Source organism: Kitasatospora sp. NPDC042419, from assembly GCF_056437345.1.
Genome location: NZ_JBWKAW010000010.1, coordinates 1 through 57,671 on the forward strand (window position 1 = coordinate 1; position 57,671 = coordinate 57,671).

The following is a 57,671-nucleotide window of genomic DNA, read 5'->3' on the forward strand; positions in this document are numbered from 1 at the left end:
TCCCGCGTCGCCCTGATCACCGACGCCATGGGCGCCGCCGGCATGGGCGACGGCCTCTACCCCCTCGGCCCCCTCCAGGTCGAGGTCAAGGACGGCGTGGCGATGCTCACCGACGGCAGTTCCATCGCCGGCTCCACGCTCACCCTGGACCGGGCCTTCAAACGCTCCGTGACGGTCGGCCGCCTGACCCTCGGCCAGGCCGCCGAGTCCCTCTCCGCCGTCCCGGCCCGCCTGCTCGGCCTCGCCGACACCGTCGGCGCGCTGGAGCCGGGCAAGAACGCCGACCTGGTCGTCGTCGACTCCGCCGCGTACGACCTGGTCGCCGTGATGCGCCGGGGCGAGTGGATCACCGGAGGCGACCGCTTCGCCCCGATCGCGCCCGCCTGAGCCCTGAGCCCTGAGCCCCGGGCCCCGGGCCCCGAGCTCCGATTTCCTCGCCTCCGCTCCCCGTCGCGTCGCGCGAGGGCGCGGTGGTCACGGACGGCTGGTGGCGGCCGGTGCGGTGCCGGGCCCGTGGCTGGTCAGCGCTGATCGCGACTGCAAAGTGCTGATCGAGATTGCGCAAAGATGGATGGAGGGTCTATAAATCAAGCATATTTGAGCACTGCCCCCTGCTTGGAGGACAGCCAATGAGTCACGTGGACACGGAGATCGCCAGCCAGCCCGACTGCTGGCGGCGCGCGATCGGCCTGGCGCCCGAGGGACTTCCGGAGCCCGGCGAACGGGTGGCGGTGATCGGCTGCGGCACCTCGCTCTACATGGCGCAGGCCTACGCCGCCCTTCGGGAGAGCGCCGGGCTGGGGGAGACCGACGCGTTCGCGGCCTCGGAGTTCCCGCACCGGCGGCGCTACGACCGGGTGGTGGCCCTGACCCGGTCCGGGACCACCACGGAGGTGCTCGACGCGCTGGCGCGCCTGCGCGGCACCGAGACCGTCGCCGTCACCGCCGACGCCACCACCCCGATCGCCGGGGCCGCGAGGTCCCTGGTGGTGCTGGACTTCGCCGACGAGCGGTCCGTCGTCCAGACCCGCTTCGCCACCACCGCGCTGGTTCTGCTGCGCGCGCACCTCGGCCTGGCCCCCGACGACCTCCCGGAGCAGGCGCAGCGGGCCCTGGCGGAGCCGCTGCCCGAAGGTGCCGCCGACTCCCGCCAGTTCACCTTCCTCGGCGCCGGCTGGACCTGTGGCCTCGCCCATGAGGCGGCCCTGAAGGTCCGTGAGGCCTCGTCCTCCTGGGCCGAGTCCTACCCCGCGATGGAGTACCGCCACGGGCCGATCAGCGTCACCGACCCCGACAGCACCGTCTGGTTCCTCGGAGAACCGCCGGCCGGGCTCGCCGAGCAGGTCAGGAGCGTCGGCGCCACGGTGTCGGTCTCCCCGCTCGACCCGCTCGCCGACCTCGTGCGGGCCCAGCGGCTGGCCGTCGGGATCGCCGTCGCCCGGGGGCTCGACCCGGACCGGCCCCGCAACCTCACGCGCTCGATCATCCTGGACCGGCCGTGACCGCCGTGCGTTCCCGCGGTCCCGCGCCGGAGGGGGCCGGTCCGTGAGTGTCGTCGCGCTGGACGTCGGCGGAACGCACATCAAGGGCGGGGTGGTCGAGGGCGGACGGCTGCTGGAGACCCGGCAGTGGCCCACCCGCCCCGAACGCGGCCCGGACGCCGTGATCGGGACGGTGCTGGCCTGCGCCGGCGAACTGCGCCGCCGCGCCCTCGAACTGGACGCCCCGGCGACGGCGGCCGGTGTGGTCGTGCCGGGCCTGGTCGACGAGGAGACCGGGGTCGTCGCCCGGGCGGTCAACCTGGGGTGGCGGGACCTGCCGGTCCGCCGCCGGGTGGCCGAACACCTCGCCCTGCCGGTCGCCTTCGGCCACGACGTACGGGCCGGCGGTCTCGCCGAGAGCCGGCTCGGGGCCGGCCGCGGCTGCCGGAACCTCGCCTTCGTTCCGGTGGGCACCGGCATCGCCGCCGCCCTGATCGTCGACGGCCGACCCTTCGCCGGGGGCCGCGGAGCCTCCGGCGAGCTCGGCCACCTGGTCGTCAGGCCCGGCGGCGATCCCTGCGGCTGCGGGAACCGGGGCTGCCTGGAGACCCTCGCCTCGGCCTCCGCCGTCGCCCGCCGCTACGCGCGGGCCACCGGTGCCGAGGGGGTCGGTGCGAGCGAGGTCCGGGCGCGGGCCGCGGCCGGCGAACCACCGGCCGTGCGGATCTGGACCGAGGCCGTCGAGGCGTTGGCCGACGGGCTCGCGGCACTCACCCTCCTCCTCGACCTCGAACGCGTCGTCGTCGGCGGCGGGCTGGCCGAGGCGGGCGAGGAACTGCTGGGCCCGTTGCGGGCGGGGCTCGCCGAACGGCTCACCTTCCGCGCCGCGCCCGACCTGGCGGCCGCCCGGCTCGGCCCGTACGCCGGCTGCCTGGGCGCGGGCCTGCTCGCCGAGGATCTGCTGAGCGACGCGGCGGGCGATGCGGTGGGTGATCCGGTGGCCGGCCCGGTGGGTGGTCCGGTGGCGGTCGGTCCGGTGGAGGGCGGTCACCGGTGATCCTCACGGTCACCCTCAACACGGCGCTGGACGTCACCTACCGGCTGGACGAGGTCACGCGGCACGGCAGCAACCGCGTCGCGGTCACCCGGCAGGCCGGCGGCAAGGGCGTCAACGTCGCCCGGGTCCTCACCGCGCTCGGGCACCCCGCCGTCGTCACCGGGCTGGCCGGCGGCGCCACCGGGCAGGCGGTGCGCGCCGATCTCGCGGCCGCCGGGATCACCGACGAACTGGTCGAGATCGCCGGCGAGACCCGGCGCACGGTGGCCGTCGTCGAGGACCGCCACGGCGACACCACCGTGTACCTCGAACCGGGCCCCGTCGTCACCGGGGCGGAGTGGGCGGCGTTCGCCGCCCGCTACGACCTCCTGCTGGGCGGGGCGGAGGCGGTCGTCCTGTCCGGCAGCCTGCCGTCCGCGCTTCCGCCGGACACCTACCGCCGACTGGTCGAATCGGCCACCGCCCACGGCGTCCCGGCCCTGCTCGACGCCGAGGGCCCCGCCCTGCTCGGCGCGCTCGCGGCACGGCCCGCGCTGGTCAAGCCCAACGCGGCGGAACTCGCCGCCGCCACCGGCACCGACGACCCGCTGCGCGGCGCCGAACTGCTGCGCGAGGCCGGGGCGGAGACCGTGGTGGCCTCGCTCGGGCCGGACGGGCTCCTCGCCTGCACCCCCGAGGGCCGTTGGCGGGCCCGGCTGCCGGACCCGCTCTCCGGCAACCCCACCGGCGCCGGCGACTCGGCCGTCGCCGCCCTCGCCGCCGGGCTGGTCCGCGGCACGCCGTGGCCCGAACGGCTGCGGCAGGCGGCGGCCCTGTCCGCCGCGACCGTCCTCGCCCCCTCGGCCGGCCGCTTCGACCCGGTGGTCCGCACCCGGCTGTTCGCACAGGTCGAGGTCGAGGCCGTCGACGGCCCGGAGCACCCCCGGCCGGCGTCGCTACCCGCCCGATGAGCCGTCACGCCACCGGAACCCGGCCCTCGGCCCGCCGGCCTGCCTGCCGGACCGGCCCTCGGCCTGTCCATCGGCCCGCTCCTCGGCCCGCCGCCCTCGGCCCGCCGCCCTCGGCCCGACCCACGGGCCGCCCCTCAGGAAGAAAGGCCCCGCCACCCATGCCCCTCACCGCAACCGGCGAGATCCTCGCCCGAGCCGTCCGTGACGGCCACGGCGTCGGCGCGTTCAACGTCATCCAGCTGGAGCACGCCGAGGCCATAGTGGCCGGCGCCGAGGCCGCAGGCACCGCAGTGGTCCTGCAGATCAGCGAGAACGCCGTGCGCTACCACCGGGGCCTCGCGCCGATCGCCACCGCCACGCTGGCGGTGGCGCGCGCCGCGGCCGTCCCGGTGGCGGTCCACCTCGACCACGCCACCCGCGCCGAACTGGTCCTGGAAGCAGTCGAGTTGGGCTTCACCTCGGTGATGTTCGACGCCTCGGCCCTGCCGTACGAGGAGAACGTGCGGACCACGGCGGAGGTCGCCGCCCGCTGCCGCGCGGCGGGCGTCACGGTGGAGGCCGAGCTCGGCGAGGTCGGCGGCAAGGACGGTGTCCACGCGCCGGGCGCCCGGACCGACCCGGCGCAGGCCGCCGCCTTCGTCCGGGCGACCTCGGTCGACGCGCTCGCCGTCGCCGTCGGCACCTCGCACGCCATGCGGACCCGGGACGCCCGGATCGACCTGGGGCTGATCGCCGAGCTCCGGGCGGGCGTCCCGGTGCCGCTGGTCCTGCACGGGTCCTCGGGCGTCGCCGACGAGCACCTCGCCGCCGCCGTCGCCCACGGCATGACGAAGATCAACATAGCCACCCACCTCAACCGGGTCTTCACCGGCGCCGTCCGCGAACGCCTCGGCGCCGACGAGAGGCTGGTCGACACCCGGGCCTACCTCGGCGCGGGCCGGGAGGCGGTCGCCGTCGAAGTGGCCCGCCTACTGGGGATCCTGACCACCGTGCACCCGCGGCCGGTGAACGCCTGAGGCCCCTGATGGGGCCACTCGGAGCCGACGGCCGGAGTCGGTGGCCGGAGTCGGTGGCCGGAGTCGGTGGCCGGGTCGACGCCGGAGCCGGCGGCCGGGGCTGCTCCTCGGCCGTCCGTGCGCACGGCTTTGCAAAACGTGCTCGATAATGCTCAAAAAGGCATCAGTATGAGCACTTGACGACATGTCATGCCCCTGGTGTCATAGCGGAGCACGACCTCACCTCCCGGCCGCCCGAGTGCGCGGCGAGCCCCGATCTCTTCCAGGAGGCGCGAGTGAGCGCTGCAGCCGCTTCCCCCATCCCCCGACCACGAGCCGCCGGTCCCCGGCGCACGGCCGCGGCCGTGGTCCTGACCCTGCTCGCCGCCCTGTTGGGCGCAGTCGCGCCGGCCCCGCCGGCGCGGGCCGCGACGGCGGGCAACGCCACGGCGGTGACCCGCGCCGGCGACACCTTCACCGTCCGGACGTCGAGTGCCGCCGCCGCCCGGATCGTCGTCGCCCGGGCCGACGTCTTCCGGATCTGGCTCTCCCCCGACGGTTCCTTCCGCGACGACCCGGCCGGCACCGACCTGGCGGTCACCACCTCGTTCGGCGCGGTCGGCGCCACCCTCACCGACGCCGGCGCGTACTGGCGGATCGGCACCCCCGCGATCAGTCTGCGGATCAACAAGTCGCCGCTGACCTTCGCGCTCTACCGGGCCGACGACACCACCCTCGTGTGGGCCGAGTCCGGGCCGACCGGCTGGACCGGCGGGAAGACCACCCAGTACCTCGCCCGCGGCGCGGACGAGCAGTTCTACGGCACCGGCCTGCACCTGGGCGAGTGGGCGCTGCGCGACCGGACGGTGCCGGTGGCGGTCTCCAACAAGTGGACCGAGGGCACCAACGCAAGCCCGGCGCCGTTCTACATGTCCACCAACGGCTACGGCGTCATGCGCAACACCTGGGCGCCGGGCTCCTACGACTTCCGCGCCCCGACGGCGCTCACCCACGACGAGAAGCGCTTCGACGCCTGGTACTTCACGGACACCTCCCTCAAGGGTGTGCTGAACGACTACACGGACGTCACCGGCAAGCCGTTCCTCGCCCCGATCTGGGGACTGGAGCTGGGCAACGCCGACTGCTTCAACGCCTCGAACCCGGACTACCGGGGAGACCACACCCGGGCCCGGCACCAGACCACGCCCGACGTGGTCGGCTACGCGCAGGACGCGCGGAAGGCGGACATGCCCTCCGGCTGGTTCCTGCCCAACGACGGCTACGGCTGCGGCTACACCGACCTGCCCGCCACCGTCGCCGCGCTCAAGGCCGAGGGCTTCCGGACCGGCCTGTGGACCTCGACCGGGCTCGCCGACATCGACCGCGAGGTCGGGACGGCCGGCTCGCGGGCGGTGAAGACCGACGTCGCCTGGATCGGTTCGGGCTACAAGTACGCCTTCGACGGGGTGAAGCAGGCCGTGACGGGCATCGAGAAGAACTCGGACGCGCGGCGCTTCGTCTGGACCGTGGACGGCTGGGCGGGCACCCAGCGCAACGCGGTCGTGTGGACCGGCGACACCAGCGGCACCTGGGACGCCATGCGCTGGCACGTCCCCTCGATCGCCGGGGCCGGCCTGTCGGCCCTGAACTACGCCTCCGGCGACATCGACGGGATCTTCGGCGGGAGCCCGCAGACCTATGTGCGCGACCTCCAGTGGAAGGCCTTCACCCCGGCCTTCATGACGATGTCCGGATGGGGTGCCAGCAACCCCGCGGCCGGGTACCAGGACAAGCAGCCGTGGCGGTTCCCCGAGCCGTACCAGTCGATCAACCGCAAGTACCTGCAGCTGAAGATGCGGCTGATGCCGTACCTGTACACGATGGGCCGGACCGCCACCGAGACCGGCGTGCCCTCCACCCGGGCGCTGGTGCTGGAGTACCCGGACGACCCGGTGGCGCGCGGAAACCTGACGAGCGGTCAGTTCATGGCCGGCGACTCGTTCCTGGTGGCGCCGGTCGTCAGCGACACGGCGGTCCGGGACGGGATCTACCTGCCGGCCGGCAGCTGGACCGACTACTGGACCGGCAAGGTCTACAACGGGCCGGGCTGGCTCAACGGCTACGCCGCCCCGCTCGACACCCTGCCGCTGTTCGTCCGTTCCGGCGCGATCGTGCCGATGTGGCCGCAGATGAACCGCACCGGCGAGAAGAGCGTCTCCACGCTGACCTACGACGTGTACCCGCGCGGCTCCTCCTCGTTCGACCTGTACGAGGACGACGGAGTGACCCGCGCCTACCAGTCCGGCGCCTACGCCCGCCAGCGGGTCGACGTCACCGCGCCGACCACCGGCCGGGGCGACGCCGTCATCGCCGTCGGGGCGGCCGACGGCAGCTACACCGGCAAGCCGTCCTCGCGCGGCTACGAGTTCACCGTGCACACCGCGGGCGCCCCGGCCTCCGTGGCGGTCGACGGGACGGCGCTGACCGCGCTGACCAGCAGGGCCGCGTACGACGCCGCGAGCAGCGGCTGGTACTTCGACCCGGCCGACCGCGCCGGCGTGCTCCTGATCAAGGCGGGCGACCGGGCCGCGGCGTTCACCGTGACCGCGAGCGGGATCACCGTCCCGGCCGGCGGGCCGGTCACCCCGGGCTCGCCGCAGATCCCGCAGGCCGGCTGGCAGGTGATCCACGCCGACAGCCAGGAGACCGCCGGCGAGAACGGCGCCGCCGCCAACGCCGTCGACGGCGACCCGGCGACGATCTGGCACACCCGGTGGTCCGGCACCGCCGCGCCGCTGCCGCACGAGATCCGGATCGACCTCGGGGCCCGCCACGCCGTCGACGGCCTGACGTACCTGCCGCGGCAGGACGGCGGCGTCAACGGCCGGGCCGGCCGGTACGAGGTCTACGTCTCCGATCTGACGAGCGACTGGGGGAGTCCGGTGGCGACCGGCACCTTCGCCGACACCGCCGCCGCGAAACCGGTGTCCTTCGCCGCCACCCCGGGCCGCTACCTCAGGCTGCGGGTGCTGAGCGAGGCCGGTGACCGCGGTCCGTGGACCAGCGCGGCCGAGATCTCGGCCACCGGCGCCGCGCTGCCCCCGCCGAGCGACGCGATGCTCGTCAACGCCGTGTCCGAGCGGTGCGTGGACCTGCCGGGCAGCGCCACCTCCCCGGGGACCAGGCCCACCCTCTACTCCTGCCACGGAGGGCCCAACCAGCGCTGGACCCTGCGGAGCGACGGCGCCCTCACCGGGCTCGGCGGCCTCTGCCTGGACGGCTCCACCTCGCCGGTGACGATCGCGGCCTGCTCCGGAGCGCCCGCCCAGCGGTGGCAGCAGGGACCGGACCGTTCCCTGGTCAGCGCCGGCCGCTGCCTGGCCCCCTCCGGCGCCGGCACCGCCGACGGCACCCCACTGGTCCTCGCCCCCTGTACGGGAGCACCCGACCAGCGGTGGCGGGCCGCGGCCTGAGCCACCTCCCGCGTGACCCCCGTGGGCGGAGGAGGCCCCCCTCCTCCGCCCACGGGCCTGCACCGGAGGGGCAGTTGGCCCGATCCCCGGACCGGCCGGCGGCTCGGCCCCCGGCCCGGCCGCACCCGGCGTCGGACCGGCGCCGGACCCGCCGGCGCCCGGAGGAGGCAGAGGAGGCGGAGGAGGCAGAGGAGGCAGAGGGGTCAGAGGGCCACGCCCTGGCGGTGGGCGACCTCGGAGAGCCCGGTCGTCACCATGCCGGCGAGTGCCACCACGTACGGAACGAACTCGCGGGCGTCCGCGTGCTCGGCGAGGCGGAAGCTCAGGTCCGTCTGGTAGGCGGGGTTGTAGTGCTCGACCTCGTCGTCGAGCAGCGACTCCGCGAACCACGTGGGAGTTTGGCGGCTCCACCTGTCCCGCGTGAAACTGGCGTAGACGGTCTCCTTCGTCACCTCGGCGAATCCGCCAGGTTCCCACGGTGGCCGGTCGACCGTCAGCACCAGCGTGTCGTACCGGTAGACCCTGCCGCCGTAGTTCCCGAACCTCCATCCACCACTGGTGGATAGCCAGGGCATGACCGGCAGCTCGACGTTCGGCTGCACGAGGTGCTGCGGCGGGTCGAGAGCGAGGCGCCATCCGGACACGGATTCGTGGTAGTCCACGGTGAAGGTCTGCAGCCCGGGCCTCCCGGCTGCCGCGAGGGCTGCCAGTGCCCGCTCGACCGTGGACACGATCTCCCGCTCCGCCGCCTCCAAAGCGCGGGTGTTCACCGTCGCGCTCAGGACGTACCGCCACCACGCGGAGAACTCCCCGGCGCCGACCACCTGTTCCACCGAACGGCGTGCCTCCTCCTCCCACTCCACCCGCGTGCACCCGCGGCCTGCCAGTACGACGAGGATCTTCGCCAAGTCGCGAGCGGTCAGGGCCGGTCGGCCGTGCCGACGGCCATCGTGGGGCAGCAGGGAGAGGGTGTGCCCCTCGTACTCCCAGGCCCACACCCGGAGGTCCGCCGCCCGGGCGAGGTCGGCCCACCGCTTCTTCCACCTGCCCAGCGCGGCGACGCGGGCCAGCCGGGCGGCCTCCTCGCGGTCCTGATCCCGGGCGCGGGCCGCCCGTTCCTCCTCCTGCGCCGCCACGAACCGGGCCTCGACCTCCCGCAGCACCGGGCGGTAGGCCCGTTCGGCGGCCGCCATGCGGGCGGCGTACGACTCCTCGGCGTTGCCCAGCCGGGCCGCCCTCCGTCGGCGTACCGCCGGAAGCCTCCCGAGCAGGCTCCGGCGCCCGGCCTTCACCCGGAGGTCCCGGAGGCCCCGGAGCCCGTCGGAGACGGACTCGGCTTCGAGGACGTAGGCGGCGAGGGCCTCCTGCCAGCGGCTCGCCTCCTCGTCGGTCACCGGTAGGCGCACGCGGTCGCTGGAACGCCCGCGGAAGGTGTCCCACGGGGGGATGCCCGGCACGCCGGGCACGGGCTCACCGTCGACGCAGTAGACGACGTGCTCGGACACCACCCGCTCGTGCCCGGGCCAGGTGCACCGCATGACGACCCGCTGCCGCTCCGGCACAGCCTGCTCCTCCCGCTCGGACCCGCACCGCCCCCCGATACGTACCCCGGATACGTACCCCGACCGCTCGGCCGCGCAACTCCCGTCGTTCGGAGCGAAGTTGAGCAGAGAAACGATGGACGGGAGCGCCACTCGGCGGGGACCGGCCGGGGTCGGCGGGGCACGGGCCGGAGCCGGCCCCCGGCTAGCACACCCGGCGCGGCCGTGCCGGGATTCCCCGTTCTTCCCCCGAAGCCCGGCGGCGCCCGCGCCGCGCACTTATAGTCACCATCCTGTCGCCACGCGTGGTGGCGCACGGGTCCGGCACGACAGCGGCCCCGAGCAGCAGCGGTTCGGCACAGCAGCGCACAGCAGCGGTTCGGCACAGGGGAGGCCCGTTCATGGCCAGCGAGTTCCAGCAGCGCAAGCTCCGCAACGTCTTCGCCGCGTTCGACACGGACGGGGACGGCTGCCTGCGGCAGGACGACTTCGGGGCCCTGGCGGAGCGCTGGGGCCGGTTGCCGGCCGTCCGGCGGGACGCCGGGCTGAGGGCCAGGGTCGAGGCGCTCATGACGGGCTGGTGGGACCACCTGCTCTCGGTCGCCGATGCCGACCACGACGGCAGGGTCGACATGGACGAGTTCCTGGCCCTCGTCGACCGGCTCCCGGCCCTGCGCGAGGTCGTCACGGCGACCGCCGACACCGTCTTCGACGCCGTGGACGAGAACGGGGACGGCCGCATCTCGCGCGACGAGCACCGCCGCCTCGTCGACGTCTGGCACGGCCGGAGCGTGGAGACCGACGACGTCTTCGACCTGCTCGACCTGGACGGCGACGGGTATCTCAGCCGGCCCGAATTCGCCCTCCTGTGGGCGCAGTTCTGGATCAGCGCCGACCCGTCCGAGCCCGGCAACGCGATGTGCGGCCGCATCCCGGAGCAGTGACCGCACCGGCGGGCGACGGGTTCCGGCACAAACCGTCACCTCGCCGTGGGGTGCCGTCCGTCCGGGCGGCGGTGGAAAGCCTTCGGCGGTGCTCTTCCGCGGCGGGGCCGTCGAAGCCGGGGGCGGCCTGACCTGGACGGTGCCGGGGGGCGGGCCCCGATCCTGCCGTACTGCTTTATACGCTCCGCCCGCTGCGGGCCCGGCGGGGAATTCCTGTGTGGGTGGTGGGCCTCGGTGATCCGGGCCTTTGCCGATTCCTGGTCGGCGAAGGCCCGGATTCCCCGGTCGGCCACTCCGGCGCATTGCGGCGGTACCCGGTCCCGCTATTCATGCGGGCATTTGCAGCGGCGGGATTCCGGGTGTTCCCACGTCGGCTTGTCGACCTTTTGCCGGCACTTGGGGGGCAGGGCTCCGAGGCGCCGGGCTTCAGTCGGCCGGCTCTTCGACGATCCGGCCGTCGCGGAGCTCGACCACCCGGTCGGCCAGCTCCATCAGCGTCGGGTCGTGGGTGGCGACCAGGACGGTGACGCCTTCGCTGTGCACCACCGCGCGGAGCAGCTGCATGATCGAGCGGCCGGTCTCCGAGTCCAGCTGGCCGGTCGGCTCGTCGGCGATGATCAGGTCGGGCTCGTTGGCCAGGGCGCGGGCGATCGCGACGCGCTGCTGCTGGCCGCCGGAGAGCTCGCCGGGGCGCTGGTTGGCGTGGTCGGCGAGCCCGACCAGGGCGAGCAGGGTGTGGGCGCGCTCCTCGCGCTGGGCGGCCGGCACCTTCCGCAGGCGCATCGGCACGCCGACGTTCTCGGCGGCGGTGAGCACCGGGAGCAGGCCGAAGGACTGGAAGACGAAGCCGATCCGGTCCCGGCGGAGGGCGAGCCGGCCCTCCTCGTCGAGGCTTCCCATGTCGGTGCCGTCGAGGGTGATGGTGCCGCTGCTCGGGCTGTCCAGGCCGCCGACCAGGTTGAGCAGGGTGGTCTTGCCGGAGCCGGACCGGCCCTTGAGGGCGGTGAGTTCGCCCTTCCCGATGGAGAAGCTGACTCCGCGCAACGCGTGAACGGCGCGCTCGCCGGTGCCGAAGCTGCGCCGGAGATCGGTGACGGCCACCATGGGGGCCGTGACGGTGGCGACCGGTTGCTGCGTCATGCGGCGTCTCCCTGGGGGTGGGGTGTTCCTTCGCGGCTCCTTGCCGAGCGGCAAAAAGCTGATGTGTTCATGACCTTCAGCCGCGGCTGTCGGTCATGGCTATCGGTTGCGCGAAGCCGCGGGTCTGACCTCACATCAGCCGCAACAGCGCTGCGATCCGCAGCATTTGCTCATTACTTACATGATTCGCGCAAGTCCCTTCCTTTCTTTGACCGGATCTGACAGCATCGTCCGCTATCCGGTGATCAAGCGCCGGTGATCACCGTATCGGTGCGCCAAGGGCGCCCATCCGCGCAGTGGGAGAAGTCTGCCCGTAAGGGCAGCGGCGCGGGGCCATGATGGACCGGGGGAGGAATCAGGATGCTCGGCTTTGTCGTGCGCCGTCTGCGCGGGCGACTGCCCCTGGCCAGTGCGGCGCTGCTCACCGTACTGATCACGACGGCGGTGCTCACCGCACTGGTGGCGTTCCAGCGCACGGTCGGCGAGGTCGGCCAGCGCCAGGCGCTCCAGGGCGCGGGCCACCCGCGTACCACGGTCCTGGTCAACTCCGAGCACGGGCTGGACAAACGGGCCAAGGACGAGGCCGCGGTCGCGGAGTACGCCCGGGCCCTCTTCGGCGACCTTCCCACCACCACCCAGAGCCTGGCCCGCAGCCGGTCCTACGGTCTGCCGGACCAGCCGGGCGGTCAGGCGGGCCGCGGGTCCGGTGCCAAGGAGGTGGACCTCACCCTCCTCGCCACCGTCGACCGGCAGCGCGTCAGCCTGCTCGCCGGCGCCTGGCCCGAGACCGCCAAGGCGCCCGGAGCGGGCGGCCCCCTCCAGGCGGCCCTGCCGCAGGCCGCGCTGGCCCGGCTGGGCCTCACCGCCGAAGCGCTGCCCGCCAACGTGCAGCTCTCCGACCGCTACGGCGGCCCACCGCTCACCGTCCGGCTCACCGGCGTGTACCGCGCCACCGACGCCGACGACCTCTACTGGCGGATCGACCCGCTGCACGGGCAGGAGATCCAGGTCGGCGGCTTCACCACCTACGGCCCGCTGCTGGTCGACGACAGCGTCTTCACCGCCGCCGGCGTGCCGCAGAACGGCCGCAGCTGGCTGCTCGACGCCGACTTCACCGGCGTCGCCCCCTCCACCGTCGAGGCCCTGCGCACCCGGGCGCCCGGCCTGGCCGACGAACTCGCCAAGAAGGGCGGCGTGATAGCCCGGAGCGACCTCACCGACCTGCTCCGCGAACTGGAGTCCAGCGCACTGGTCGCCCGCTCCACCCTGCTGATCGGCGCCCTGCAGCTGATCGTGCTCGCCGCCGCAGCCCTCCTCCTGGTCGTCCACCTGATCGCGACCCGCCAGCAGTCGGAGAACGCCCTGCTGGCCGCCCGCGGCGCGTCCGGCGCCCGGCTCGGCGCGTTCACCGCCACGGAGGCGGCACTGCTCGCACTGCCCGCCGCGCTGCTCGCCCCCCTGCTCACCCCGCCGCTGCTCCGCGTCCTGGGCGGCTTCGGCCCGCTCCGCCACGTGCCCCTGGACACCGGCCTCAGCTGGTCGCTCTGGCCGGTTGCGGTCCTCTGCGCCCTCGGCTGCGTCCTGCTCGCCGCCGTGCCCGCCCTGCTGCGCGGCGCCGGAGCGGCCGTGCTGCGCCGCGCCGGCCGCCGCCAGGCGCTGGCCTCCGGCGCCGCCCGCTCCGGCGCCGACCTCGCCCTGCTCGCCCTGGCCGTCCTCGCCTACTACCAACTCTCCCAGTACAGCGGCGGGTTGTCCCCGGACTCGTCCGGCCGGCTCGGCCTCGACCCGGTCCTGGTCGCCACCCCCACCCTCGCGCTCGGCGCCGGCACCCTCCTGGTGCTGCGCCTGCTGCCGCTGGCCGCCCGCCTCGGCGCCCGGCTGGCCGCCCGCGGCCGCGGCCTGGCACCCGCGCTGGTCGGCTGGCAGCTGGCCCGCCGCCCCGGCCGGGCCAGCGGACCGGTCCTGCTCCTCGTCCTGGGCGTCTCCACCGGCGTCCTGGCGCTCGGCCAGCACGCCACCTGGAACACCTCCCAGCAGGACCAGGCGAGCTACACGACCGCCGGCGGGCTGCGGATCCACAACTCCAAGACCGCCCCGATGGGCCAGGGAAGCCGGTACAGCGCGCTGCCCGGCGGCGACCGGATCCTCCCCGTCGTCCGGCAGGAGCAGTCCCTCCCCGACAACGGTTACGGGCAGGTGATCGTCGTGGACGCCGCCCGCTTCGCCGACCGCGTCCCCGTCCGCGCCGACCTGCTGGACGGCCGCGACCCGCAGGAACTGTTCGGCTCCCTGGCCAAGCCCGCGCCCACCGGAGCGGCGGCCGGAGTGCCGCTGCCCGGCCGCCCGCAGCGGATCGACGCCGAGGTCACGTTCACGCCCGGCGCCCGGATCGAGAGCCCGGGCGAAGGCGACGCCGCGCCGTCCAGGGAACGCCCGGAGGTCTGGCTGCTGGTCCGCGACCGCTACGGCCTCACCTTCCAGGTCCCGCTCACCGGCCTCCCCGCCTCGGGTGACGGCCGGGCCACCGCCGACCTCGGCGCGTTCACCGACGCGCCGCTCGGCACGGCCTCCGCACCGCTCGCGGTCGCCGGGGTGATCGTGTCCGCCGACGCGCGGAGCGGCGGGGAGCTGACCGTCCGCGGACTCTCCGTAGCCGACGGGCCGGGCGCCGCCGCCGTGCCCGTCGAGGTCCCGGCCGGCCTGAGCTGGGGCCCCAGCGGAACCGCCGTCAACGGTGTGCTCTCCGCCGACGGCAAGGCCGAACCCGCCGACGCCCGGCAGCTGTTCAAGGTGCGCTACCGCGCCCTCGGCGGCCCTCCCGGCAGCCTGCGGGGCGTCTTCACCCCGACCGCCGCGACCGCGCCGGACGACGTCACGGGCGTCGCCACCCACGGCTTCCTCGCCGCCAACGGCGCGAAGGTCGGGGACAGCGTCCGGGTGCCGATCGGCGTCACCACCCTGCGGGTACGGGTCACCGCGGCCGTCGAGTCCCTGCCCGTCGTCGGGGACAAGTCCCTCCTCCTCGACCTCGCCACCGTGAGCCGGGCGCTCGCCGCCGAGGGCAGGGAGACGCCCGTCCCCGCCGAGTGGTGGCTGCCGGGCACCGGCTCCGACGACCCGGCACCCGCGCAGGCCGCCGCCGCCCTGCGCGGCGCCCCCGGCGCCCCCGACCTGCAGCTGCGCGAGGAGGTCGCCGCCGCGCTGACCGGAGACCCGCTCAGCGCCGCCCCGCAGAACGCGCTCGCCGCCATCGCGGTCGTCACCACGGTGCTCGCCGCGATCGGCTTCGCCGCCGCCTCGGCCGCCGCCGCGGGCGAACGCTCCCGGGAGTTCGCGCTGCTCCTCGCCCTCGGCACCCCGCGGCGCCGGCTGGTCCGCACCGCGGCCTCCGAACAGGCCGTCCTGGTCGGTCTCGGCAGCGTCGTCGGCCTCGGCCTCGGCGCCCTGATCGTCCATCTGATCGTGCCCCTCGTCGTGCTCACCCCGGCGGCCCGCCGCCCCGTCCCGGAGGTCGTGGTCGACCTGCCGGTCGGCACCGCCGTCCTGCTGGCCGTCGCGATCGCCGCAGTCCCGCTGCTCTCGGCCCTCCTGAGCGGCCGCCGCCGCCGGGACGTGGCCCAGCGGCTGCGACACATGGAGGAGATGTGACCAGTCCAGCCGGCACGGACGGGACGGCCCGCGCGCGAACCCGCGCCGCGACCGCCCCCCTCCCCGCTCCCTGGGTGCGCACCAGGCTGCGCGCGATGCCGATCGCGGCCCTGCTCACCGCGGCACTGGCGTTCGGCACCGTCTTCCTGGCCGCCGCCTTCCCCCGCCTCCTGGACCGGACCGCGGACCAGGGGCTGCGCGACTTCCTGCACAGCCGGGGCCCCGCCGCGACCAGCCTGCTCGCCGGCTCGCGCCTGACCGGGGCCAAGGACCTCGACGACACCGCCGCACAGCTGACCGCGCACACCGGCCCGACCTACGGCGTCGCCCCGAGCGGCCCCGTCTACGGCGCCCGCAGCGGAAAGCCCCGCACCCTGGTCAACCCCGGTCTCGCCACGGTCGAGGCCATCCCCCCGGTGATGGACCTGCTGTACGTACAGGGCCTCAGCGACCACACCACCCTGGTCGAGGGCCAATGGCCGGAGGACAGGGCGTCGGGCGGGCCCGTCCCGATCGCGCTCGGCAAGGCCGCCGCGGACACGCTCGGCGTCCGCCTCGGCGACGTGCTCAAGACCGCGGAGTCCATCACCGGGGACGCCCCGCAGGCGCAGGTGGTCGGCCTCTTCGCCCCCCTGTCCGCCGACGACCCGTACTGGACCGAGCTGCCCTGCCCCTTCCAGGCCTGCCTCGCCTTCACCACCGACTCGCTGCCCAAGGCCTACTGGCGGAGCACCGGCCTGGTCGCCGGCGGCTCGCTCGACAAGCTCGACGCCTGGGCGCCCGGCGCACAGGACTTCTGGCGGCTGCCGCTCGACATCGACCGCCTGCGCGCCGACCAGCTCCCCCGGACCCAGCAGGACATCTCCTCCTACCTCACCGGACCCACCGCGACCGCGCTGATCGCCGCCACCCACCACAACGACCTGCGGATCACCTCCCGGCTTCCGCAGCTGTTCCGCGAGGCCACCGCCCGCCAGGAGGCCGTCGCGCCGCTGGCCGCGCTCGGCCCGGCCGGACTGGCCGGGGTCGGCGCGGTGGTGCTCTGCCTGGCCGCCGCGCTCTCCTCGGACCGGCGCACCGCCGAACTCCGGCTCCTCCAGGCCCGCGGCGGCTCGCGCGGCGGCGTGCTGCGGCGGCTGCTGGGCGAGAACGCGATCACCGTGCTGCCCGCCGCCGCGGTGGCGACGACGCTCGCGCTGCTGCTGCTGCCCACCCCGCGCTGGGGCGGCGCCGTCCTGGCCGCACTGGCCGTCGCCCTCTTCACCCTGCTCGCCCTCCCGGCCCGCGCCGCACTGCTCTGGTCGAAGCCCCGCACCGCCGGCACCCGGCGCCGCCTGGTCGGCGAACTCGCCGTCCTGGCCCTGACCGTGGCCGCCGTGGTCGAGGTCAGGCGACGCGGCGTCGCCCCCGTCGGCGACGGCCTGGACCCGCTGCTGATCGCCGCGCCGCTGCTGCTCGCCCTCACCGGAGGCCTGCTGCTCGCCCGGATCCAGCCGCTGCTGGTCGGCGCACTCGCCCGGGCCGCCGGCCGGGGCAGCGGCGTGGTCGGCTTCCTCGGACTGGCCCGCGCCGCCCGCGGCACCGACAACCGGCCGCGACCGTCCGTCCTGCCGCTGCTCGCCCTGCTGCTCGCCGTCACCACGGCCGGCTTCGGGGCCACCGTCCTCGACGCCGTCGACTCGGCCCGCACCCGGGCCGCCCGGATCACCGTCGGCGGCGACGCCTCCGTCCTGGTCCCGATCGGCGTCACCGTCCCGGAGGCCTTCTCCACCGCGGCCGCCGCACTCCCCGGCATCCGGGCCGCCGCCCCCGTCTGGTCCGACACCGAGGTGTTCCTCCTCGGGACCGGCAACGGCTCCACCCGGGTCTCCGCCGTCGTCGCCGACCCGGCCGCGTACGCGGAGATATCCCGCTCGCTCGGCCGCGGCGCCTTCGACCCGGCCGTGCTCGCCGGCGGGACCGGAGGCCCGGACGGCTCGGTGCCGGCGCTGGTCTCCACCGAGCTCGCCAAGAAGCTGTCCGGGGACGCCGGCGGCCACCGGCTGCGGCTGCCCGCCGGCGGCGAACTGCTCGTCACCACGGCCGGGACCGTCGACGACACGCCCGCCCTCCAGGGCGACGGCCGCCTGTTCGTCGTCCTGCCCGCCGCGCCGGCTGCCGCCCGCGCACCGGAACTCGGCCGCGCCAACCTCTGGTTCGCCACCGGCTCCGTCGACGAGGGCGCGCTGAAGCACCTGGTGCACGACCTGATCGTCAACGGTCCGGGCCAGGCCAGGCCCTCGGACGGACCTGCCGGTGCATCCGTCGGCGCGTCCGTCGGCGCGTCCGTCGGCGCGTCCGGCGGTGCGTCCGCCGACAAGGACGCGCTGCCCGCCGGCTACACGCTGCGCACCAGCGGAGCGGTGGCCGCGGACCTCGCCGACGACCCGCTCCAGCGGTCCGCCGGACGACTGTTCTGGGCCGCCGTCCTCGGCGCCGGAGTGCTCGCCCTGCTCGCCGTCCTGCTGACCCTCGTCCGGGCCGCACCCGAGCGTGCCGCCCTGCTCGCCCGGCTGCGGACCATGGGCCTGCGCCCCCGGCAGGGCCTGGTCCTGATCCTGGTCGAGACCCTGCCCCAGACACTGGTCGCGGCGCTCGGCGGCGGACTGACCGCGGTCGCCGCGGTCGCCCTGCTCGGCCCGGCCTTCGACCTGTCCGTCCTGGTCGGCGCGGAGATCCCGCCCGGTCTGCCGGTCGTCGTCCTGCCGGTCCTGATCCAGACGGTCGGCCTGGCCGTCCTGGTCTCGGCGGGAGTGGTCGCGGAGGCGCTGGTCTCCGGCCGGCGCCAGATCGCCACCGAACTCCGGGCGGGGGACCAGCGATGAGCACCCCGGCCCGGCACACCACGGAAGCACAACGGTGCGACCGTGACAGAAGCACAGCGTCGACGAGAGGAGAGCAGCGGTGAACAGCAGCGCCCAGGAGCGGTCGGCCGTCCAGGCCCCCACCTTCCAGGAACTGCAGGAACGGGCACGTGCCGCCGCCGCGCCCAAGGCCTTCGGAGAGGCGGACGCGGCCATCGTCTGCGACCGCCTGGTCCGCATCTTCAGCGCCCAGGGCGTCGAGGTGCAGGCCCTCCAGGGCCTGGAACTGACCATCCGGAAGGGCGACCTCGTCGCCCTGGTCGGAGCCTCCGGCAGCGGGAAGTCGACGCTGCTCACGATCCTCGCCGGGCTGGACGTGCCGACCGCCGGCACCGCGACCGTCGCCGGGTCCGACCTGCTGGAGATGTCGGCCCGCGAACGCCTGCGCTACCGCCGCGAGGTGGTCGGCTTCATCTGGCAGCAGACCGCCCGCAACCTGCTGCCCTTCCTCACGGCAGCCGAGAACATCGCGCTCCCGATGCAGCTGAGCGGCGGCCGGTCCTCCCGGGGCGCCTCCCGCCGGCAGGCCGCCCGGGTCGCCGAACTGCTGGAGGCCCTGGAGATCGGCGAGCTCGCCCACCGGCGGCCCTCCGAGATGTCCGGCGGCCAGCAGCAGCGGGTCGCGATCGCGGTCGGCATGGCCAACAACCCGCCGGTGCTGCTCGCCGACGAGCCGACCGGTGAGCTCGACTCGGAGACCGGGGCGAGCATCTTCGAGGCCTTCCGCACCGTCAACCGGGAGCTCGGGGCCACGGTCGTGATCGTCACCCACGACCCGATGGTGGCCGGCGAGGTGCGCCGGACCGTCGCCATCCGGGACGGCCGGACCAGTAGCGAGGTGCTCCGCCGCACGCTCACCGACGAGCACGGCGAGGAGTCGGTGAACGAGACCGAGTACGTGATGCTGGACCGCACCGGCCGGGTCCAGCTCCCGGCCAAGTTCCTGGAGGCGCTCGGCATGGAGCACCGGGTGGCCGTGGAGCTCGCTCCCGACCACATCGCCGTCCGCCCGGACGACCTCGAAGGGCACTGACGGCGGAGCGCGGGTGCCCGACGGGCGTCCGTCCAGTGCCTGGCCGGTGTCTGGCCGGTGCCTGTCGGGAGTCTTCCGGCCGTCAGCCGGCCGTCAGCCGGGCGACTGTCGGGCGTCCGCCGGGCGGATGGGATACTGGACCGGGACGTTCCGGGGCGAGAGGTAGCGCGCGATGAGCAGCCGAGTGAGGGTGCTGAGGAAGCAGAACCGGCTCAGCCTTGAGGCGTTGGCGGCGCAGGTCGGTGTGACCAAGAGCTACCTGTCCAAGGTGGAGCGCGGGCTCAGCGACCCGTCGATCTCCACCGCGCTCAAGCTCGCGCACGCGCTGAACGTGGACGTCAGCCGGTTGTTCTCGGACGAGGTGGAGCCCGAGCTGGTGACCGTGGTGCGGGCCGGCGAGCGGACGCCGATGGCCGGCGGGACCGGTGCCGGCACGCCGCACTACGAGGGCATCGCGACCGGGCTGACCGGCAAGCAGATGGTGCCGTTCATGATGCACCCGCCGACCGAGCTGGGCGACTCGCCGTTCAAGTCCCACGCGGGCGAGGAGTTCCTCTTCGTCCACGAGGGGACGGCCGAACTGGAGTTCCCGGAGCGGACGGTGAGTCTTGAGCCCGGCGACAGCGTCTACTTCAACTCGGCGCTGCCGCACCGCTGCCGCTCCACCGGCGCCGGGCCGGCCGCGGTCCTCGTGGTGATCCACGACGACCCGGCCGGCCCGGCGGACCGCGTCCCGACCCTGCCCTGAGGCCGCTGCCGGCGCGGTTGCCCCTGGCGCGGTTGCCGGCGCGGTTGCGCTGAGGCCGGGGCCGGGAAGGCCGGAGGCCGGGCGCCCTCTTCGGGACCCGGGCCTCCGGGGCGGCGGGTGTCAGCCCACGGCTGCGAGCAGTTCGGCCAGCCGGCCGGTCCGCTCCTCGTCCAGCGGCAGCAGCGGAGGCCGCGGCGTGCCGACGTCGAGCCCGCGCAGGGCCAGGCCGGCCTTGACCGTGGTGGGCAGGCCACCGCGCAGGATGAACTCCAGTACCGGCAGCTGGCGCTGGAACACCTCGCGGGCCGCGTCCAACTCGCCCGCCCTGACCGCCCGGTGGAGTTCCAGCACGGGCCCGGGGATCAGGCACGGCGCCGCGGTGCACCAGCCGGCCGCGCCGGCGGCGAACGCCTCCAGCGCCAGCGGGTTGCTGCCGTTGTAGAAGGGCAGCGCACCGTCGGTGAGTTGGGAGAGCCGGTGCATCCGCTGCACGTCGCCGCTGCTCTCCTTGACCATGGTGATGTTCTCCACCTGCTCGACGAGCGAGACCATCAGCTCGGGGGAGAGGTCGATCCCGCTGGTGGCGGGGTTGTTGTAGATCATCACTGGGACGGAGACCGCCTCGGCCACGGCGGTGAAGTGGCGGGTCACCTCGCGCTCGTCCAGCTTCCAGTACGACACCGGGAGCACCATCACCGCGTCCGCGCCCGCCTGTTCGGCGAACCGGGCGCGCCGGACCGCGTTGCGGGTGGTGAGGTCGGCGACGCCGACCACCGACGGCACCCGCCCGGCCACCGCCGCCAGCGCGGTCTCGGCGGTGGTGTACCACTCCTGGTCGTCCAGGTAGGCGCTCTCGCCGGTGGAGCCGAGCGGTGCGATCGCGTGGACGCCGGAGGCGATCAGGCGGTCGACCAGGGCGGCGAGCGCGTCGGTGTCCACGCCGCCGTCGCCGGGGGTGAACGGGGTCACCGGGTAGGCGATGATCCCGTCCAGGGTGAGGCCGGCCATCTCAGGCACCGCCGTTCGTGCCGGGGCTGTCCTGGCTGTCACGGCTGTCACGGCTGTCGGGGGAGTGGGGTGAGGTGCCGGTCTGCGGCGGGGTGAGCGCGTCACCGTGTCCGGCCCGCAGGGCACGCCGGGCGTAGTAGGCGAAGTTGGCCTGGCCGCGCTTGGGGGTCGAGGTCCAGTCGTGGGCCTCGCGGGCGAGCAGCTCGGGTATCTCCTGGATCCGGCCGGACGCGGAGGCCAGCAACTGGAGGCGGGCGGCCCGTTCGAAGAGCACGGCGAGGGTGCAGGACTCCTCGACGGTGCCGGTCGCCACCAGCTGTCCGTGGTGGGCCAGGAGCAGCGCGCGCTTGTCGCCGAGCGCGGCCGAGATGATCTCGCCCTCCTCGTTGCCGACGGGGATGCCGGGCCACTTCTCCAGGAACGCGCAGTCGTCGTACAGCGGGCAGAGGTCCATGTGCGACACCACCAGCGGGGTCTCCAGCATCGACAGCGCGGAGATGTGCAACGGGTGGGTGTGGATGATGCAGTTGACGTCCGGGCGGGCCCGGTACACCCAGCTGTGGAAGCGGTTGGCCGGATTGGCCATGCCGTCCCCTTCGAGGACTTCGAGGTCCTCGTCCACCAGGAGCAGGTTGGACTCGGTGATCTCGTCGAAGCCGAGCCCGAGTCGCTGGGTGTAGTAGGTGCCGGGCCGTTCGGCGCGGGCGGTGATCTGGCCGGCCAGGCCGGAGTCGTGGCCGGCGTCGAAGAGGATCCGGCAGGTCAGCGCCAGCTTCTGGCGAGTGGTCCAGCCGTTGTCGGGGATGGCGGTCTGCATCCTGCGGTGGGCGAGGTCGACCAGGTCCGCCTTGGCGGCGGTCAGGGTCTCGGCCATGACGGTGCTTCTCCTTCGTGCGGGGAACGCCGGGTCCGTCGGGGACGCCGGGGGAGCGGCAGGCCGCGGAGTGCGCGGCGCGCCGGTGCCGTGTGCCGGGGGACCGGTGAAGGACACGTCGTTCACCTTAGGACACCTTGTGTCCTCGTGTCGACGGTGAACCGGTACGCCACCCGGCGGCCGCGGCCGCGGCCGCGGCCGCGGCCGCGCCCGCGCCCCGCGCCGCCGCGGCCGCGCCGGCAGGCTCCCGCCCGGGGTGCCGACCTCCCGTCAACTCTCGCCACTGGTACGGCGGATCAGCCCGGACCGCTCGGCCTCCTCCCGGAGGTCCCGCGGCGCGCCGCGGTCGGAACGGTCACCCCGGGCCGCGGCCGTGCAGAGGGCGAAGACGAGCAGGGCGCTGGCCGCCACGGCGAGGATGCCGAGCGCGGTCAGGACGCGGAGCCAGGTCACGGAAGGTGCCTCCTGTGGGCGGCGCGAGAAGGTGCCGCCGGGGATATCGGCAGACCGGCCCGCCGGGTCGAGTGTCCACGGGCGGTTCCGCATCGCCACCGCCGCGCGGACGGTGGTGCGCGCGGGCGGTCGAAGCGCAGGCGGCGCGAACTACCCCGCTCCGTGCGCCCCCGCTCCGTGCGTCCCCGTCTCGTGCGCGCCCGCTTCGTGCGCCCCTGGCCCGTGTGCCCCCGCTCCGTGCGCCCCCGTCCCGGTCAGCAGGCCCCGCAGCGCCCCGAGGTCCGGCTTCCCGGTCACGGCCAGCGGGATCCCCGGCAGGACCAGGATCGTCGCCGGGTCGCAGAGCGGCCCGCTCCGCTCCCGCACCCACCGGTGCAGCTGCTCCGCCGTCACCCCGCTGCCGGGCAGCACGGTCACGGCGGCGTGCGCCCGTTGCAGCCGGTCCGGACCGGTGGTGGCGAACATGACCGCCTCCCGCACCGCGGGGTGGGCCAGCAGCGGACCCTCGACATCCCGCGGGAACACGTTGTGCGCGTCGACGATCGCCATCGGGTCGCTCCGCCCCGCCACCGTCAGGTAGCCGGCCCCGTCCAGGGAGCCCAGGTCGCCGGTGTCCAGCCAGCCGTCCCGGAGCACCCGGGCGGTCAGCTCCGGATCGCGCCAGTAGCCCTGCATCGCGGTAGGCGTGCGCACCCGGATCCGGCCGGTGGCGCCCGGCGGCAGCGGCCGGCCCTCCTCGTCCAGGATCCGCACGTCGGTGTCCGGGAACGGCCGGCCCGCCGTGGTCAGCAGCCGCGGGTCGAGGTGCTCGTCCGGCGTCAGCCTGGTCACCGGCCCGCATTCGGTCAGGCTGTAGGTCTGGTGCAGCACCCGGCCCAGCCGCCGGGTCGCCTCGGCCAGCCGCTCGGGGGCCGCCGGACAGCCGGTGTAGGTGACCCGGCGAAGGCTGCCGGTGTCGGTCCGGGCCAGTGCGGGGTGGTCCAGGACCCGGTACAGCAGGTGCGGCGGCAGGTAGACCCGGGACACCCGGTACCGCTCCACCGCGGCCAGCACCTCCTCCGCCGCGAACCCGTCCTGCAGCACGACGGTGCCGCCCGCCGCGAGCGCGAGGTCGGCCGTGGTGCCGCCGCCGTGGCAGAGCGCCGTGCAGAGGAGGAACACCGACGCCGCCACCAGTTCCGGCCGCGGCGGGCGGGCGAACCGGCGCAGCACCCCCTTCGGCCGTCCGGTCGAGCCGCCGGTGAACCGGACGGCCATCACGTCCTCGGGCCGGAACCGGGGGGCCACCGGTTCGGCGGGCAGCGGTGCGGCCAGCTCCAGCAGGTCCGCCCCCAGGGTGGTCGGCCCGAGTGCCAGCAGGCCGGCCGAGGGCAGCTCGGCGGCGATCCGGGCGGCCTCCGCGCCGAACCGCGCCGGGTCGAAGACGAAGGCGGTCGTCCGCGCCGACTCCGCCATCGCGATCTGGTCGGCCACCGGCCGGTCGGTGTAGAGCATCGCGACCCGGCAGCCGATCAGGTTGGCCGCCAGCCGCACCAGCACCGTCTCCGGACGGTTCCCGGCCAGGACGGTGACGCCGTCCCCGCGTCGCAGTCCGGTCGTCAGCAGGGCCCGTGCCAGCCGGTGGACGTCCGCCAGGCACTCGGCCGCCGTACGTGCCTCCGCCCCGTGGCGGATCGCCACCCGGCCCGGATCGCGCGCCAGTCCGGCCAGCACGAGACCGGTGTACGTCGCCGCCCCGGTGCCGGTCCCCGGTCCCGGCTCGGCCCGCAGTGTCCCCGTCACGCCCCAGTCCTCCACCCGCCGTGCGGCCTCGCGCCGCCCACTCCGCCGACTCCGCGGACTCCGCGGACCGTCCCGACGGCCCGATGGCTCGGCGAGCTGACGGACCGTCACATCGGCCACCAGCCTACTGACCGTCCCGCGGCACCGGTGCGGGCGGGGCGGCCGAAGGGGCGGCCGAGGGGGCGGACGGCCGGCAGGTCGCGCCGTGCCTCGTCGGAAACCCGTCCGACCGGGGCGCACCCGCACGATCCCGGCCCGCGGCGCGCCGTCACCCGCCGGGGGAACCGGCTGCCCGGCCGCGGGCGTGGATTGTTATCGTGCCGGGTCGGGCACGGACGGGATGAGTGAGCACCATGGACAGGTCGACCACTGCGGGAGGACCGACGGCGATCCGGCCGGGGACCGGCAGCCGAACGGCGCCGCCGGTGCGGGCAGGAGCGGCGATGGAACCGCGGGACCTGGTCGACCTGCGCGGCGACGCCGGCGAACCGTTCACCGTCGGCTACCCGGGCGACGCCGTCGTGGTCGTCTCCGGCCTGCCCGGGAGCGGCAAGAGCACCCTGCTGCGCCGGTGGTCCGCCGCGGCGCCGCGCGCCGCCACCGTCGACCCGCGCGCCGTCCACGAGGCCTGCGCCGCCGTCATGCCCACGCGCCTGCCGTACGCCGTCTACCGGCCCTGGGCGCGGCTGGAGCACTTCCGGCTGCTCCGCCGCTCGGTCCGGCGGGGCGGTCCGCTCCTCGTCCACGACTGCGGCAGCCGGGCGTGGATGCGCCGCTGGCTCGCCCGGTCGGCGGCCCGGCAGGGGCGCGAACTGCACCTCGTCCTGCTCGACGTCGGCGCCGCCACCGCCCTGGCCGGGCAGCAGGCCCGCGGCCGCTGGGCGCCCCGCCGGGCCTTCGCCCGGCACCGCCGGGGCCTCGACCGCCTGCTCTCCGCGCTCACCCGGCACGCCCGCGGTGCCGGTGCGACGCCCGCGCCGGAGGCCGCTTCGGTGCTCCTGCTGGACGGCGTCTCCCGCTCGCGCGCGGTGCGGGCCCGGTTCGGGCCGGCGACGGCGGGCCCGCCGGCGGGGGCCTGAGAGCGGCCCGCGCGGGCCTGCGCGGGCGTGCCGGAGCTGCGCCGGGGGCCTGCCGGGGGTGTGCCGACCCAGGAGTGGCGGCTGCGGGAGTGGCGGTCGTCACGGTGCCGCCCCGGCGGGTGGCCTGGTGGGCGGGGCGGTCGGGTGGGGAGACTGGGGCCAGGAGATCGACCAGCCGACCAGCCCGCCGAGAGGGAGCCCCCGCATGCCCGGCCACACCGCCGTCACCGAGAGCCTCTGGTTCCGCCGCTTCCACCCCTTCGACGCGGCGCCCGCCCGGGTCGTGATCTTCCCGCACGCGGGCGGGGCGGCCGGCTACTTCCTGGACTGGTCGGCCGCCCTCTCGCCGTACGCGGACGTGCTCGCCGTCCAGTACCCGGGCCGGCAGAACCGGTTCGACGAGCCGGCGGTCGACTCGCTGACCGTCCTCGCCGACCGGATCTACGAGGCGCTGCTGAGCTGGGCGGACCGCCCGCTCACGCTGTTCGGGCACAGCATGGGCGCCTCCGTGGCCTTCGAGGTGGCGCGCCGGTTCGAGCGCGACGGTGCGGACGGTCCGGTGCGGCTCTGCGTGTCCGGCAGTCGTGCGCCCTCCGTGCCCCGGGAGTCGAAGGTCCACCTGCTCGACGACGACGGCCTGCTCGCGGAGGTCGCCAGGCTCGGCGGCACCGACCAGCGCGTCCTGGCCGATCCGGAGCTGCGCGAGCTGATCATGCCGTCACTGCGCGGCGACTACACGGCCATCGAGACGTACTGCTGTGCGCCGGACGAGGTGGTCTCCCTGCCGGTCACCGCCCTGACGGGTGACGCCGACCCGCGTGCGACGGTCGAACAGGTCCGCGGCTGGGCCGCCCACACCACCGGTTCCTTCGACCTGAACGTGTTCCCCGGCGGCCACTTCTACCTCGCCGACCAGCGCCCCGCCGTCCTGGAGGTCCTGACCGCCCATCTCCAGAGCTGACCGACCGCAGCCGGCGCCGGCGGCCTGCGGTCAGCGCCGGCGGCCTGCCGCGGCCGTGCGACGGGCCCACCGCGAGGCGGAGCGCGACGGACGGCGAGGCGGACGGACGGCGAGGCGGACGGCCGGGGAGGGGGTCCCGGGGTTCCGGCCGGGCCGTCCGTGATCCGGAACCCCGGAACCCCCTCCCCGCCGCGTGCGGTCAGAGCTGCGCGATGCGCTGCCAGGGTCGGACCGCCTCGACGACGGCGGCGGCGCGGAATACCGTCGCGTCGTCGTACGTCCGGCCGACCAGTTGGACGCCGGTCGGCACACCGGTGGAGGCGACCCCGGAGGGGACGGACAGCACCGGGTGCCGGGCGGCGATGTTGAACACCGTGGTGAGCGCGGTGTCCACGTAGTGCTCCAGCTCGACGCCGTCCACCACCGGCCGGGTCACCGTGTAGTCGTCGTCGGCGAGCAGCGCCGGGATGCCGCTGGTCGGACAGAGCAGCACGTCGTGGCGGTCGAGCAGATCGCCGAGCACCGCCTGGATCCTGGCCTCGATCTCCAGGCCGGCCAGGAAGGCCCCCGGCTCCCGGCCCGCCGCGCCGGTCTGCTCGGCGAACGCGAGCGCGTACGGGGTGAGCAGCTCGCCGAACTCGGCCGCCACCGAGGTGACGTACGGGCCGAAGACCGCCCCGAAGTGGATCATCGCGGCCGTCCGCACCTCCTCCCGGGAGAGCTTGACGTCCACCTCCTCGACCAGTGCGCCGGCCGCGCGCAGTGCGTCCGCGACGGCCCTGGTGTTGGCGGCGACCTCCGGGTCCACCGGCCAGTCGCCGAGGTCGGGGGAGTAGGCGACCCGCAGGCCGGCCGCGCCGTCGAACCGTTCCGGCAGCACCAGTTTGGGACGCAGCGAGACGCCGTCGAGCGGGTGCGGACCGGCGATGACGTTCTGCAGCAGCGCGGTGTCGGCGACGGTGCGGGCCATCGGACCGTCGTGGCAGTAGGTGTCCAGGTTGAACGGCGCCATCGCGGGCACCCGCCCGTACGGCGGCTTGTAGCCGACCGTGCCGGTGCAGGAGGCGGGGAGGCGGATCGAGCCGCCGATGTCGGAGCCGGTGGCGAGGGTGGCCGACCCGGAGGCGAGCGCGGCACCCGAGCCGCCGGAGGAGCCGCCGGGGGAGTAGGCGGGGTTCCACGGGTTGCGGGTGATGCCCCACAGCCGGGACCGGGTGAACATCGCGCAGCTGAACTCGGGTGTGGTGGTGCGGGCGTGCACGATGCCGCCGGCGGCGAGGATCCGCTCGACCACCGGGTGGGTGCGCTCGGCGATCTCGTCCCGGAAGGCCAGTGAGCCGTCGGTGGCCCGGCGGCCGGCGATCGGCTGCTCCTCCTTGGTGGCGACGGCCAGGCCCTCCAGGGCGCGGGGAGGTTCGCCCCGGCCGCCGTAGCGGGCCTCGGCGGCGCGGGCGGCGTCGAGGGCCTCCTCGAAGGTGCGCTCGGCGAGGGCGTTGACCCGGGGTTCGACGGCCTCGGCGCGTTCGATGACGGCGGTCATCAGCTCGACCGGGGAGAGCGAGCGGTCGCGGAAGCGGCGCAGGGCCTCGGTGGCGGGGAGGTGGGCGAGTTCGGTGCTGTCGGTCATGCGTCGGCCGTCCGTTCGGTCTTGGGTTCGGAGGGGCGGGCGGCGGGCTCGGCGGTGTCCGGGTCGGGCCCGTCCCGGCCGGGCCCCGTGCGGTCCGACCCGTCCCGGTCGGGCCCGGGGTGGTCCGGCCCGTCCCGGACGGGCCCGGCGTGGTCGAGTGCGCGGCGGTCCTCGGCGATCCGGCCCGGGTCCCAGCCGCGGCGGGGGACCGAGTCGAGCAGCAGCCGGGTGTACGGGTGCCGTGGGTCGTCGAGCACCCGTGCGGTGTCGCCGGCCTCGACGACCCGGCCGTCCTTGAGGACCACCACCCGGTCGGTGATGTGCCGGACCACGGCGAGGTCGTGGCTGACGAACAGGAAGCCGATGCCGGCCTCCCGGCGGATCCCGGCGAGCAGGTCGAGGATCTGCGCCTGAACGGAGACGTCGAGGGCGGCGACCGCCTCGTCGAGGATCAGCACCCGGGGTTCGGCGGCCAACGCCCGTGCGATGGCGACGCGTTGGCGCTGGCCGCCGGAGAGCCCGCGGGGCAGCGCCGCGGCTTCGCGCTCGCCCAGGCCGACCTGGTCGAGCAGTTCGGCGACCCGGGCCCGCCGGGCGGCGGGGCCCGCCGTGGCGTGCAGCCGGAGCACCTCGTCGACGGAGGCGGCGACGGTGATCCGGGGGTCGAGCGAGAGGTAGGGGTCCTGGAAGACCATCTGGATCCCGCGGGCGCGGGCCAGCCGTTCGGCGCGGCCGCGGGGACGGGCGGAGCGGTCGCGGCCGTCCAGGTGGACGGTGCCGGCGTCGGGGGTCTCCAGGCCGACCAGCATCCGGGCCGTGGTGGTCTTGCCGCAGCCGGACTCGCCGACGATGCCGAGCGACCCGCCGGGCGGCAGGGTGAAGGAGACGCCGTCGACGGCCCGGTGGTCGCCGAAGCGCTTCACGAGCCCGTCCACGACCAGGCCGGGGGGAGGGGCGGTCATGCCAGGATCCCTTCGTCCGCGCGCAGGCAGGCGGCGAGGCCGTCGCCGTGCGGTTCCAGGGCGGGCGGCCCGGCGGTGCAGCGGGGCTCCGCGAAGGCGCAGCGGGCGGCGAAGGCACAGCCGGGCGGGGCTTCGGCGAGGGACACCGGACGGCCCGGGATCGGGCGCGGCGGTGCGGCACCGGGCTCGATCCGCGGGGTGGAGGCGAGCAGGCCCGCCGTGTACGGGTGGCGGGGGCGTTCGAACAGGTCGCGGGCGGACCGCGTCTCGACGATCCGTCCGGCGTACATCACGTACACGCGGTCGCAGATCGCCGAGGCCAGCTCCAGGTCGTGGGTGACGAAGAGCATGCCGGTGCCGCGCTCGGCCTGCAGCCGGGTGAGGATGGCGATCACCTCCGCCTGGGTGGTGACGTCCAGCGCGGTGGTCGGCTCGTCGGCGAGCAGCAGGGCGGGCCGTCCGGCCAGTGCGGCGGCGATCACGACGCGTTGCAGCATGCCGCCGGAGAACTGGTGCGGGTAGCGGCGCAGTGCGCCGCGCGGGTCGCGGATGCCGACGGCTTCGAGGAGTTCCGCGGCCCGGTCGTCGGCCTGCGCCGCGGGGGTGCCGGCGGCGCGCAGGCCCTCGGTGAGGAAGTCGCCGACCCGGCGCAGCGGGTTGACCGAGGCGCGCGGGTCCTGGAAGACCATGGCGACCTGGCGCGCCCGCAGGTCGCGCAGGCCGGGCCGGTCCATGGCCAGGACGTCGCGGCCGGCCACCGAGACCCGGCCCGTGGTCGCGGCCCGTTCGGGCAGCAGGCCGAGCACGCTGCGGCAGGCCACCGACTTCCCGGAGCCGGACTCGCCGACCAGGCCGACTGTCTCGCCCGCCGCGACGCGCAGCGAGACGCCGTCCAGGATCGGCCGGGCCGCCCCGCGGCCGGTCGGCCGGACCGTCAACTCGTCTATTTCCAGAAGGGTTCCGGTCATCACCGCTCCCGCCTCGCGATCCGGTCGGCGATGCCCTCGCCGACGATTCCGAACGCCACGACGGCGACCACGATGCAGACGGCGGGCGCCAGCGCGGGCAGCATGGCGCCCTGCAGGACGGCCGACTGGCCCTCGTTGATCATCGCGCCCCAGTCGGCGGCGGGCGGTTGCACGCCGAAGCCGAGGAAGGACAGCGCCGCCAGGTCCATCAGCGCGTACCCGAAGTTGATCGCCGACTGGGCGAGCACGGTGGGTGCGATGTTGGGCAGCAGGTGCCGTAGGCAGATGGTCCACCCGGACCAGCCCTGCACCCGGTAGGACTCGATGTACGGCCGGGCCTTCTCCTGCCGGGCGATGCCGCGGACCAGCCGCCCGACGTACGGGCTGTAGGCGATCGCCATGGCGATCACCGGCGCGGTCAGGCCCGGACCGGCGACCGCGACGAAGAGGATCGCCAGCAGCAGGCCGGGGAAGGAGAACACCAGGTCCATCGCCCGGGACAGCAGGGTGTCGACCCAGCCGCCGTGCCAGCCGGCCACCACGCCGAGCAGGATGCCCAGCGCGGTGGAGAGCCCGACCACCAGCAGCGGCCCGAGCAGGCCGGTGCGGGCGCCGTGCAGCAGCCGGGACAGGATGTCGCGGCCGGACTGGTCGGTGCCGAGCAGGTGGTCGGCGCCGGTGCCGACCAGGCTGGACCCGAGGTCCATCAGGTCGGGGTCGTACGGGGCGAGCAGCGGCGCGAAGGCCGCGACGGCGACCAGCAGGGTCAGCGCCGCGACGGCGGCGGTGAACAGCGGGCCCTGGCCGAGCGCCTTCAGCCGGCCCGTCAGCGGGCGGCGGTGCGGCTCGGCGGCGGTGGCGGCGGTCATGCCGTACCTCCTCGGCGGGTGAGCGAGAGCCGGGGGTCGACCAGCGGCGCGAGCAGGTCGACGGCGAGGTTGACCAGGACGAAGCCGGTCACGGTGAGCAGGGTGATCGCCTGGACGACCGGGAAGTCCTTCACGGTCACCGACTGCACCAGCAGGGAGCCGATGCCGGGCACGTTGAACGCGGTCTCCACGACGGAGGTGGAGACCAGCAGGCCCGCCAGCATCGCGCCGCCGACCGTGACGATCGGTCCGAGCGCGTTGCGCAGCACGTGCCTGCGGACCACCGTGCGCTCGGGGACGCCGCGGGAGCGGGCCACCTCGACGTGCTCGCGGCCGAGTTCGTCGAGCATCGCGGAGCGGGTCACCCGGGCCAGCAGCCCGGTCAGGGTGACCGAGAGGGCGACGGCCGGCAGGGTGAGGTGGTGGAGCCGGTCGCCGAACCCGGTGCCCTGCGAGCCGGGCCCGGGGAACCAGCCGAGTTGCACCGAGAAGACCGAGACCAGGACGAGCGCGCCGGCGAACGGCGGGGTGGCGGTGGTGACGCCGGTGGCCACCAGGACCAGCCGGTCGGTCCGGCCGCCGCGCAGCGCGGCGAGGGCGCCGGCGGACACGCCGAGCACGCACACCAGCACCGCCGAGAACCCGACCAGCAGCGCGGTGGACGGCAGGCGGGCGCCGATCAGCGCGCCGACGTCCTGGCGGAACTGCACCGAGCGGCCGAAGTCGCCGTGCAGCACGCCGCCGAGCCACTTCAGGTACTGGGTGAGGAACGGGTCGTCGAGGTGGTACTGGGCGGTGATCGCGGCGCGCGTCTCGGGCGTCACCGGATGGCCCCTGAGGAGGAAGGACACCGGGTCGCCGGGGGCGAGGTGCACGGCGCTGAAGACCACGAAGGAGGTCACCAGCAGCACGCCCGCGAGCCCTAGGAGCCGGCCGAGGAGGTAGCGCGTCATCAGTTCGCGGCGCCGATCGTCGCGGCCCACGGGTAGTACAGCTGGGCGATTCCGGTGGGCGCGCCGGTGATCCGCTTGTTGAGGAACAGCGTGTACGGCGCCTCGTACAGCGGGATGCTCGGGAGCTCGTTCACCGCGATCTGCTGCAGCCGGGCGGTCAGGTCGGCGCGGGTGCCGGGGTCGGCGGCGGCGACCGCCTGGTCGAAGAGCGCGTCGTAGGCGGGGTCCGACCAGCCGCCGTAGTTGCCGAAGTCGCCGGTGTGCAGCGACTGGTAGAACTCCAGCGGGTCCGGGGTGCTGTCGTAGCCGTTGGTCACCACGAGGTCGATGCCCGCGCGGGCGGCCGGGTCGACGAACAGGGCGGTGTACGCGTCCGGTGCCACCGGCCTGAGGGCGACGTCCAGGCCGATCTGCTTGCCGGCGGACTGCACGGCGTTGGCGACCACGCTGATCTCCGGGGCGAGCGAGCTGGTGGCCATCACCACCTTCCGGCCGGCCGCGCCGGCCTCCTGGACCAGCTTCCGGGCGCCCTCCAGGTCGTAGACCGGTTCGGGCAGGGCGGCGTAGTAGCCGGCGGTGCGGTCCGGGGCGACGCCCCAGGCGGCCTGCGCGGCGGGGGCCTTGGCGGGGGTGCCGACGCCTCCCGCGGCGGCCTTGACGAGGGCGGTGCGGTCGAGCGCCCTGGACAGCGCCTGACGGACCCTGAGGTCGCCGAGGGTGCCCTTCAGGTCGAGGACCGCGAGGCCGGCGGCGCCGGTGTTCGGGCCGAAGTGCACCGTGCCCTGGGCGGAGGCCCTGAGCTGCGCCAGCGAGGCGGACGGCACCATGTACCCGCCGTCGACGGAGCCGGAGAGGAAGGCGTTGGCGCGGGCGGCCGGGTCCTGGATGAAGACGAACTTGACGCTGTCCGCCTTGGGGGCGAGCGAGGCGTCCCAGTAGGCGGGGTTCTTCTTGAGGGTGAGGCTGTCGCCCTGCGACCAGTTGTCGAGGGCGTAGGGGCCGGTGCAGTCGACGCCGCCCCGGGGCCCGCCGTAGTCCTGGCCCGCCTTGGCGAGGTACGCCGCGCTCTCGACGGTGCCGGGCGAGGCGGCGAGGAGCTCGTTGAGCAGCACGTCGGGCTTGGTGAGGTGGATGGTCACCTCCAGGGGCCCGGTCTTCTCGATCGAGTCGACGTTCTTGAAGGCGGAGCCCCAGGAGGACCCGGTGGCCGGGTCGAGGTGGCGTCGGAGGGAGGCGACCACGTCGTCCGCGGTCATGGTGCCGCCGTCGTGGAACTTCACGCCCTCGCGCAGGGTGTAGACCCAGGTCAGCGGGTCGGGGTTGGCGGACTTCACGGCCAGGCCGGGGACGATCTTCAGGTCGGGGGTGACCCGGAACAGCTGTTCGCAGACGTTGGCCAGCACCGTGTTCGGCGGGTAGTCGTAGGCCAGTGCGTAGTCGAGGGTCTGCGGCTCGGCGTAGAGCGACCAGGTGAAGGACGGGACGGTGCCCTTGGCGGCGGGGGTGTCGGGGGTGACCTGGTAGGCGGTGGTGCCCGCGGAGCCGTCGCCGTTCCCGGTGGCGCCGGAGCAGCCGGTGACGGCCGCGGCGAGCAGTGCGGCGGCGGCGAGCAGGCTGGCGGATCTGGACAGGCGCAAGGAGACCCACCCCTTTCAGGGCGTTGTGGGGGGCGCTTGGAGATGGTGGCGAGTATTGATGCGGGAACGTTCCCGCACAAGGCTTTGCGGGAACGATTCTCCAAAGGTCACCGAAGGGTGACGCGAGGCGGCCGCGAGTGGCAGCATCGGCACATGACGCAAACCCCGCGCGACGGCGGACCGTCCGCCGCCCCCCGAGTCCGCCTCGTCGACGTGGCCCGCGAGGCCGGGCTCTCCAAGACGACCGTGTCGGCCGCGCTCAACGGCACCGGCCGGATGTCCGAGACGGTCCGCGAGCGGGCCCGGGACGCCGCCCGGCGGCTCGGCTACCGGCCGAACGCCACCGCACGGCTGCTCCGGGCCGGCCACGCCCGGCTGATCGGCTACGCGGTGGGGGAGTTCGCCACCTCGCCCTGGGCCTACCTCGACTCGCCGTACTACGCGCGGCTGACCAGCGCGACCGCGCAGGCCGCGCTGCAGCACGGCTACGCGCTGGTCATGCTCCCCACCAGCGCGGGCCCCGGCGAGTGGGCGGACCTGCCGCTCGACGCGGCCATCGTCGCCGACCCGATGGCGGGCGACCCGATGGTGGAGGACTTCATCGCCGCCCGCATCCCGGTCTTCACCGACCGCTCGGTGGAGGGCCGGGCCGGCGCCTACTGGGTGGACATCGACACCGAAGCGGCCGTGACCGGGGTGCTGGACCACCTGCGCGCCGAGGGCGCCCGGCGGACCGCCCTCGTCCTGCCGGACACCGCGATCCGCTTCCACACCCGGCTGGTCGACGCCTACCGGGCCTGGTGCACCGGGCACGGCACCGCACCGCGGGAGGTGTACTCCAGCGGGCCCGGCAACGGCCCGGCCATCGCGGCGGTCGAACGCGCGCTGGGCGCCGCCGAACCGCCGGACGCGCTGCTGGTGGCCAGCGAGGCGAGCCCGCCGCTGATCCTGGACGCCGCCCGGCGGCACGGCCGTTCGGTCCCCGGGGACCTGCTCCTGGTGTGCGTCAGCGAGGACGCCGCGGCCGAGCACGCCGAGCCGCCGGTCAGCACCCTGAGCCTCCGGCCGGAACAGATCGCGGTCGCCGGCGTGGAACTGCTGGTCGCGGCGCTGGAGGGCGGCGCGACGGAACCCGCCGGCACGGTGGTGGACACCCGCCTGGATGTCCGGGCCTCCTCCAGGCGGGGCGTCCCGGACGGGCGGGGCGTTCGGGACTGAGCCCCGTCGTCACCCTCCCGTCGTCGCCCTCGCGTCGTCGTCGCCGCGCCTCGCCGCGTCGCTGGCGGCTCCCCAGGGGGCGCGTGGACGGGGCGTCAGGCGGAGACCTCGTCGACGAGCCGGGCCAGCGCGGTCGCGAGCGCGTCCAGGCCGGGGCCCGCGGGCCCGCCGGGCTCGGCCATGTAGAGGTCGCGCCGGATCTCCACCATGAGCGCGCTGACGTCCGCCGTCCCCCCGTAGTACCGCAGCGGCACGTACGTTCCCGCGAACGGGCTGTCGAGGCCGGTGCCACCGAAGTCCGCGAACGCCCGCTGCGCCGCGTCGAGCAGCGGGGCGGGCGTGTGGCGGGAGTCCGTGCCGAGGCAGATCGGTGGCCGCGGGCCGTCGCCGTGGAGCTCGTAGGGCAGGGCCTTCGTCGGGTACGAGTGGACGTCGACGATCACCGCCCGCCCGACCGCCTCCAGGCGCTCCGCGACCGCCGCCGTCATGGCCTGCGCGTACGGGTGGAAGTAGCGTTCGAGCAGCGGCCGCCCGTCGAAGCCGGCCGGGCGGAGCTCCTCGCGGTGCGTGGTCCGCGTGTAGACCGCCCCCATGCCGACCGCGAGCATCTCCTCGCGCTCGTCGGGGAACCGCTCGGGGTCGACGACCAGTCGGGAGAGCCGGTTGACGAAGCGCCAGGGCGTCGTCCGCGCCGTCTGCGCGGCCAGCCGGGCGATCTCCGCGGTGTGTGCGTCGGTGATGTGGTCCAGTTCGAGCGCGAGCGCCCGGTCGTCCGGCACGATCCCGGCGCGGACGCCGGCGGGTATCGTCCGCGAGGAGTGCGGGACGTGGAGGATCACGGGGGAGCCGGGCGACCCGGGGTGGAGCCGGAAGGACTCCGCGGTGCCGGGAGCCGGGGATGCGTCGGGGGTGCCGGGGGTGCCGGGGGAGTCGGCCATCTGTGCCTCGCTGCGCGTCTGGTGCCGGTGGGTCACGGACATCATGTCCGCCCGGGGCCGCAGCGATCGTCCCGTTTGTCCGGGGCACCGATCACCCGGGGCCACCCAGGGCTACCCAGGGCCACCCAGGGCCACCCGGGCCCACCCGGGCCCACCCGGGGCCACCCGGATCGCGCGGTCGGGCCGGACCGCGCGGGCGGCGCGGGCGGCCCGGGGCGGCTCAGGCGGCGGGGTCGATGGTGACCTTGACGTGCTTCATGATCGGCTGGTCGCTCTGGGTGCTGTAGTCGCCGAGCGCGCACAGCACGTTCATCTCGGGCATGTACCCGGCCGCGCAGCCGCGGGGGATGTCGTACGGGATCGCGAGGTAGCCGCGGAGGGAGCGTCGGCTGCCGTCCTTCGCGGTGCTCGTGATGTCGACGGGGCCGAGGTCGGCGATGCCGCGTTCGCGCATGTCGGCGCGGTTCATGAAGACCAGCGTGCGCAGGTTCCTGATGCCCCGGTAGCGGTCGTTGTCGGAGTAGATCGTGGTGTTCCACTGGTCGTGGGAGCGCATGGTGCCCAGCGCCAGGGTGCCCGGCGCCGGGACGACGTCCGGCAGGGCGGCGGCGGAGAACTCGGCGCGGCCGGACGGGGTGAGGAAGACCAGTTCGCGGGCCGGCTGCTTGATGCGGAAGCCGAGGGGCAGCCGTACCCGGCGGTTGAAGTCCTCGAAGCCGTCGAGGGCCCGGGCCATGGTGTCGCGGATCCGGTCGTAGTCCTCGATGTACCACTCCCACGGCGTGGCGCTGTCGGGCAGGGCCGCGCGGGCCATGCCGGCGACGATGGCCGGCTCGGAGAGCAGGTGCGGCGAGGCGGGGCGCTTCATGCCGACCGACAGGTGGACCATGCTCATCGAGTCCTCGACGGAGGTGCTCTGGATCCCCCTGCGCTGGTGGTCCTTCTCGGTCCGGCCGAGGCACGGGAGGATGAGCGCCTGCCGGCCGTGCACGAGGTGGCTGCGGTTCAGCTTGGTGCTCACCTGGACGGTGAGGTCGCAGGCGCGCAGCGCCTCGTAGGTGTACGGGGTGTCGGGCGCGGCGAGGGCGAAGTTGCCGCCCATGCCGACGAACACCGTGACGTCCCCGCGGTGCATCGCCTTGATGGTGGCGACGGTGTCCAGGCCGTGGGCACGGGGCGGCCGGATCTCGCAGACCTCGGCGAGGCGGTCCAGGAACGCGTCGGTCGGCCGGTGGTCGATGCCGCAGGTGCGGTTGCCCTGGACGTTGCTGTGCCCGCGGACGGGGGAGGGGCCGGCACCCTCCCGGCCCAGGTTGCCGCGGAGCAGGAGCAGGTTGACGATCTCCCGGACGGTGTCGACGCCGTGCTCGTGCTGCGTGAGTCCCAGGCACCAGCTGACGACGGTGCGGTCGGCCTCGCTGTACACGCGCGCCGCCTTGAGGATGTCGGCGCGGCCCAGTCCGGACTGCCGCTCGATCTCCTCCCACGGGGTGGCCTCGCACAGCGCGCGGTACTCGTCGAAGCCGGCGGTGTGGCGGTCGATGAACTCGCGGTCCAGCGCCCGGGGGTCGGTGACGGACTGTTCCAGGACGGCCTTGGCCATGCCGCGCAGCAGCGCCATGTCGCCGCCGATGCGGGGCTGCAGGTTCAGGGTGCTGGTCCGGGTGGTCCTGTAGAGGCCCATGTCGAGGAAGTCGTGGGGGACGATGGTGCGGGTGGCCGCCGCCTCGACCAGCGGGTTGACGTGCACGATCTGTGCCCCGCGGTGGTACGCCTCGGCGAGGGCGGTGAGCATCCGGGGCGCGTTGGAGGCGGCGTTCACCCCCAGGATGAACAGGGCGTCGGCGGTCTCCCAGTCCTTGAGGTCGACGGTCCCCTTTCCGGTTCCCAGCGAGGCCTGGAGGGCGCGGCCGCTGGCCTCGTGGCACATGTTCGAGCAGTCCGGGAGGTTGTTGGTGCCGAGTTCGCGCGCCATCAGCTGGTAGAGGAACGTGGCCTCGTTGCCGAGCCGGCCGGAGGTGTAGAACGACGCCCGGTTCGGGTCGTCCAGTTCGCGCAGGGTGCGGCCGACCAGCTCGAACGCGTCCTTCCAGCGGATCGGGACGTAGTGGTCCGAAGCGGCGTCGTAGACCATGGGTTCGGTCAGCCGGCCCTGGTTCTCCAGGTCGTAGTCGCTCCACCCGGACAGCTCGGTCACGGAGTGCGCGGCGAAGAACTCGCGGCCGACCCGTTTGCGGGTCATCTCCCAGGTGACGTGCTTGATCCCGTTCTCGCAGATGTCCAGGTGCAGACCCTTGGTGTCGTCCGGCCACGCGCACCCCGGACAGTCGAACCCGCCGTTCTCGTGGTTCATCTTGACGATCGCCCGCGGGCCGTCGACCAGTGCGCCCTCGCGGACCAGGAAGCGGGTCACGCCTGCGGCAGCGCCCCAGGCGGCGGCGGGGTGGTGGTAGGGGCGGAACTCCGGCTCCCCGTCGGGCGTGGGCCCGACCCGGGGCTCCGGGGGGTCCTGCTCGGAGGGGTCCTGCTGGTCTTCTCCGGTACTCAAGCCGTTGTCGCTGCTCAAGGCTCTCGACCCTTCCACCGTGCGGGCGCGCAGGGACAAAGCGCGCTTTCCGGGCAGGCTACGTCCGGTGCCGGGGGCGCGCCATTCGGCTTCCGGGGCCGTCGGTCACGCCTCGTCGCCCTTCTCGTCCTCGGTGCCCTCGCTGTCCTCGTCGTCCTCGCCGTCTTCGCCGTCCTCGCCGTCCTCGGCGCCGATCGACAGGACGACCACCGTCGTCGGGCCCCTGGGAGTCTCGTAGTCGACGGTGTCGCCGGCCCGGCGGCCGAGCAGCGCGTGGCCGAGCGGGCTGTCGACGGTGACCAGCGTCCGGTCCAGTGCCTCGGCGACCTCGCCCACCTGGACGGTCATCTCCGCGGCGTCCGCGAACCGGACCTTGACGGTGCTGCCCACGCCGACCGTGTCGGTGCTGGGCCGTCCTGCGACGGCGGCCTCGCGGAGCCGTCCGTCGATCTCGGTGATCCTGCGGTCGAGGCGTTCGAGTTCCGTGGCGCGCTGCAACTCGTCGGCCTGGTCCGCGGGGTCGCCCGCCTCGTCGCCGCCCCGCAGGGTGGCGGCGACCTTCCCGCGCTCGGTCCGCAGGTCGGTGAGTTCCCGTTGAAGCGCCTCGCGGGCGGCCTCGCTGATGGGCTCCGGTCCACCGGTCATTCCTGCTCCTGTCGTGCCGGGCGGCACGCGCGGGTGCCTCCGGCCAATCGCAGAATTGGGGCTTTTTCGAAGATATCAGTCAAATCGCCACGCCTTGACGGCGGACGGATCCGCCCCGCGCGGGGGCGCCGGACGGTCCGGAGAGCCGGTTCCGCGCGGGCGGGCGGGGCACGGCAACCGGCGGGACATCAAAAGTTGACACGTTTGTGACAAGCCGTCATGCGTAAAGCCTTCCCCAAATGCTCACGGTTCTGGCATGTTGCGTTCAAACCCCGTGTGATCCCCTCAAGCACGGGTCGATCGGAGGATGCACGTGTCACCCCTGATATCCCGGAGCGCCGGCCGCCCCGCCGCCGCGCTCGCCCTGCTCGCCGCCGCTGTCCTGGCCACCCCCGCCACCCTGGCCGCCGCAGCGCCCACCGCTCCCACCGTTCCCACCGTTCCCGCCGCTCCCGCGGCCGCCGCGAAGTTCGCCGCCGAGACGGCCACCGGGCCGGCCGGGACCTCCGCAGCGGCACCCGCCGCACCCGCCGCGACCGCCCCGCAGATCGCCGCGGGCTGGGCCGCCGGGACCCGCGCCTACCTGGTCATCAGCGCGCCCGCCGACGTCGCGGCCGCCAAGACCGCGGTCACCGCCAACGGCGGCACGGTCTTCGCGAGCTACGACGCGATCGGCGTCGTCGTCGCCCACTCGACCTCAGGCACCTTCGCCGCGACCCTGCGCGGAGTGGCCGGCATCCAGCAGGTCGGCGCGACCCGGACGTCCGACGTCCCCGCGGACGCCTACAGCCCGGCGCTCCCCGCCAACCCCAGCCAGTCGGCCACCACGCTGACCGAGTCCAACCGCTGGGACATGACCCAGATCAAGGCCGACCAGGCCTGGGCCGTCACCACGGGCTCGTCCGCCGTCAAGGTCGGCGTGCTGGACACCGGTGTGGACGACCAGCACCAGGACCTCGCGCCCAACTTCGACGCCGCGGACTCGGCCTCCTGCGCGTACGGCAAGGCCGACGCCCGCACCGGGGCCTGGCGGGACGTCGACACCCACGGCACGCACGTCGCCGGCACCATAGCCGCGGCGAAGAACGGCAAGGGTGTCATCGGCGTGGCCCCGAGCGTCAAGATCGCCTCGGTCCGGATAGCCGAGCCGACCAGCACGCTCTTCTTCGCGGAGAACACCGTCTGCGGCTTCGTCTGGGCCGGCGACCACGGATTCAAGGTCACCAACAACAGCTACTACACCGACCCGTGGCAGTTCAACTGCCCGGACAACCTGGACCAGGCGGCCATCATCGAGGGCGTCCGGCGCGCCCAGGAGTACGCCGAGGGCAAGGGCTCCCTGCAGGTCGCCGCCGCGGGCAACTCCAACTACGACCTGGCCAACAAGACGACCGACAGCGAGAGCCCCAACGACTCGACCAAGGTCACCCGCACCATCACCAACGCCTGCATCGACATCCCGACCGAGCTGCCCGGCGTGGTGACCGTCGCGGCGATGGCCAGCGGCACCGGCAAGGCCTCCTACTCCAACTTCGGCCGGGGCGTCATCGACGTCGCCGCGCCGGGCGGTGACGGCGCCACCGGCGTCTACTCCACGCTCCCGGGCGGCAAGTACGGCACCAAGAGCGGCACCTCGATGGCCTCCCCGCACGTCGCCGGCGTGGCCGCGCTGATCGCCGGCGCCAACCCGACGTTCACCCCGGCCGACATCCGGTCCCGGCTCTCCACCCAGGCCAACGACGTGGCCTGCCCGGGCTCCGACAGCCGCTGCACCGGGACCACGGCCAACAACGCCTTCTTCGGCGAGGGCCAGGTCGACGCGCTGAAGGCCGTCGGCGGCGGCACCCCGCCCACCGGGAAGTACTTCGAGAACCTGACCGACGTCACGATCTCCGACAACGCCACCGTGGAGAGCCCGATCGCCGTCACCGGCGTCGCCGGCAACGCCCCCGCCACCCTCAAGGTCGGCGTGGACGTCAAGCACACCTACCGCGGCGACCTCGTCATCTCGCTGGTCGCCCCCGACGGCACGGTGTACCTGCTGGAGGACTTCGCGAACGGTGACAGCGCCGACAACGTCGCCAAGACGTACACGGTGTACGCCGCCGCGAGCGTCGCGAACGGCACCTGGAAGCTCCGGGTGAAGGACGGCGCCTCGGGCGACGTCGGCACGATCGACGCCTGGAACCTCACCTTCTAGACCTTCCGGGTCCGCGCTTCGGGCGTCTGCACGCCCGGGGCCCGTACGCCCGGGGTCCGTACGCCCGGGGTCCGTACGCCCTGATCGCCGCACGCCTGATCGCCGCGCTCCGACCCTTGCGCTCCGACCCCTGCGCTCCGCCGCCTCCCGGGCAGCGGAGCGCAGGCCGTTCGGCGGCAGGACCGCCCGCCCGGCACCGGGGCGGCGCTCCGGCGGTCGCTCATCGGTTTGTGCGCGTCGATCACGTTCGTCACCGTCTCGCCGACCGTTCATCAGATCGCGCGAACTGGCGATTGTCAGGCCGGTTGGGCCGGACGGGCGTGGATACGCTCGGCCCGTCGTCCGAAGGGGGCGGCACCCGTCGCGTGCCGCACGCGCCACGGCCGCTCCGGCCGTCGAGCGCGGCGCGGATCTCGCTCGGGCGAGTCCCAGGGGAGCGGACATGAGTTCTGCAGGCCGAAAGACCGTCGCGGTGGTGGCCGCGGCGCTGGCATCGCTGGGCGTGGGTGGCGGCGCCACCGCGTCCGCGTCCGCGTCGCCGGACACGTCGTGCGGCGGGGCGGAGTGCCCCAGCCTGAAGCCGACCCGGCTCTCGGCCAGCCAGGCGAGCCTCAACGTCACCCAGATGCAGCTGGAGAACATCCATGCGATGGCCGCCGACGCGGTGACCGGGGAGCCCATCCGAGGCGCCCGGATCGTGTTCGCCACCATCGGTGGGCGGACCCTGGGCGCGGCCTACACCGACTACGACGGAGTGGCCTCGATCTCCGCCCCCGAGAACCTGGGGCCCGGCACCCTCCAGGAACTGCTGGGCGGCTACGAGGCCGCGATGGTCGGCGACGGCGTCCACGCCCCGGCCGGGGCCCACGGGGCGATCACCATCGGCATCGACCAGGGCCCCGGCGTTCCGAACAGCCCGTGCGCCATCTGCAGTGACCGCGGGCTCAAGCAGGACGTGGTCCCGGTCGACTGGAGCCGGTAGTGGTGCCGCTCGTCCGCCGGCCGCCCCGGGCCGACCGCCGCGGCCCGGGGCCGGTCGCCCCGGAGGGGCGTTCGGCCGAGGTGCGGGAGGACGGCGGCGTGGCCCCGGCCGGCACGGTCAACGGCTACCGGGTCCTGGAGACCGTGGCCGCGCTGCCGGTCAGCACCTGGCGCTACGTCTGGGAGCCCGAGGACGTGCGCCACCTCGGACCGATGGCCCAGGACTGGCACGCCGCCTTCGGCCTCAACCGCGACGACACCAGGATCCCCGTGGTCGACGGGCTCGGCGTCGCCCTGGTGTGCATCCAGGCGCTGAACCGCCGGGTGGACGAGCTCACCGTCGAGCTGGGGCGCCTGCGGGAGGCCGCGGGAGAACCCGCTCCGGCCCGAGCGACGACGCCGGACACACGGCCCGTGACGGCACCCACCGCGATCCGGAAGGCAGGGACACCATGACGAACCGGCACACCGTGGCACCGCGCGACACCGCGACGGGGTCGTCCGCGGCGGAGACGGAAGCGGGGGCGGAGACGGGGGCAGAGACGGTGGGGACAGAGACGGCGGAGACGGGGGCAGAGGCGGAGGACCGGCGGTCGCCGGTGAGCACGGACGCGATCTGGCGGCTTCCCGTGACGGTCTGCCGCATCACCCAGTTCCTGGGCGAGCGGACGGCCGGCGCCCTGCTGGAGCGCGCCATCGCCTCCGCCGACGGCACCTTGAAGCCCTCGATGGTCCGAGACCGGGAGGTGGACCCGGACGTCCGCCGCTCGCGGTCGAGTCAGGAGTTCGCCGCGCCCGAGCTGACGTCGGCCGTCGACGAGGTGCTGGAAGCGGTCGAGCGGACGCTGGGGGTCTCCTGCCGGTACACCGAGCCCGACTACAGCCTCAACGTCCACAACGACGGCGACTTCTACCGGCCGCACCAGGACACCAGCGCCGAGTACGCTCCCCGGCGGCTGCTCACGTTCGTCTACTACCTGCACCGCACGCCCCGGCCCTTCGGCGGGGGCGAGCTGCGGGTGTTCGACACCGCTCTTCCGCTGCACACCGAGACGGCCGGGAGGTGGCAGGAGCGCACCTGGCGCGACTGGGAGCCCGAGCACGACAGCATCGTGTTCTTCCGGCCCACGGCCTGGCACGAGGTGCGACCGGTCAGCTGCCCGAGCGGGCGGCACGAGGACAGCCGCTTCGCCGTGAACGGCTGGCTCTGCAGCCCTGACCCCGCGCACCGCCGGGAGGCCGCGAGGCCGTAGGGCCCGGCCGCCCGGCGGTGCGCGGGGTCAGGGAGGTCCGGAGGCCGGGAGGTCCGGAAGTTCGGAGGTCGGGAGGGTGGGACGGCCGGGGTCAGCGGTCCGCCGGTCCGGGCGCCGGCGGGCCGGAGTACCAGCTGTCCTTGTCGTCGTCGGAGGTGAAGCTCGTGGTGACGGAACCGGTGACGCCGGAGAGCAGGCCGAGCAGGAGGAACACCACCAGCAGCGCGCGTCCGCCTCCGCTCAGCACCAGCGGGCGGGTCGCCGAGACCCGGGCTCCCGCTGCCGGGCCGGTGCCCACGGAGCCGGTGCCGGCGGCCCCGGCACCCACCGTCCCGGCGGCTGCTGACGCGGCGCCCGGTACCGTGACGGGCCCGCCGGGCTCGTCGCCGAACAGCCCCTTCGGGTAGGCCGAGGTGAGCATCAGCAGGTAGGCCATGTATCGCATCCGGTAGCGCAGGATGGCGGCCGTGGCCTCGAACAGCGGCTCCGGCATCCGGCCCAGGATCAGCACCACCAGCCAGCTGATCCAGCCGACCAGCCACCACCCGGCGTACAGCAGGCCCTGGACGATCGCTGCCGGGATGACCAGGATCAGGCGGAAGAACACCGCGAGGCGGTTGAGCTCACCGCCGGGCCGCAACTCCACCTGGACGGGGTACTCGGGCGTCCGGAACGCGAACGGCGGGTAGCGGTCGACCGTGAGCAGCAGGTAGGCGTTCACCCGCGTCTCGTACGGCACGTACGAGGAGAGGAAGTCGGAGGCGAACACCGGCAGCCGGCCCAGCACCAGCGCGCCGAACCAGCCGACCACCGCGACCAGGAACGCCACCACCGACAACACCCAGACCACGATGAACTGCGGGATCAGCAGCAGCAGGCGGACCAGCACGGTGAGGCGGTTCTGCGGTCCCGGCGCCGGAATGTCCAGGGCCGGCAGCCATTCGCTCGGATAGGGGGCGGGGGCGGGGGGAGCCTGCCACATCCGGGCCTCCAGGTATCGACACCACGTCTGCACGGCGAACCCGCCGTGTGCTCCGAAGATCGCAGCCGACCGCCGCTTCCGCGCGCTGCACTGCGCCGCCCGGGCGACGGACGCGACCGCTGCGGGCCGGGCCGGGCGGGGAGGCCCGGGCGGGTCGGGCGGGCCGGGGCACGGGCGGGGGCACGGGCCGTGCGGGGATCCTCCGTATCCGACGGCGTCGGGTCTTCGGACAATCCGGCACGGAGCCGTCACGGGGCCGGTCACTTCAGCACACGATCAGGTCGGAGGATGGTCGAAGGTTGGTGCTGGATGGCGGGCTGATCGATCGGATCCGGTCGGTTTCGATCAGGTCGTTCGGGAACGTGGGCCGAGGAGGCAGCATCGCCATGACGGCGCGCGGCCGACCGGCCGACCTGCTGTCATGTCCAGGACGCGCAGTGCTCGCCGCGGGGGTGCCGGTTTGCCAGCGATCGACGACCACGACCACTTCTCCGACGAGGCCGGCCTCGCCGACCTCACGGACTTCGCCGACTTCCTCCGCATCTCCGCCGAGCTGACCGGCTTCGACGAGACGGAGCTGCGCGCCACCGGCATGGCACGCGAACACCACCGCACGCTCCTCTCCCACCGGGCCCGCGACGAACACGCCCTCCTCCGCCTCTGGTACGTCGGCGCCTGGCCGGACGAACCGCCCTCCTCGCCCCGTGCCTACGACCAGGGACTGATGTGGCGGACCTTCCGCGGCGCCCCGCCCGGCTCCGCCTCCCCGGGCCACGGCAGCTGGTCCGAGGCCCCGGACGGCGGTGGCGACCGGTGAACCGCGCCCCCGCGAACAGCGGGCAGGGCGACCGGCGGGCGGCCGACCGCTCCCCGGCCGGCCCCCGCCCCGCCGACGGCCGGTCGGCCGACCACCGGCCCGCCGACCCGCGCCCCGCCGACCTCCGGCCGGTGGATCATCGACCGGAGGGACGGGACTGGGACGTCATCGTGGTCGGTGCGGGCTTCGCCGGCTCGCTGGTCGCCCACCGTCTCGGGGCACAGGGGCACCGCGTCCTGGTCCTGGAAGCCGGCCACCCCGTCCCGGACGCGGCGGCGACCACCACCGCGTACCGGGCCGCCGGCGGCGGCACCCCCACCTCCCCGTACCCGCGGAGCGAGGACGCGCCGTCCCCCGACGTCACCGACCTCGTGGGACTCCCCGGCGGCGGGTTCTCCGCCACCGGGCACCTGATCCAGCACGGCCCGCTGCCCTACGCCAGCGGCTACCTGCGCGCCAACGGCGGCACCGGACTGCTCTGGACCGGCCTCACCCCGCGCATGCACCCCGAGGACTTCCGCACCGCCGACCTCGGCCACGGCCGCAACTGGCCGATCGGCTACCACGACCTGGAGCCGTACTACCGCGAGGCCGAGTGGGAGCTCGGCGTCGCCGCCGACGCCGAACAGCAACGCCGCGCGGTCGGACTGCCCGTCCCCGAGGACTACGCCTTCCCGATGCGCGCCATCCCCGCCAGCCACCTCGACCGGACGGTCGCCCGCGCCGTCGACGGCCGGACCGTCCGCGACCCCGCGATGGCCGAGGACGCCCGGCTCGCCGTCTCCGCCACCCCGCACGCCCGCAACGGCCGGCCCACCCGCCCGTCCGACTCGGGCGACCCGTCCCGCCCATCCGACCCATCCGACCCGTCCGACCCGGAACACCGGCAGCACGGCCCGCTCTGCCAGGGCAGTGCCGCATGCGTCCCGGTCTGCCCGAGCGGCGCCAAGTACACGCCGCTGCGGACCCAGGCCCGGTGGTCGCCCACCGTCCGGCTGCGCACCGACGCCGTGGTGAGCCGGGTCCTCGTCGACGGCAACGGCCGCGCCACCGGCGTCGAGTACCTCGCCGACGGCACGGCCCACACCGTGGCGGCCGACCTCGTGGTTCTCGCCGCCCACGCCATCGAGAACGCCCGGCTGCTGCTCCTCTCCGGCCTCGCGCGCCGAAGCGGTCAGGTCGGCCGCAACCTGATGGACCATCCGGCGCTGCTCACCTGGGGTCTCATGCCCGACCCCGTCGGCCCCTACCGGGGACCGGGCTCGACCAGCGGTCTGGAGTCCTTCCGCTTCGGCCCCGCCCGCACCCGCCGGGCGCCGTTCCGGGTCGAGATCGGCAACTGGGGCTGGTCCTGGGCCGCCGGACCGCCCCAGGTCGAGGTGGAAGGGCTGCTCCGCGCGGGACTGCGCGGCAAGGAGCTGCGCCACCGGCTCGGCGACCGGCTCGGCCGCCAGTTCTGCCTCCAGTTCGAACTGGAGCAGCCCGCCGACCCGGCCAACCGGGTCACCCTCGACCCCGACCGCCGGGACCGCCTCGGCCTGCCACGCCCCGCCATCCACTACGACCTCTCCCCGTACGTCCGCGCCGGCATGGCCTCCGCCCGCGCGGTCTCCGACCAGCTCTTCGCCCTGCTCGGCGCCGAGGACCACACCCGCTACGAGGCCGGCCCGGGCTGGCCGGGTCGGTTGGAACACGAGGGCCGGGCCTACGCCTACCGGGGCGCCGGCCACGCCGGCGGCACCCACGTCATGGGCGACTCGCCGGCCGACTCCGTGGTCGACCAGTGGCAGCGCTGCTGGGAGCACCCCAACCTCTACGCCGTCGGCTGCGGCTCCATGCCCTCGCTCGGCACCTCCAACCCCTCACTGACCATGGCAGCGCTCGCCCTGCGCAGCGCCGACCGGATCCACCGCGACCTGCTGGCGCTCCGAGGCCCGGCCGTGCTCGTCGCGCCGCCCGGTGCACCGCCCGGTGCACCGCCCGGTGCACCGCCCGCCGCGCCACTGCCCGCTGTGCCTCCGACCGCTGCACTTCCGCCCGCTGTACCTCCGCCCGCTGTACCTCCGCCCGCCACCGTCCCTCCGGCCCGTCCTGTGGCCGCACCCCTCCGGGAGTCCCTGTGACCGGCCCTCTGCCCCTGCCGCCCGTGCCGGAGCCCTACCACCTGCCGTTCCACTACGGAGCGCTGCACAACATCGGCGTGGACTACCTGGTCGACCCGGGCCCGGTCCGCGAGCTGCTCGCCAAGCGCCACCCTGCGCTGGCCGCGGCCGATTTCGACGGCCGGGCCTGCGTCTCGCTCAACTACCAGCTGTACTTCGCGCAGTACCCGAACGGCGGCGGCATCACCGAGGAGGTGGAGATCAACGTCATCGCCCACCCCCGGAACGCCGTGGACCGGCTCCCGGCCGTCGGCTACGGCGAGTACGCCCGCGGCCACGACCGGACCGGACTGCTCGGCATCGCCCGTCTCCACGTGCTCTGCGACAACCCGCTCGCCATCGACGCCGGCACCCGTCTCTACGCCGAACCCAAGTACCCCGGCTGGTTCGTGACGCTGCTCCCCTCGCTCAACGCGGCCGCCGTCCACGACCGCTGGTCGTTCTCCTGCCGCAGGGCCGCCCTCGAACCGGACGGGACGGGCGGGACGGGCGCGACGGACGGGGGCGGCCAGCCGAGCCGGCTCCGACGGTACGAGGAGGAACTCCTCGCCGTCGAGGCCGACCTGGCCGGGCTCGACGGCGAGCCGGTCGTCAACACCCCGATCACCGGCTACGGCACCGAGAAGGAGGGCCGGCTGCTGGCCGGACCGCTCATCGTCCACCAGCCGTACCGCTTCCACCCGCTCGACGACGGCACCGCCGGACGAGTCCGGCTCACCCTCGGCGACCGGACGGCGGAGGCCGTCGACGACCTCGCCCGGCTGGTCGGCACCGCTCCCGCCGCCGGGGTCTGGACGTACCAGTCGGCTCCGGTCGCCGCCCATCACCGCCCGTACTACCTGCCCTGACAACCGGGCCCGGGTTCCGAGGACCGGAGTCTCGCCGGCCGCCGTCCGCCGCGCGCCGCGCGCCGGCCGGTCCGGCTCAGGCCGGTTCAGGCGACGCCCGGGCGGTTCCCGCCGGTTCGTCCTCGGCGGCGGCGGGAACCGGCGAGTCGCCCGCCGTCCGGGCCCAGCGGCCGGCCAGCAGCGTGCCCGCCACCAGCTGCACCTGGTGGTACATCATCAGGGGCAGGACCAGGAGGCCGGCCTGCGGGCCGAACAGCACGGTGGCCATCGGCAGGCCGCTGGCGAGGCTCTTCTGCGAGCCGCAGAGGACCGCCGCGATGCCGGAGGCCCGGTCCAGCCCCAGCAGACGGGCGCCGAGCCCGGCACAGGCGAGGGTGGTCGCGAGCAGGGCCAGCAGGACCGCGGCCAGCCCGAGCAGGACGGCGGGCGTGACCGTGTGCCAGATGCCCTGTTCCACCGCGCTGCTGAACGCGGTGTAGACGACCAGCAGGATCGAGCCCCGGTCGACCGGGGTGAGCACGCGCCGGTGGCGGCTCAGGAACCCGCCGATCCACGGCCGCAGCAGCTGTCCGGCGACGAACGGGGCGAGCAGCTGGGCACAGATCCGCACCAGGCCCTCGGCCGACAGCGCGGTGCGGGCGTCGAGCAGCCAGGCCGCCAGCAGGGGGGTCAGCAGCAGCCCGGCCAGGCTGGAGTACGTCCCGGCGCAGATCGCGGCCGGGACGTTGCCGCGTGCGGCGCCGGTGAGCGCCACCGAGGACTGCACCGTCGACGGGACCAGGCAGAGGAACAGCACTCCGGCCCGCACCTGCTCGGTGAGCGGGAAGGGCGTCAGCAGCGCCGTGGCGACGCCGAACAGCGGGAACACCACGAAGGTGCAGGCGAGCACCAGCCCGTGCAGCCGCAGGTGCCGGAGGCCCGCGAGCGTCTCGCGGGTGGACAGCCGGGCGCCGTAGAGGAGGAAGAGCAGCCCGACCGCGAGGTCGCAGGCCAGGTCGGCGCCGCGCGCGGCCCGCCCGGTGGCGGGCAGCAGCGCGGCGAGCAGGACCGCGCCGGCCAGCGCCGCCACGTACGGGTCGAGGGCACGCCACCACGGCCGGGGTGGGTCGGCGCCGCCGCGTGCCGGGCGGCCCCGTGCGTCCGGTGGCGCCGGGTGCGGAGGGGCCGCGTTCATGTCCCTCCCTCTGTCTGCGGGCCCGACGGGCCGGTACCCAGCAAGCCGGTCACCAGGGCGGTCGCCCCGTCGTGGTCGCTGCCGGCCGTGCCGTGGCCGGTCTGGACGTTGGCCGTCCGGTCCACTTCGACGATCGAGTCGATGCGGGGGTTGTCGATCACCGTGATCAGGCTCCGGTCCGCCTCCGCCGGGACGGCGCAGCCGAGCACGGCCCAGGCGCCGGCCAGTCCGGCGGCGGCCACGTGCCGTGGACCCCGGCCCGCCCGGGTGGCCGGGCGGCCCGGTCCACGGTCCGTCACACGCCCACCTCCTCAAGGGCGTACGGCCGTGCGATGTTCCGCTCCAGCAGTTCCGTGGACTCGCGGACGCCGATCTCGCGGCTCTCCCCGGCCGGGGCCGGGAGGCGCCCGTCCGCCACCTTGAGACCGGCCAGTGCCTCGTCCATCGCCCGGTGGGCGGCGAACAGGCAGGGGGTGCTGTAGATCGCGACGTCGACCCCGAGGTCGCCGAGCTCCGAGAGCGACAGCCGGGGTGACTTCCCGCCGGCGATCTGGTTGAACAGCAGCGGCTTGTCGCCCACGACCCGCCGGATCCGCCGGATCCACTCCTCGCTGCGGACGCCGTCGACCAGGACGACGTCCGCGTCGGTGGCGGCGAGTGCCTCGGCCCGCCGCAGGATGTCGGCCTCCTCGGTGGCGTCCGTCCGGGCCACCACCACGAGGTCGGTGCGGGTGGCGAGCACCTGGTTCAGCTTCTCCAGGTACTCGTCGAGCGGGAGGACCTGCTTGCCGTCGGCGTGGCCGCAGCGGCGCGGCCGCTTCTGGTCCTCCAGGATGACGCCCGAGGCGCCGATCCGCTCCAGCCGGCGCACCACGTGGCAGGCCACCTCGGGATCGACGTAGCCGTCGTCGATGTCGACCAGCAGGTGGTGCTGCGGAAAGGCGCCGCGCAGCCGTTCGACGAAGGCGGCCATGTCCGGCCAGGCGATGAAACCGATGTCGGGCAGGCCGTAGTAGGAGGCCGCGAAACCGAAGCCGGAGACGAACATGCCGTCGTAGTGTTCGGCTGCGATCGAGGCGGAGTACATGTCGTAGACACCGATGAGCGGGGTCGTCCCCGGAGCGGCGATCCGCTCCCGCAGCCGCTGCCCGTGGCTCGCGGCCGCGATGCCGTTCTCGTGAAGGTTCTCGTGACGCAACGCCATCTCCTCACTTGCCGGGGTCCGCACGCGACACGCGCGGGACTTTGCCATAAATTGGCCATTCCTAGGGCCAACTGAGGCATCATCACTATGCGCTCTTTAATGTTCCGTGGGCAAATCTTTAGAGAGATTTCCCTCGCGAGAGTGATGCGCGGTCATATCGGTAAGAGGAATATGACAATGCTTCGGAATTGGTCGGCTCGCCGTGCTCAGAGCGCCAGCCGGCCACCCGTCACGTACCAGTGCCCGCCCGCGGTCAGGTGGTCGACCAGGGCGCGCTGCAGGGCGGTGTCCCGGGGGAGTGACGCGAGCGGGAGCCCGGGGGCGCCGAAGACGTAGCGGAGCGGATTGGTGTCCTCGGGCTCCGGGGGTCCGCCGGGGCGCCGGAGCGGGACGAACCGCCGCTGGAACCGCATGATGTTCGAGTCGTCGGGGAGGTAGCGGCCGAGCTGGGGGTCCAGCAGCCAGGAGAACACGCACGCCGTCCGGTACGACTCGGCGGGGAAGTGCCGGGGGAAGAACGTCCGGGCCCGGTCCAGCGAGCGGTCGCAGGCAGCGGGGGAGAGCGGGCCTGAGCTGTCCGGGATGTGCAACTGGAGGACCGCCTCACCGATCCCGGCCGCGCGGGCCGCCTCGGCGTCGCGTCCGGTCAGCCGCTTGCGCTGGAACTGGAGCCGGCCGAGCTGGAACAGCTCGCCCCGGAAGTGCAGCGTCAGCCAGGAGGGGTTGCCCAGCCCGGCGGGCCGTCCGCGCCACCGGCTCACCGCGAGCTGCCGGCCCAGGTCGGCCAGGGTCGTCCGGGTGACCTCCGGCGGCACGCCCAGCGCCCGGTGGTGCGCCCGGGTGTGCGGCGCCAGGGCGACGAACAGCAGGGTGGCGAGCAGCTCGGCCCCGTGGGCGCCGGCGGGCCACTCGCCGGTGAGGCCGGACGGGTTCCCGAGCGTTCCGACCGCCGCGGTCTGGGTGCGCAGCATCTCCTCGAACACGGTCCGCAGCCCCCGGTCCCGGGCCAGCCGGGACCGGGCGGCCAGGATCCCGTTGACCGCGTCGAACGGCACCGCCAGCTCCAGCAGCGCGTCGACCAGTTCCTCGTCCGCCGGAAGGTACTGCTCCACGGGTCCTCCTCGGTGCGGGCGGCCCGCTCGGCCGTCCGACCGGGCGACCCTACCGACCCGCCGGTCCGCGCAGGAACGGGGAACCGGGCCGGTGGGGTCAGCGCAGCAGCGTGAACACCAGCGCGGAGACTCCGCCGAGCGCCGTCCCGGCCACCACCTGCGCCGGGGTGCGCGCCTTCAGTACCAGCCGCGACCACCCCGCCGCCACCGGGACCGCCGCCGGCAGGCCCCGGCCGACCCCGGCCCGGCTGCCGGTGGAGTGCCCGCCCACGAGCAGCAGCGGGGCGATCACCGGATGGGCGGGCGCCGGCACCTCGGTGACGACGCGGGCCGTCCGCTCACGCCGCGAGAGGTGGCGAAGGGCGGCGGCTCGGGCGGTACGAACGTGCGCGCCGGAGCGGTCCGGCGGCGTCCGGCCGGCCGGGACCCGGGGGTGACGCGGCCCGGCTCGGCGGGGTCGGACGTCGTGCGGCCGGAGGCGGCGGGGTCGGATGCGTCGGGGCCGGACGCAGCGGGCCCGGGGTGGCCGTCGTTCGGTTCACGGCGGACGGCGCAACGGCCGGGTCGTTCGCCTCCGGACCGCGGCGACGGGCCCGTCCGGTCAGCGGCCCCGGCCGCCCGCGCGGCGGTCGCGCAGCAGCCGGAGCGTCCCGAGAAGCCGCCGGACCGCCCGGGTGGCCACCGGCGGCAGCAGGTCCAGCAGCAGCCGGCGCGGGGCCGACCGCGGCGCGGGACCCGGCTGCACGGCGTTGTTCAGCCGCAGGACCGGCATGCCGGCGATGGTGTCCTCGTCCACCGTGAACCCCTCGGCCCGCCAGTCCCGGTCCAGCAGCACCCGCCGCACGGCCTCCGGGTCGCCCCACGTCCCGTAGAACTTCATCGGGGTGAGCAGCACCGGCCGCAGCCCGCCGGTGAACACCGCCTGCCAGACGGCCGCCGAGACCCCCGGGGTGTGCTCCGAGCGGTAGTCGTCCAGCACCACCAGGCCGTCCTCGGCGAGCGCCGCCCGCGCCACCGCGATGTCCCCCGCCACGTGCTCGAACAGGTGGGAGGCGTCGACGTGCACGAAGCGGCAGCTGCCGGCCGGGATCCGGCCGTCGGCCAGCACCGACGTCGCCGCCTGCACGATCACCGGCAGCTGCGGGTGGAATGCCAGGTAGTTCGCTTCGAACGCGTTCCTGGTGAGCGAGGCCCGGTAGGACATCGTCATCTCGGCGGCGTTGTCGGCGTCGCCCGCCTCGGAGTCGAACAGGTCGCAGACCGTCAGCCGCTCGCCCGGCCGCAGGTGGTCGCCGAGGAGGACGGCGCTGCGGCCGAGGTACGTCCCGAGTTCGAGGATGTCGCCGGTGCGGCCGGCCGCGGTCTGGGCGGTGAGCAGGTGGCGGAAGGCCTCCTGGTCGAGCCGGAAGAACCAGCCGGGGATGTCGTCCCGGTTCGCGGCCGGCCGGGGTGCGGTCGCCGCGGGCCCGCGGCCGTGCTCGGACTCGGGCTCGGGTGCGGCCTCGGGCGCGGGCGCGGGTGACAGTGCGGGTGAGGGCGAGGCGGCGGCGGTTTCGGTGGCGGCGGCGTCGGCACTGGGCACGGCGGTCTCCCTGCGGACGGGGGTGGAGCGTGTGCGGGTGGGGCCCGGCGAACGGATCGCGCGCGGCGGTGCCGTGGTACGGGACGGGACGGACCGGCCGTGCTGGGGGGCGCTCATCATAGCGACGGCCGGGCGCCGCGGGGAGCCGTCGGGACGGGCCGCGCGGGAGCCGCCGCACCGTCGGGCGCAGGGGCGGGCGTGGCCGCCGGCAACCCGCTCACCCCTCCGGGCCGGCGCCCTCCAGTTCGGCGATCGTCTCCGCCAGCCAGGCCCGCTCCGCAGCCCCGGAGGCCCGGGCGACCAGCAGCATGCCGCGCCGGAACGGGTTGCGCTCCTGCTCGGCGGCGACCGGCCGGCCGTCGGCGTCGTAGAAGAAGCTGCTCGGCGCCTCCAGGAAGGCCAGGCGCCGCCGGAGCACGGCGGCCTGGAGCGCCGGGTCGGTGAGGCGGTCGAGGAACGCGGCGACGGTGAAGAAGCGGATCTGGTCGGAGATCTCGACCTCCTCCGGTTCGGCCAGCCTCCGCTCCAGCTCGGCCCGGCCCTCGGCGGTGAGTTCCAGGACCTGCCGGGGGACGGCGCCGCTGCCCGGCCGGCTGTGGCGCATCAGCATCCCGGCCTTCTCCAGGCGGGTGATCGCGGGGTAGAGCGCGCCGTCGCTGACCGGTCGGATGTGGCCGGTCAGACCGGTGATCCGGGACTTCAGCTCGTAGCCGTGCAGCGGCTCGTCGTACAGGAAACCGAGGATCGCGAGGGTCAGCACCGTCGAACACCCTTCCGTCGTCGTGACGCTCCGTCGGCCGCCGGGCATCGGGCGCCGGGCGTCGGCCGCCGGGTATCGGCCGTCGGCCGCCGGGCGCACCACCCGCTCGTCCGCGCTCCGTCCGGGGCGCCATGTTACCTCTTGCCGATATGCATCGATCAGAGGTATCTCTATTCGAGGCAAGCCGCCCGGAGGAGGTGCTGCCGACGAACGGGGAGGAACCATGCGGGGGCATCTGCCACGGCTGATCGCACTGGCGGGACCGGTCTACGCGGAACTGCTGTCGGGGGTGGCCGCCTCCGTCATCGGCACCTTCTGGGTGGCGGGGCTCGGCGGACCGGCCGTCGCCGCCGTCACGCTGGCCGGCACCCTGGAGAACCTGCTGCTCGGCCTGGTCCTGGTGGTGAGCTCGGGGGCGACCGTCCGGCTCTCGCACGCCCACGGCGCGGGCGATCCCGCCGCGGCCGGCAGAGTCGCCCGCGCCGCCTGGCGGCTCTGTGCCCTCGGCAGCCTCGCGCTCGCCGTGCCCGGCTTCCTGCTCCGCGAGCGGATCGCCGACGTCTTCCTGGACGGCGAGGCCGCCGGCCTGGCCGCCAACTACCTCACCGTCGCCTTCCCCGCGTTCGCGCTGTTCTTCGGCCAGCGCGTCGCCGACGAGCTGTTCAAGGGCGTCGGCGACACCCGGACGCCGATGCGCACGGCCCTGCTCTCCAACGCCCTGCTGCTGGTGCTCGATCCGCTGCTGATCCTCGGACCGGGCCCGCTCCCGGCGCTCGGCGTGACCGGAGCAGCCCTCGCGCTGACCGCCTCCCGGGCCGTCGCGCTCACGGTCACCGTGCTGCTCAGGCGCCGCCACCGCCTGCCCGCGCCGCCGGACGGGCTGCTGCGGACGGCACGCCGGATCACCGCCGCCGGCGCGCCGTTCGGCCTCGACTTCACCGCCCGGATGGGAGTGGGGACGGCCCAGCTCGGCCTGGTGGCCTCCTTCGGAGTGCCCGCCGTGGCCGGGTACGGGGTCGGCTACCGGGTGCTGCTGATCGTCACCATGGCCTTCTACGCCGTCCGGCAGGCCGCCGCGATCGAGGCCGCCCGGCTCGTCGGGGCCGGGGCGACCGCGGCCGTGCGCGCCGCCCTCGGCCGCGACACCGCCCGGCTGGCCGGCGCGCTCGGCATCGGCGCGGCCGTCCTCTGCGCGGCGTCGGCCGGTCCGGTGGCCGGGCTATTCACCGACGACCCGGCGGTGGCGGCCGAGGCGGTCGGCTTCCTGCGGATGGCCGGGCTCTACCTGCCGCCGTACGCGCTGGTGGTCGCCCTCGGCGGGGTCCACCAGGCGGCCGGCGCCGGCCGCCCGGTGGTGGCGTCGGTGGTGCTCGGCCTCACGGCGCAACTCGCCTCCGGCGTCCTGCTGTCGGGCCGGTTCGGGGTGGCCGGGCTCTGGGGCGGGATGGCGGTCGGCGCGTTCGTGCAGCTGGCGCTGCTCCAGTTCCTGGTCGTCCGCCGCCCGGCCCGCCTCGCGCCGCCGCCCGCCGACGCGGCAGGGCCCGCGCGGCCGGCGGCGACGGCCTCGCACGAGTGACCGGACGGACCCTCCCGCACCCCTGCGCCCACCGGCCGCGCGGCCCGGAAATCCGGTTGCCCCGGGGGACCCTCCTGCCTACACTGCCCGGAAGTCGATCTTCCCCAAGTCGGAGGTTGTGCCATGGAGCTGAGCAGTCGTCACGCCGCCCTGATCGGTGCCGCCACCGCGGCGCTCGCCGCCGCGGCGGTCGTGGGGGTGAGCGCGGCCGAGCAGCCCGCCACCGCTCCCGGCATCGTGGTCGAGGCCCACATGGGCATGCTCGTCCAGCCCTCCGACGGCACCGGCGCCGCCGACGGCCTGACCGTCCAGGACCACATGGCGATGTGACCGCCCGCCGGGCCCGCCCGGAGCCCCGCCCGCAGCCGGCACGCGCCGCGCGCTACGCGGAGGCGAACCAGGTCTGCCGCTGCTCCGGGGCGGCGGCGACCAGCAGCCCGCCCGATGGCATGGACAACTCGTCCCCGATGCTCCCCTCCCCGTACCGGTTCACGAACGCGCGGTAGTCGGACGGGAACTGGAAGCCGGCGTACAGCGGGGCGGAATCCCAGTCCACCTGCGGCACCCGGCCGGGGGGCGGCATCAGCCGCCGGATCCCGTCCAGACGGTCACCCACCGCTGCATCCCTTCGGCGTCTCACACATGCCGGTGACCCTAGCCTCCCCCACCGCGGCACACCACCGCGGTACCCCTCGCACCCCACCCCCCGAGTCCGCGGCCGCTGCAGGGCGGGCGTCAGGCCACCGGTGACGCACTCCGTCCCGGCGGCCGTGCGCGGACCTGCCGTGTCGGGCGGATCCTCAAGTGGCCCTGGACGATCGAGCGGTGTGGATCCCGGCGAAGGACAGGAGGAGTTCGGCGGTCCGCGGCGGATCCTCCAGGATGGGAGTGTGCCCGGCACCGGGCAGCAGCACGACCTCCGCCCCCGGAACGACGCGGTAGTCGCCCGCGGAGGACGGCCGCCATCTGCGGTCCTGGTCGCCGAAGATCACCTGCAGCGGCTTGCCGAGGGCCGTGAGCCGATCCGGCAGCGCACGCTCGACCAGGTAGGCGACGGACGCCTGCATCGCTGCGGTGACGGCGTGGTAGGCCATGCCGCGCAGTTCGTCGACGAGTTCCTGCGGCACTCGGTATCCCGCGCGGAACCCGGTGCTCGCGAGGCGGCGGATCTGCTCGTCGGTCGGTGGCCAGTGCGCCGGGTCGAACGCGAGGGGCTCCGGCGCGATGAAGGCGTCCATGCCGGGGCCGGTGTTGACGAGCGAGAGCGCGGTCACCAGGTCGGGGCGCTGCTCGGCGAGAGCGGTGGCGGCGTAGCCGCCGCTGGAGTGGCCGACGACCACGGCGTGTTCCACACCGAGCCGGTCGAGTGCCGAGCCGATCCTGCGTCCCGATTCCGGGACGGCGTAGTCGCCGTCGGCCGGTTCGGGTGAACGGCCGTGCCCGGGGAGGTCGATCCGGACGACGCGGTGGAGCGTGGACAGCAGCGGGACCAGGGCGTCCCACGAGCGGCTCGAAGTGGCGGATCCGTGCAGGAGCAGGAGTACGGGCGCGTCGTGAGGGCCGTCCTGGCGGACGTGGATGTCGCCGTGCTCCAGGTGGAGGACCGATTCCCCGGGGGCGTCGGCCCTGGAGTCGGCGTCGCCCCCGGAGTTGGTATCGGCCCCGGAGTTCGTGTCGGTCTCGGCGCGGGTGCCGCCGTTCGGATGAGGATGCCTGTCGGGAGGAGTCATGAGTCCACTGTCACCGCCGGTGGCCACCGGTGGCTTGGACGAATGTTCCCTCCCCGTACCCCTCCCCATTCCCTCCTCGGCCCCGCGTAGCATTCGGTGAGGGGGCCACCATGAACGAACCTGACGATCCCGCTGCCTGGGACGTCGCACGTCCCCGGCGGCGCAGTCGGGTGTCCGGCGTCGACATGGCCGGGTTCCGGGTCCCCGGCCCGCTCGTCGGTGGCCTGCGGGTGGTTCCGCACCCGGCCGTGATGCTGCTCCTGGAGTTCGGGGCGAGCGCGTCCACCGTCGAGGACGGTGCCGGGCGGCGGCATCGGGGAAGTCTCGTCGCCGGGCCCGGGTTCGGCTCCGGAGGCGGCGCCCGGGCGTCGGGCGAGCACGTCGAGTGCGTGCAGGTGCGCCTGTCCCCGGTGGTCGCAGGTGCGGTCCTCGGCGTCAGTCCGGCCGATCTGGCCGGGTCCGTGGTGTCCCTCGACGACGTGTGGGGTACGGAGGCGGCACGGATCCGCGGGCAACTCGGCGAACTCCCCTTGTGGGAGGAACGGTTCGCGTTCACGGAGGCGCTGCTGGCCCGCCGGCTCGACGCGCGTCCGCCGGTGGATCCGGCGGTGGCCTGGGCCTGGGGGCGGATCGTCGCCGACGGGGGCGCCGTCCGGGTCGACGACCTGGCGGCCGAGCTGGGGTGGAGCCGCAAGCGTCTGTGGTCGCGCTTCCACGCGCACATCGGCATTCCACCGAAGAGTGCCGCGAAACTGGTCCGCTTCGACCGCGCCGTGCACCGTCTGGTCGCGGGGGACGGAGCCGCCCGCGTCGCGGCGGACGGCGGCTACTACGACC

The 57,671-nt window shown here is 74.8% G+C and carries 48 protein-coding genes and 1 pseudogene (1 of these 49 running past the window's edge); 24 read left to right on the top strand and 25 right to left on the bottom strand.

Going from position 1 to position 57,671, the window contains the following annotated elements; genetic code table 11:
• The 6 genes from AC067J_RS20140 to AC067J_RS20165 form a co-directional block, all read left to right on the top strand.
• The coding region (locus tag AC067J_RS20140) for an amidohydrolase family protein (RefSeq protein ID WP_478301001.1) at positions 1-387 on the top strand (387 nt) is incomplete at its 5' end.
• A 242-nt stretch (positions 388-629) separates the two neighbouring features.
• The gene (locus tag AC067J_RS20145; protein ID WP_478301003.1) at positions 630-1,502 is read left to right on the top strand and encodes an SIS domain-containing protein; all 873 of its coding nucleotides are present in this window, start codon (positions 630-632) and stop codon (positions 1,500-1,502) included.
• 43 nt (positions 1,503-1,545) lie between these two features.
• Entirely contained in the window at positions 1,546-2,538 is a 993-nt protein-coding gene (locus AC067J_RS20150; protein ID WP_478301005.1) for an ROK family protein, read from the top strand.
• Positions 2,535-3,488 carry a 1-phosphofructokinase family hexose kinase gene (locus tag AC067J_RS20155; RefSeq protein WP_478301007.1) on the top strand — a complete coding sequence of 318 codons (954 nt, stop codon included), beginning with the start codon at positions 2,535-2,537 and terminating at the stop codon, positions 3,486-3,488. The genes AC067J_RS20150 and AC067J_RS20155 overlap by 4 nt, the downstream gene beginning before the upstream one ends.
• A gap of 158 nt (positions 3,489-3,646) precedes the next feature.
• Positions 3,647-4,504, top strand: coding sequence for a class II fructose-bisphosphate aldolase (locus AC067J_RS20160; RefSeq protein ID WP_478301009.1), 858 nt, complete (start codon positions 3,647-3,649; stop codon positions 4,502-4,504).
• A gap of 344 nt (positions 4,505-4,848) precedes the next feature.
• On the top strand, positions 4,849-7,956 hold the full coding sequence (locus AC067J_RS20165) for a TIM-barrel domain-containing protein (RefSeq protein WP_478301011.1): 3,108 nt from the start codon (positions 4,849-4,851) through the stop codon (positions 7,954-7,956).
• Positions 7,957-8,159: 203 nt separating this feature from the next.
• On the opposite strand, the gene AC067J_RS20170 is transcribed toward AC067J_RS20165, so the two are convergent.
• Entirely contained in the window at positions 8,160-9,518 is a 1,359-nt protein-coding gene (locus tag AC067J_RS20170) for a hypothetical protein (protein ID WP_478301012.1), read from the bottom strand.
• 380 nt (positions 9,519-9,898) lie between these two features.
• Here AC067J_RS20170 and AC067J_RS20175 point away from each other — a divergent pair, with 380 nt between their 5' ends.
• Complete coding sequence (locus AC067J_RS20175; protein ID WP_478301014.1) at positions 9,899-10,441, top strand: EF-hand domain-containing protein; 543 nt, start codon at positions 9,899-9,901, stop codon at positions 10,439-10,441.
• Positions 10,442-10,867: 426 nt separating this feature from the next.
• Here AC067J_RS20175 and AC067J_RS20180 read toward each other — a convergent pair whose 3' ends face one another.
• Positions 10,868-11,581, bottom strand: coding sequence for an ABC transporter ATP-binding protein (locus tag AC067J_RS20180; protein WP_478301016.1), 714 nt, complete (start codon positions 11,579-11,581; stop codon positions 10,868-10,870).
• 360 nt (positions 11,582-11,941) lie between these two features.
• Between AC067J_RS20180 and AC067J_RS20185 the strand changes: the two genes are divergently transcribed.
• From AC067J_RS20185 to AC067J_RS20200, 4 genes are all read left to right on the top strand, one after another.
• Entirely contained in the window at positions 11,942-15,229 is a 3,288-nt protein-coding gene (locus AC067J_RS20185) for an FtsX-like permease family protein (protein ID WP_478301017.1), read from the top strand.
• Positions 15,226-18,093, top strand: a complete 2,868-nt coding sequence (locus tag AC067J_RS20190) for a hypothetical protein (protein WP_478301018.1) — start codon at positions 15,226-15,228, stop codon at positions 18,091-18,093. The genes AC067J_RS20185 and AC067J_RS20190 overlap by 4 nt, the downstream gene beginning before the upstream one ends.
• A 79-nt stretch (positions 18,094-18,172) precedes the next feature.
• A complete protein-coding gene (locus AC067J_RS20195; protein ID WP_478301021.1) occupies positions 18,173-19,165 on the top strand; it encodes an ABC transporter ATP-binding protein in 993 nt (330 codons plus the stop codon).
• A 172-nt stretch (positions 19,166-19,337) separates the two neighbouring features.
• Complete coding sequence (locus AC067J_RS20200; RefSeq protein WP_478301023.1) at positions 19,338-19,913, top strand: helix-turn-helix domain-containing protein; 576 nt, start codon at positions 19,338-19,340, stop codon at positions 19,911-19,913.
• A gap of 120 nt (positions 19,914-20,033) precedes the next feature.
• On the opposite strand, the gene AC067J_RS20205 is transcribed toward AC067J_RS20200, so the two are convergent.
• The 4 genes from AC067J_RS20205 to AC067J_RS20220 form a co-directional block, all read right to left on the bottom strand.
• Positions 20,034-20,921, bottom strand: a complete 888-nt coding sequence (locus tag AC067J_RS20205; protein ID WP_478301025.1) for a dihydrodipicolinate synthase family protein — start codon at positions 20,919-20,921, stop codon at positions 20,034-20,036.
• Position 20,922: 1 nt separating this feature from the next.
• A complete protein-coding gene (locus tag AC067J_RS20210) occupies positions 20,923-21,795 on the bottom strand; it encodes an aldolase (RefSeq protein ID WP_478301027.1) in 873 nt (290 codons plus the stop codon).
• A gap of 270 nt (positions 21,796-22,065) precedes the next feature.
• Entirely contained in the window at positions 22,066-22,248 is a 183-nt protein-coding gene (locus AC067J_RS20215) for a hypothetical protein (RefSeq protein WP_478301029.1), read from the bottom strand.
• 150 nt (positions 22,249-22,398) lie between these two features.
• A complete protein-coding gene (locus tag AC067J_RS20220) occupies positions 22,399-24,030 on the bottom strand; it encodes an AMP-binding protein (protein ID WP_478301030.1) in 1,632 nt (543 codons plus the stop codon).
• 443 nt (positions 24,031-24,473) lie between these two features.
• On the opposite strand from AC067J_RS20220, the gene AC067J_RS20225 reads away from it, so the two are divergent.
• Both AC067J_RS20225 and AC067J_RS20230 read left to right on the top strand, forming a co-directional pair.
• Entirely contained in the window at positions 24,474-25,109 is a 636-nt protein-coding gene (locus AC067J_RS20225; RefSeq protein WP_478301032.1) for an AAA family ATPase, read from the top strand.
• A 205-nt stretch (positions 25,110-25,314) separates the two neighbouring features.
• On the top strand, positions 25,315-26,070 hold the full coding sequence (locus AC067J_RS20230) for a thioesterase II family protein (protein WP_478301034.1): 756 nt from the start codon (positions 25,315-25,317) through the stop codon (positions 26,068-26,070).
• 199 nt (positions 26,071-26,269) lie between these two features.
• Here the strand turns inward: AC067J_RS20230 and AC067J_RS20235 are convergent, their stop codons facing one another.
• The 6 genes and pseudogenes from AC067J_RS20235 to AC067J_RS20260 all read right to left on the bottom strand — a co-directional run bounded on the left by AC067J_RS20235 (position 26,270) and on the right by AC067J_RS20260 (position 33,086).
• Positions 26,270-27,697, bottom strand: a complete 1,428-nt coding sequence (locus AC067J_RS20235) for an amidase (RefSeq protein WP_478301036.1) — start codon at positions 27,695-27,697, stop codon at positions 26,270-26,272.
• Positions 27,698-27,852: 155 nt separating this feature from the next.
• Positions 27,853-28,659: pseudogene (locus AC067J_RS20240) on the bottom strand (ABC transporter ATP-binding protein); the annotation flags it as partial.
• Positions 28,656-29,627, bottom strand: coding sequence for an ABC transporter ATP-binding protein (locus AC067J_RS20245; protein WP_478301038.1), 972 nt, complete (start codon positions 29,625-29,627; stop codon positions 28,656-28,658). The gene AC067J_RS20245 and the pseudogene AC067J_RS20240, both read right to left, overlap by 4 nt.
• Positions 29,627-30,496: an ABC transporter permease gene (locus AC067J_RS20250; RefSeq protein ID WP_478301040.1), complete on the bottom strand. Its 870-nt coding sequence runs from the start codon at positions 30,494-30,496 to the stop codon at positions 29,627-29,629. The genes AC067J_RS20245 and AC067J_RS20250 overlap by 1 nt, the downstream gene beginning before the upstream one ends.
• Positions 30,493-31,449 (bottom strand): ABC transporter permease, encoded by a 957-nt coding sequence (locus AC067J_RS20255; protein ID WP_478301042.1) that lies wholly within the window; start codon positions 31,447-31,449, stop codon positions 30,493-30,495. Before AC067J_RS20255 ends, AC067J_RS20250 begins: the two co-directional genes overlap by 4 nt.
• Positions 31,449-33,086, bottom strand: coding sequence for an ABC transporter substrate-binding protein (locus AC067J_RS20260; protein WP_478301044.1), 1,638 nt, complete (start codon positions 33,084-33,086; stop codon positions 31,449-31,451). The genes AC067J_RS20255 and AC067J_RS20260 overlap by 1 nt, the downstream gene beginning before the upstream one ends.
• A gap of 153 nt (positions 33,087-33,239) precedes the next feature.
• Here AC067J_RS20260 and AC067J_RS20265 point away from each other — a divergent pair, with 153 nt between their 5' ends.
• Positions 33,240-34,304, top strand: coding sequence for a LacI family DNA-binding transcriptional regulator (locus AC067J_RS20265; RefSeq protein ID WP_478301046.1), 1,065 nt, complete (start codon positions 33,240-33,242; stop codon positions 34,302-34,304).
• A 95-nt stretch (positions 34,305-34,399) separates the two neighbouring features.
• On the opposite strand, the gene AC067J_RS20270 is transcribed toward AC067J_RS20265, so the two are convergent.
• The 3 genes from AC067J_RS20270 to AC067J_RS20280 form a co-directional block, all read right to left on the bottom strand.
• On the bottom strand, positions 34,400-35,242 hold the full coding sequence (locus AC067J_RS20270; RefSeq protein WP_478301048.1) for an N-formylglutamate amidohydrolase: 843 nt from the start codon (positions 35,240-35,242) through the stop codon (positions 34,400-34,402).
• A 220-nt stretch (positions 35,243-35,462) separates the two neighbouring features.
• Positions 35,463-37,790 carry an FdhF/YdeP family oxidoreductase gene (locus tag AC067J_RS20275; RefSeq protein WP_478301050.1) on the bottom strand — a complete coding sequence of 776 codons (2,328 nt, stop codon included), beginning with the start codon at positions 37,788-37,790 and terminating at the stop codon, positions 35,463-35,465.
• A gap of 123 nt (positions 37,791-37,913) precedes the next feature.
• Positions 37,914-38,453, bottom strand: coding sequence for a GreA/GreB family elongation factor (locus tag AC067J_RS20280; protein ID WP_478301052.1), 540 nt, complete (start codon positions 38,451-38,453; stop codon positions 37,914-37,916).
• A gap of 307 nt (positions 38,454-38,760) precedes the next feature.
• Between AC067J_RS20280 and AC067J_RS20285 the strand changes: the two genes are divergently transcribed.
• The 4 genes from AC067J_RS20285 (at position 38,761) to AC067J_RS20300 (ending at position 42,887) form a co-directional block, all read left to right on the top strand.
• Positions 38,761-40,653: a S8 family peptidase gene (locus AC067J_RS20285; protein ID WP_478301054.1), complete on the top strand. Its 1,893-nt coding sequence runs from the start codon at positions 38,761-38,763 to the stop codon at positions 40,651-40,653.
• A gap of 442 nt (positions 40,654-41,095) precedes the next feature.
• Positions 41,096-41,635: a hypothetical protein gene (locus tag AC067J_RS20290; protein ID WP_478301056.1), complete on the top strand. Its 540-nt coding sequence runs from the start codon at positions 41,096-41,098 to the stop codon at positions 41,633-41,635.
• A complete protein-coding gene (locus AC067J_RS20295; protein ID WP_478301058.1) occupies positions 41,635-42,090 on the top strand; it encodes a tail fiber domain-containing protein in 456 nt (151 codons plus the stop codon). The genes AC067J_RS20290 and AC067J_RS20295 overlap by 1 nt, the downstream gene beginning before the upstream one ends.
• 143 nt (positions 42,091-42,233) lie before the next feature.
• Positions 42,234-42,887 (top strand): 2OG-Fe(II) oxygenase, encoded by a 654-nt coding sequence (locus AC067J_RS20300; RefSeq protein ID WP_478301060.1) that lies wholly within the window; start codon positions 42,234-42,236, stop codon positions 42,885-42,887.
• Positions 42,888-42,978: 91 nt separating this feature from the next.
• Here AC067J_RS20300 and AC067J_RS20305 read toward each other — a convergent pair whose 3' ends face one another.
• Complete coding sequence (locus AC067J_RS20305; protein ID WP_478301062.1) at positions 42,979-43,869, bottom strand: DUF4389 domain-containing protein; 891 nt, start codon at positions 43,867-43,869, stop codon at positions 42,979-42,981.
• A gap of 460 nt (positions 43,870-44,329) precedes the next feature.
• On the opposite strand from AC067J_RS20305, the gene AC067J_RS20310 reads away from it, so the two are divergent.
• The 3 genes from AC067J_RS20310 to AC067J_RS20320 are packed head-to-tail and all read left to right on the top strand — an operon-like array spanning position 44,330 to position 47,696.
• On the top strand, positions 44,330-44,686 hold the full coding sequence (locus AC067J_RS20310; RefSeq protein WP_478301064.1) for a hypothetical protein: 357 nt from the start codon (positions 44,330-44,332) through the stop codon (positions 44,684-44,686).
• Entirely contained in the window at positions 44,683-46,809 is a 2,127-nt protein-coding gene (locus AC067J_RS20315; protein ID WP_478301066.1) for a GMC family oxidoreductase, read from the top strand. Before AC067J_RS20310 ends, AC067J_RS20315 begins: the two co-directional genes overlap by 4 nt.
• A complete protein-coding gene (locus AC067J_RS20320; RefSeq protein ID WP_478301068.1) occupies positions 46,806-47,696 on the top strand; it encodes a hypothetical protein in 891 nt (296 codons plus the stop codon). The genes AC067J_RS20315 and AC067J_RS20320 overlap by 4 nt, the downstream gene beginning before the upstream one ends.
• 76 nt (positions 47,697-47,772) lie before the next feature.
• Here AC067J_RS20320 and AC067J_RS20325 read toward each other — a convergent pair whose 3' ends face one another.
• The 7 genes from AC067J_RS20325 to AC067J_RS20355 form a co-directional block, all read right to left on the bottom strand.
• Complete coding sequence (locus tag AC067J_RS20325) at positions 47,773-48,870, bottom strand: bile acid:sodium symporter family protein (RefSeq protein ID WP_478301070.1); 1,098 nt, start codon at positions 48,868-48,870, stop codon at positions 47,773-47,775.
• Positions 48,867-49,169 carry a hypothetical protein gene (locus AC067J_RS20330; RefSeq protein WP_478301072.1) on the bottom strand — a complete coding sequence of 101 codons (303 nt, stop codon included), beginning with the start codon at positions 49,167-49,169 and terminating at the stop codon, positions 48,867-48,869. Before AC067J_RS20330 ends, AC067J_RS20325 begins: the two co-directional genes overlap by 4 nt.
• The gene (locus AC067J_RS20335; RefSeq protein ID WP_478301074.1) at positions 49,166-50,074 is read right to left on the bottom strand and encodes an isocitrate lyase/PEP mutase family protein; all 909 of its coding nucleotides are present in this window, start codon (positions 50,072-50,074) and stop codon (positions 49,166-49,168) included. Before AC067J_RS20335 ends, AC067J_RS20330 begins: the two co-directional genes overlap by 4 nt.
• A 206-nt stretch (positions 50,075-50,280) precedes the next feature.
• Positions 50,281-51,186 carry an acyltransferase domain-containing protein gene (locus AC067J_RS20340; protein ID WP_478301076.1) on the bottom strand — a complete coding sequence of 302 codons (906 nt, stop codon included), beginning with the start codon at positions 51,184-51,186 and terminating at the stop codon, positions 50,281-50,283.
• A 97-nt stretch (positions 51,187-51,283) separates the two neighbouring features.
• Positions 51,284-51,499: a hypothetical protein gene (locus AC067J_RS20345; protein WP_478301078.1), complete on the bottom strand. Its 216-nt coding sequence runs from the start codon at positions 51,497-51,499 to the stop codon at positions 51,284-51,286.
• 288 nt (positions 51,500-51,787) lie between these two features.
• Positions 51,788-52,609 carry a class I SAM-dependent methyltransferase gene (locus tag AC067J_RS20350; RefSeq protein WP_478301407.1) on the bottom strand — a complete coding sequence of 274 codons (822 nt, stop codon included), beginning with the start codon at positions 52,607-52,609 and terminating at the stop codon, positions 51,788-51,790.
• Between the two features lie 376 nt (positions 52,610-52,985).
• Entirely contained in the window at positions 52,986-53,528 is a 543-nt protein-coding gene (locus AC067J_RS20355) for a PadR family transcriptional regulator (protein ID WP_478301080.1), read from the bottom strand.
• A 223-nt stretch (positions 53,529-53,751) separates the two neighbouring features.
• Between AC067J_RS20355 and AC067J_RS20360 the strand changes: the two genes are divergently transcribed.
• Complete coding sequence (locus tag AC067J_RS20360) at positions 53,752-55,104, top strand: MATE family efflux transporter (RefSeq protein WP_478301082.1); 1,353 nt, start codon at positions 53,752-53,754, stop codon at positions 55,102-55,104.
• A gap of 123 nt (positions 55,105-55,227) precedes the next feature.
• Positions 55,228-55,434, top strand: a complete 207-nt coding sequence (locus AC067J_RS20365) for a hypothetical protein (protein ID WP_478301084.1) — start codon at positions 55,228-55,230, stop codon at positions 55,432-55,434.
• Positions 55,435-55,486: 52 nt separating this feature from the next.
• Here the strand turns inward: AC067J_RS20365 and AC067J_RS20370 are convergent, their stop codons facing one another.
• Together AC067J_RS20370 and AC067J_RS20375 are read right to left on the bottom strand one after the other, a co-directional pair.
• Positions 55,487-55,720, bottom strand: a complete 234-nt coding sequence (locus AC067J_RS20370) for an SMI1/KNR4 family protein (protein WP_478301086.1) — start codon at positions 55,718-55,720, stop codon at positions 55,487-55,489.
• A 184-nt stretch (positions 55,721-55,904) separates the two neighbouring features.
• Positions 55,905-56,834, bottom strand: coding sequence for an alpha/beta fold hydrolase (locus AC067J_RS20375; protein WP_478301088.1), 930 nt, complete (start codon positions 56,832-56,834; stop codon positions 55,905-55,907).
• A gap of 185 nt (positions 56,835-57,019) precedes the next feature.
• On the opposite strand from AC067J_RS20375, the gene AC067J_RS20380 reads away from it, so the two are divergent.
• A protein-coding gene (locus AC067J_RS20380) for an AraC family transcriptional regulator (protein ID WP_478301409.1) crosses the window boundary here: on the top strand, positions 57,020-57,671 show its 5' portion. 107 nt of this gene lie beyond the right edge of the window; 652 of the gene's 759 nt are visible here — the first part of the coding sequence; its start codon is at positions 57,020-57,022; its stop codon lies off the right edge, out of view.

Bases quoted from the DNA above. Each gene is read 5' to 3' on its own strand.
- AC067J_RS20145 (WP_478301003.1), top strand. From the start codon at position 630: ATGAGTCACGTGGACACGGAGATCGCCAGCCAGCCCGACTGCTGGCGG.
- AC067J_RS20160 (WP_478301009.1), top strand. From the start codon at position 3,647: ATGCCCCTCACCGCAACCGGCGAGATCCTCGCCCGAGCCGTCCGTGAC.
- AC067J_RS20175 (WP_478301014.1), top strand. From the start codon at position 9,899: ATGGCCAGCGAGTTCCAGCAGCGCAAGCTCCGCAACGTCTTCGCCGCG.
- AC067J_RS20180 (WP_478301016.1), bottom strand. From the start codon at position 11,581: ATGACGCAGCAACCGGTCGCCACCGTCACGGCCCCCATGGTGGCCGTC.
- AC067J_RS20185 (WP_478301017.1), top strand. From the start codon at position 11,942: ATGCTCGGCTTTGTCGTGCGCCGTCTGCGCGGGCGACTGCCCCTGGCC.
- AC067J_RS20200 (WP_478301023.1), top strand. From the start codon at position 19,338: ATGAGCAGCCGAGTGAGGGTGCTGAGGAAGCAGAACCGGCTCAGCCTT.
- AC067J_RS20205 (WP_478301025.1), bottom strand. From the start codon at position 20,921: ATGGCCGGCCTCACCCTGGACGGGATCATCGCCTACCCGGTGACCCCG.
- AC067J_RS20210 (WP_478301027.1), bottom strand. From the start codon at position 21,795: ATGGCCGAGACCCTGACCGCCGCCAAGGCGGACCTGGTCGACCTCGCC.
- AC067J_RS20225 (WP_478301032.1), top strand. From the start codon at position 24,474: ATGGAACCGCGGGACCTGGTCGACCTGCGCGGCGACGCCGGCGAACCG.
- AC067J_RS20230 (WP_478301034.1), top strand. From the start codon at position 25,315: ATGCCCGGCCACACCGCCGTCACCGAGAGCCTCTGGTTCCGCCGCTTC.
- AC067J_RS20235 (WP_478301036.1), bottom strand. From the start codon at position 27,697: ATGACCGACAGCACCGAACTCGCCCACCTCCCCGCCACCGAGGCCCTG.
- AC067J_RS20245 (WP_478301038.1), bottom strand. From the start codon at position 29,627: ATGACCGGAACCCTTCTGGAAATAGACGAGTTGACGGTCCGGCCGACC.
- AC067J_RS20250 (WP_478301040.1), bottom strand. From the start codon at position 30,496: ATGACCGCCGCCACCGCCGCCGAGCCGCACCGCCGCCCGCTGACGGGC.
- AC067J_RS20255 (WP_478301042.1), bottom strand. From the start codon at position 31,449: ATGACGCGCTACCTCCTCGGCCGGCTCCTAGGGCTCGCGGGCGTGCTG.
- AC067J_RS20265 (WP_478301046.1), top strand. From the start codon at position 33,240: ATGACGCAAACCCCGCGCGACGGCGGACCGTCCGCCGCCCCCCGAGTC.
- AC067J_RS20270 (WP_478301048.1), bottom strand. From the start codon at position 35,242: ATGGCCGACTCCCCCGGCACCCCCGGCACCCCCGACGCATCCCCGGCT.
- AC067J_RS20280 (WP_478301052.1), bottom strand. From the start codon at position 38,453: ATGACCGGTGGACCGGAGCCCATCAGCGAGGCCGCCCGCGAGGCGCTT.
- AC067J_RS20285 (WP_478301054.1), top strand. From the start codon at position 38,761: ATGCACGTGTCACCCCTGATATCCCGGAGCGCCGGCCGCCCCGCCGCC.
- AC067J_RS20290 (WP_478301056.1), top strand. From the start codon at position 41,096: ATGAGTTCTGCAGGCCGAAAGACCGTCGCGGTGGTGGCCGCGGCGCTG.
- AC067J_RS20305 (WP_478301062.1), bottom strand. From the start codon at position 43,869: ATGTGGCAGGCTCCCCCCGCCCCCGCCCCCTATCCGAGCGAATGGCTG.
- AC067J_RS20325 (WP_478301070.1), bottom strand. From the start codon at position 48,870: ATGAACGCGGCCCCTCCGCACCCGGCGCCACCGGACGCACGGGGCCGC.
- AC067J_RS20335 (WP_478301074.1), bottom strand. From the start codon at position 50,074: ATGGCGTTGCGTCACGAGAACCTTCACGAGAACGGCATCGCGGCCGCG.
- AC067J_RS20360 (WP_478301082.1), top strand. From the start codon at position 53,752: ATGCGGGGGCATCTGCCACGGCTGATCGCACTGGCGGGACCGGTCTAC.
- AC067J_RS20365 (WP_478301084.1), top strand. From the start codon at position 55,228: ATGGAGCTGAGCAGTCGTCACGCCGCCCTGATCGGTGCCGCCACCGCG.
- AC067J_RS20375 (WP_478301088.1), bottom strand. From the start codon at position 56,834: ATGACTCCTCCCGACAGGCATCCTCATCCGAACGGCGGCACCCGCGCC.